The sequence below is a fragment of the Ketobacter sp. genome (assembly GCF_003671495.1).
Lineage (GTDB): Bacteria > Pseudomonadota > Gammaproteobacteria > Pseudomonadales > Ketobacteraceae > Ketobacter.
Genome location: NZ_RCHN01000046.1, coordinates 115,344 through 171,417 on the forward strand (window position 1 = coordinate 115,344; position 56,074 = coordinate 171,417).

Consider the following 56,074-nt stretch of genomic DNA (forward strand, 5'->3'; position numbering starts at 1 on the left):
GACCCCTTGGTGGTGAGCAATGCCAGAATCTCCAGTCTATTGAATCTATTGGAAAATATTCCTTCGGTGCAGCGTCTTCGCATCCACTCCAGGGTGCCGGTGGTGATTCCCCAGCGCATCGATGCCGGGCTGCTGGATGCCCTCGCCCAGACGCGGCTGGATGTGGTGCTGGTGACCCACAGCAATCACCCCCGGGAGCTGGATGCGGTGTTTGATACGGCCATGGGGGCGCTGCGCCAGGCGGGGGTACACCTGTTGAACCAGGCGGTACTGCTGCGGGGGGTGAATGATCAGGCCGATGTGCTGGTGGCATTGAGTGAGCGCCTGTTCCAGGGCGGCATCCTGCCGTATTACCTGCATTTGCTGGACCCGGTGGCCGGCGCCCATCATTTTGATGTGCCGGAAGCGGAAGCCCGCAGCCTGATGGTCCAGCTCCACCGGCGCCTGCCCGGCTTCCTGATACCCCGCTTAGTGAGGGAGATTTCAGGAAAGCCCGGCAAGACCCTGATAGATTTGCATTTATCCTGAAGAGCCCGTCACAATCATTGTTTGCGCATCCTGTGCAAAGTCTGCCTATACTTACTAGTAAGGGATTCTCCCCACAGGTCTGAGGCCACCATTAAACGAAGTTCGTCGCGGACAGAATTGCAGTGCAGAAACGGGAACCATGAATGTCTAATTCAGCTGAGCATTTGAGCTTGAAGCTGCCCCCACACGATCTGGAGGTGCTGTCCTTCAGTGCGCCCCAACCCAAGAAGGTGAAAGCCTGGGTGGACGGGTTGCCGAAGATGAACGTGGGTGAGAGTGCCAAACGGCTCTATTCTGCCATTCAGGAACTGAATCGCCTGAAGACCGATTCCGATACCCGTTTCCAGCTGATGGAGATCATGCGGGGCCCTATTCATTTCATCTGCCAGAGCCTGGAAAAGCATTTTCTGAACAAAGCCGTGGTGTTGCCACCGAAAGAGGCCAAGATCGCGGCCCTGGCGCAGGCCCTGCAGAATCATCTGGCCACCGGGTACAAGGCTGTGACCATGCAGTTGCTGCCCCGGGTCAAGAACATGGATAAGGACGCCAAGAAACTGTGCCAGAAAGCCATTCACCGCGCCATTGCCGAGCAGGGCCAGGTGTTGCTGCGCAGTTTCCAGCTTTACTATCCTGCGCCCGCCAATTACTGGCGTGAGCTGCATTTGCTGTACCTGATTGCCCAGCGTTTCGGCATGCTGGAGCAGGCGGTGGATGACCCGGAGGAGGACAACTGGGAGTCCAGCGTCTACGACCTTTATATGCGGGTATTGCTGTTGTCCACCGCCAAGCCCAATCAGTTGCGCCAGAACCAGATCCAGCAGGTGTATGAGGCGGCGCGCTACTGGGCACGGTTTGCGTCGGTCACCGATGCCAAATCCGCCAGTGGGTTATTTGTAATCGATGTGATGACGGATTTCCCACCGATATACCAGTCGTTAATGCGGCGTACCACCCTGCCGCACAACATTCGTTACTTTGATGCGTCAGTGATATCCGACCACCTGCGGGTACTGCTGCAGTTACCCCAGGGGCAGACCCATCCGGTATCCAGCTTCTACGTTCCGGACAAGTTCCCGGCGGAACTGACCCGGATTCTGATCCAGGCCTGGGGTGTGCTGGCGGAGCGGGCCTTCACCCGGATTGAAGAGCACAGCGATCTGCAGCTTTGCATCGGCCTCAGTGCTACCCATTATTTTGTGTCCGGCAAAGCGGACTTTAACCGCATGGTGAGTGGTGCCAGCAGCGCGCTGGACCCGGAGCTCAACAACCCGTTTCTGCAGCACGGGCCGGGCAAGCGGCGGCGCGATGTGTACGAGACCAACGACGTTTGGGGCCTGAACGTGGATTCTTCCAAGCTCAAGTTGAAGGAAGACGGGCTCGACAGCGAAATTGACGCCTATGCGGAACAACGCCACGCCGCCGAGAAGGACAAGTATCCGCAATACAGTTGCGAAGTAGTCAACACCAGCCCCGGTGGTTTTTGTTTGAGCTGGCATCAGGATGTACCGCCCCAGGTGAAAACCGGTGAAATCATCGGCATTCTGGAAGAGGACAAGAATCACTGGAGCATCGGCGTCATCCGTTGGGTAAAACAGTTCAAAGACGAAGGGGTGCGGATGGGGGTGGAATTGATCGCGCCCAAGGCGGAAGCCTGTGGTACCCAGGTGGTACACAAGAAAGGCGGCACCACCGAGTTTATGCGCACGCTGATGTTGCCGGAGTTGCGCGCCATTGGTCAGCCGGCCACCCTGATCACCCCCAACATTGCTTTCCACGTAGGCTATAAAGTCAACATCAATGAAAATGGCCTGGTATCCAAAGGCCAGTTGATCAAACAGGTAACTTCCACTGCAAGTTTCAGTCAGTTTCAGTTTAAAATGCTGGTGCCTGCAGCCGGTCGCGAGGAGTTGCTTGAAGAGCGCGCCAAGCCGCAGGCGGAAGAAAGCAGTAAAAAAACTCAAGACGACGATTTTGATTCCATCTGGTCAAGCCTCTGACGGGGGCTTGATCACGGGGTGCTCAAACCCACCCTGTTTCGGAGTTTCCAGCAAATCTTTGCCCCTTGGGGCCCATTTGAATTAATGATTGCATGACTAAGAAAGCAGAGACCATAAAATTACTGATCCTGCATGAATCGCCGGATGATGCGGAACAGCTGATGAACCTGATCCGCAATTCCGGTCGTGCCACCCGCGGTCAGATGATCGAGCATGCGGATGGTCTGGTGCAGGCCCTGGGTGCCGGTCAATGGGACCTGATGTTGTTGCGCCCGGAGGCCAACGACATGTTCGCCATGGAATGCCTGAAGGAAGTCAAGAAACAGTCAAAGGACATCCCAGCCATCCTGCTGGTGGATGAATACGATCCCGAGGAAGTGGTGGAAGGCTTGCGGGAAGGCTACGAGGATGTGGTGGTGAAGGACGACCAGGATCGTTTGATTCTGGTGATCCAGCGGGAGCTGCGTAACCTGCTGGAGCGGCGCGCCCGTCGCAGTGCCGAGTTGCATCTGAAAGAAGCGGAAAAACGCTGCGCGGTATTGCTGGACAGTTCCCGCGATGCCATCACCTATGTCACCGACGGCATGCACACCTACGCCAATGACTCCTATCTGGAACTGTTTGGCTACGATGATGCGGAGGATCTGGAGGGCATGCCGATCATGGATATGGTGGCGCCCAAGGATCATGAGGAATTCAAGCAGTTCCTGCGGGCCTACAGTGCCGGGGAAAGCGATTCCAACGAATTTCTGTGTCATGGCCTATGTACCGACGGTACCGAGATCCAGGCACGGATGATTTTCTCCAACGCCACCTACGATGGTGAGCCCTGTACCCAGATTCTGATCCGCACCAACCAGGCCGATGCCGAACTGCAGGAGAAACTGAAGGAAATCAGCAGCCAGGACCTGCTCACCGGTTTGTACAACCGTTCCCACTTTACCCAGGAACTGGACAAGGTCATGCAGTGGGCGGTCACCCAGAGCAAGACCGCCGCCCTGGCTTACATTCAATTGGATAACTTCGCCTCTGTGCAGTCGGACATCGGCATCGCCGGTGCAGATATGGTGCTGGCGGACATTGCCACCCTGATTCGTGAAACGCTGCCGGAAGGCACCATCCTGGCGCGCTTTGGCGATGAAATTTTTACGGCGCTGATCAAGGAAAAATCCCTGGAAGAAGGGCGTGCTATCGGTGAAGCCATTCGCGCTGCGGTTGAGGATCACCTGTCGGAAGTGCAGGAGCGCACGGTGCAGGTGACCGCCAGCATCGGCATCACCCTGATCAGTGAAAACACCGATGATGCCGAGGAGATCATGACCCGGGCCCACCAGGCCAGCGAGCAGGTGCGGGAGGAAAACCCCCTGGGCAACGGTGTGTCGGTATTCGACCCCGCCTCCATCAAGAAAATCGATCCCAGTGACACCGGTGCGGTGGTGCAGGATGCCATCGACAAAGGGCTGTTCAAACTGTTATTCCAGCCAGTCATCGATCTGCGGGGCGGCAGTGGCGAGCTGTACGAAGCCTTCCTGCGCATGGTGGACGAGGACGGCAAGGAAGTGTCCCCCAACGACTTCCTGGGGGCAGCATCCCAGCAGGAGTTGAGTGAAAAGATCGACCGCTGGGTGATTCTGCAGTCCATCAAGCTGCTGTCTGATCACCGTGCAGACGGTCATGACACCAAACTGATCATCAACATCACCGGCGAATCCCTCAAGGACCAGACCCTGTTGCCCTGGTTGAGTGTGGCCTTGAAAGCGGCGCGCATGCCCAGTGATGCCATCGTGTTCCAGTTTTCTGAAAGCGATGCCACCACCTATCTGAAGCAGGCCAAAGAGTTCACCCGCGGGCTGAAAGAGCTGCATTGCAAGATTTCCATTTCCCGCTTCGGTTGTTCGCTTAATCCGTTCAATACCCTCAAGCATCTGGAAGTGGATTATCTGAAGGTGGATGGTTCCTTCATGAAAGACATTGGCAGCGACGAGAGTAAAGAGGCGCTGAAGGAAATGGTGGCGGCGGCTCATGCCCAAGGCAAACTGACCATTGCCCCCTTCGTGGAAAGCGCGGCGATTCTCTCCACCCTGTGGCAGATCGGAGTGAATTATATTCAGGGTTATTACCTGCAGGCACCCACCGAGCAAATGAACTACGACTTCTCCAGCGACGAATAATGGCGCTGCCAGCCCTCTGCCGAGTATTTATTGCCCAAACAGAATCCCCCTAGGTGAATAAATACTCGGCGATTCTGCACTTGTGACAAATTCCCGTATAAAACAAACCGCCTTAGGGGTTTATCAAGGGGGAAGTGTCTATACTGTGACTTGATCCTGGCCGGTTGACCCATTGGCGATCGGATGCAGGAGAGGTATGACCTATCCCAATAGAGGGACAATAAGAGGGAAGTGGCTATGGATGAAGCCCGAACCATCAAGTCGATTTTGTACCCCCTGGCGCGGGATGTGCGCAACCTGCACACCTTTGTCGCCAACATCAACAATATTCTGCAGGCGGAGCCGGATCGCTTTGCCCTGGCAGCACCCAGTGGCCTGGCATCGCTACGCAGTACCCTGCGCAGCCTGGCGAAGTCCACCAAGGCCATGCAGGAAGTGAACGACATAGCCATTCATGAGAGCGCCCTGGCGGAGCAGTTGGCCCAGCGCTCCATGACCCTGGTATTGCGGCCGGCGGCCCATTTGCACGATACCGCCCGCAGCCTGAAGCCCGCCATTGACCGTTGCCACAACCTGATGGCGCGCCTCAACGGCTACCTGAACCCGCTGTTTGTGTTCACCGTGAGCACTTCGCCGGTGGTGGAGGCCATGGCCCGGGATCTGGAGCTTTTGGATCGCCGCCTCACCCAGCTGAAGAAAACCATGGCCCGCCTCTCTGACCATGAACTCACCTCCGGTCTGCCGGGGGCGGTGGAGGAGCAGCTGGCGCTGTACGTGCCCCGCCTCAAGGTGATGGAAAGTGAAACCTCGGATATTGCCAACCAGATGTCCATCCTGATGGGTAAAATGAATCGCCTGATGGAGCTCAGTGCCCGCCTGGAGCCGCTCATGCGCATGGCGGTTGCCCTGAACAGCGCCATAGATGACCTGGTACCCGCCATGGTGGTGCTGAAGAAGCTGGGCTCGGCGCTGGGGCAGGTGGAATCCCGCTATGACCGGGAAAGCTCCCTGACCGAAGCGGTGGACGAGGCGTTGGCGGAGCTGGATCTGCCCATGGATGCGTTAATCCAGCTGGAGTTCCAGTTGCGGCGGGAGGTGGAAAACTACATTGACCCCATTATCACCCCGTTGCAGGAGTTGACCGATCATGTGAAGGGCAGCCTGCCGGTGACCCATGAACTGAATGGCCTGGAGAGCACCTTGCTGGCCCAGAACAACCGCTTCAATATGGTATTGAAACTGTCGACTACCTTGTTTGAAGGCTTTGATCGCCTGGTGGAAGAGTATCGCCTGGTGACCAATGTGGCCTGATGCTTTGTTTGTCGGCCCCTGACGCATACAATAGCGCTTCCGACTTTTGACCAATCGCGCAGGGGCGAGTCCTTCATGGAATTAACGGAAAAACTGATCGGGGACTGTTCCCCCTATATCGGCAACCTGGTGTACGACATCGACGTGCGTCTGCTGTTCATCGAGCTGATGGACGATCCGGAAACACAGAATCTGGCGCAGCGCATCGTGTTCCCGGGCATTGTGTCATTCAATGAGAGCAATCTGCTGAATGAGCCCGAAGACGACTCCATCGATGACGTAGTGAGCATCCAGCGCCTGGACACTCACCGCATCATCATCACCACCTACAAGAAAGAAATTCTCCTCAACCTGACCGAAGAACCTTTTGTGGAGGCGATGGAGTAGGTTCGCCGGCTGTTCAGCGTCTACAACAGGGTTCCCAAAGACTCGCCCATACAGACCCGGCTGCCTGCCTGCAGGTGGTCGTTCCATTGCACCCGGTCGGGGCCAAACAGCACGATGGCGGTGGAGCCGAGCTTGAAGCGGCCCATCTCCGCGCCCCGGGCCAGCTCCATGCGGCCGTCGTGGGGTGCGTAATCAAAATGCTTGAGCCGGCGCAGGGGTGGGGTCACCATGCCTTCCCACACGGTTTCGATGCTGGCCACAATCATGGCCCCCACCAAGACCACCGCCATGGGGCCGATCTCGGTGTCAAAGAAGGCCACCACCCGTTCATTGCGGGCGAACAGGGAGGGCACCTGGCCGGCGGTGACGGTGTTGACGGAAAACAGCTTGCCGGGCACGTAGGTCATGTCGGTGAGTTTGCCACCAAAAGGCATGTGCACCCGGTGATAATCCCGCGGCGACAGATAAATGGTGGCGAACTGGCCGTTGCGGAACGGGGCGGCTTTGGCTTCATCCCCACCCAATAACTGGGTCAGGGTGTAATGGTGGCCCTTGGCCTGGAAGATGCGGTCCTCTTCGATGGGGCCGATCTGGCTGACCGCACCATCCGCCGGGCAGACCACACCGCTGTCGGCGATGGGGCGTACGCCGTCTTTCAGGGCGCGGGTGAAAAAATCATTGAAGGTGGCGTAGGCCTCCGGGTTTTCCTCAGCGGCCAGGCTCATGTCGATGTCGTAGCGTTGTACGAAAAAGTTGATGAACGCGTTTTTGATCAGGGGCCAGCGGGATTCCGCCAGCAGGCCAACGGCCCGGGATAGCAGGTGTTGGGGTACGCAGTACTGGGGCAGCACTTTTAGTCGATCCAGTGCGGAATCAGTCATCTTGGGCTCTCTAATGGGCAGTGGTGCCGAGCGGCAGTAAAAGTTCAGGCGCGATTATGGGCCTTCCGGGGCCCCGGTTTCAACGGGGGTGTCCGGATCATTGCCCCATTCCGACCAGGAGCCGGGATAGGCCTGGATCTGTTCAAAGCCCAGTATTTTGCCCAGCAGATAGGTAAAGCCGGAGCGGTGATGGCTCTGGCAGTGGGTGACGATGTGCTTGTCTGCTGTGATGCCCAGGGCCGCCAGCTCCTGCCGAATGGCGTTGTGGTCGCGGATGCGCAGGCCATTGTGACGATCCATGGCGCGTACCCATTCGTAGTTGACGGCGCCGGGAATGTGGCCATTTTTCGCCGCCCCCTGGCGCAGGCCCAGGTATTCCTCCGGCGAGCGGGCGTCCCACACCACAAAGTTGGGCAGTTCCAGCCGCTGCAGAATCTCGTCCTTGGTGATGCTGGGGCCGTTGTGGAGCTGGACCTGATAGGTACTGGGGATGGGCACATTTACCCCTTCCTCCAGGGGCTTCTGCGCCTGGGCCCAGGCATGCAGGCCGCCGTTCAAATAGGAGTAGTGCGGGTGGCCCAGCATGTCCAGGGTCCAGATCAGGCGACCGGCCCAGCCGCCGCCCTCATCATCGTAGGCCACCACATGGGTGTCCGGCGTCAGCCCCAGGGCGGAAAACAGCTGGGACAGGGCGTTTGTGGACGGCAGTTTGCCCGGTCCGGGCATGTGTCCGCTCATCAGTTGGGTAAAGGGCAGGTAGATCGCCCCGGGAATGTGGGCCGCGGCGTATTGCTCCGGGCGGCACAGGTCCACCAGCAACAGATTGGGGTGGCCCAGGCAGGGTTCCAGGTCGTCCGGTTCGATCAGCAGGGGCAGTGAGATTGGTGACATACAGCCAGGGTCCTTCGCGAATATTCAGTCCATTGTAACACTGTTGTCACGGGGGATTACCGGTTGGCGGGTTTGGCGGCCGCCCGCTTGCCCCGGGCAATGAGGTGTTTGCTGCAGGTGCTGCAGGCCAGGCGGAAAATCTTGTACTCCGCTTCCGACAGGCCTATGCGGTCCCCCGGGCCCCGATCGGCGTAAAACAGGCCGAAGGCGCCCCGATGATTGAACACCGACATCATAAAGAAGTGATCGCTCTGGGCGGCCTGCTTAAAGGTGCCAGGCACCAGGCCCGCCACTTTGCTGGGGCGCTCCGGGCTGATCCAGGTGGCCGCCGGCTGTTTTAACAGCTGGCTGAACAGGTTGTTGTGTTGCAGGCTGATCCGGTATTTCGCCAGGGTTGGGTGCTGGTCACAACCGCGGGCGTAGTAGGCCTGCACCGTGTTTTGAGCCCGCGGGTAAAGCATCACCAGCACCCGCTGCAGGGGAGTACAGTCGGCCAGCACGTCCACCACGCTGTGGATGGATTCAAACTCCGTTGAGAAATACTCCGGTTCTTGGAGCAGGCGGTGCATCAGGGTCTCGAAGGCCTGTTTCTTTTCCAGTGACAGAAACCCGCTGAGGCTGGGGGCGGCACCGGGTTTTGGCGCCGCAGCGGGGGGTGGTGCCCCCAGGATCGCCTGGCGATCCAGATCCTCCGGCAGGTGCTCGCTGCGGATACCGATGGGCTTGGCCTGTGGCTTGGGCTGCGTTTTGTGGGGGGCAGTTTGGCGTTTGTCCTCGGGTTGGTTGTTCTCGGTCTGGCGGTGCCCGTCGTCGTGCCCGGCGGCATACAGACTGGCCACCGCAGCAGGCAATTGCCCTGGCTTCAGGTGGCGGCGGCGGCGCGGCCGCGAGGGCCAGATCAGGTTGGCGGCCGGGGCCAGAGTGCCTGGCAAAACCCAGCGCCGGGAGCTTTCCACCGCGGTATGCTTGACCAGGCTTTCCAGCTCCGGGATGGGCCGTTCCAGATAGGCGGCAATGATATCCAGCAGGCGCCGGGTGTGGGGGGAATACCAGTCCCGGGCCGCTTCCTGTGCCAGCTGGTGGCTAAGAGCCAGGGGCAGGGCGTTACTGTTCACCAACTGCCCGGATTCGGTGCGGTTGGGGATGCGGTAGTGGGGGTCCTGCTGATGTCGACGGGCGCAACGCAGCAAAAAACGGGGGGAGGGCAGGTGCGCGCTGGACAGGGCTTCGCGAATATTCTCCGGAATGTGCCAGCGGCGGGCCAGTTCCAAGGCAATGGCCTCGCGGGTACAACCCAGTACCGCGCGCTCCGCTTCCTGCAGGGGAATCTGTTCACGCCGAAACAGCACTTGGATGATGTTCATCTCGCGATGGGCAAAGCGCCACAGGCACCAGTTGGGTACTCCGTACAGCAGGGCGCCGAGGAACATGCTGTCGGCGCCGGCCTGGTTGCGGAACTGGGCCCAGGCTGCGGCCTGCTCGGCGGCATGCAGGCTGGTGCTGATGGCCTGGAAGTAGTGGTAATCCCGTGGGTCGCGGGCATCCCCCTTGGTGGCCTTGAACTGGCGCATGAGGATGTTGAGTTTGTCCAGGCCCAACATAGAGGCGCAGTGATGGGGGTTGGTGAGTACCCCTGCCGCCCGTTCCCCGAACTGGCGATTGCATTCCCGTACCACATGCACCCGCATCACCGGGTCCCGGGCGATCACGTTGCCCAGCTCATAGAGGGAGGCATCCGGACTCTTCAGCAGGCGGCTGGCCTGGCGGGCGCTGGCGGGCAGCACCGGCAGCAGGTGATCATCCAGTATAGTGACCCAGTTCTCGAGTCCTTTGGGTTGAAAAACACTCGACATAGCCCGTGATGTATCCCGTTGGTTGTGAAATCCGCCAAGCTGTCCTTAACTCATAACTATAGACGCTGAAATGCTTTACAGGTCATATGATTAAGTTTGTCGGATTCGTGATTGTGATCGCCAGTGTGCTGGGGGGCTATGTGCTGTCCCACGGTGAACTGCTGACGCTGTGGCAACCCTTCGAGTTGCTGATCATCGGTGGCTCTGCCCTCGGGGCCTTTATTGTGGCCAACCCGCTGCATGTGGTGAAAGAGGTGTTCAAGGCGGTGTATCACTCCCTGCTGGGGCGCCGCTATGGACAGGCCCTGTATATGGATCTGCTGTCCCTGCTGTATGAGCTGTTCAACAAGGCTCGCCGCAACGGTCTGATGTCCATCGAGGAGGACGTGGAGGACCCGGCCGACAGCGATATCTTTGAGCGTTACCCACGGATCACCCATGAGCCCCTGTTACTGGAATTCATCTGCGATTACCTGCGTATTATCTCCTCGGGCAATCTGTCGGCTTTCGAGCTGGAAACGCTTATGGACCAGGACATCGAAACCAGCTTCCAGGAGGCAGAGCACCCTGCCCACGCTCTGTCCCGGGTGGCGGATGCGTTGCCCGGGTTCGGTATTGTGGCGGCGGTTATGGGCATTGTGATTACCATGAAATCCCTGGGTGGTCCGCCGGGCGAGCTGGGTCTGCATGTGGCCGCGGCGCTGGTGGGTACCTTCCTGGGGATTCTGCTGGCGTACGGTTTTGTGGGCCCCTTGAGCAACGCTCTGGAGCAGGAGGCCAAAGAGCGGATCAAGGCTCTGGAGTGCATCAAGACCGCCATTCTGGCCATGGTGAACGGCATCCCGCCCCAGCTGGCGGTGGAGTTCGGGCGCAAGACCATTTATTCCAGTGAGCGGCCCTCCTTCAATGCTCTTGAGGATCACCTGCGGGGCCGCTGATGGAATTCGAGAGCGGCGACAGGCCGGTCATCGTCCGGCGCATCAAAAAAATCCAGCGCGGTCATCATGGCGGGGCCTGGAAGGTGGCGTTTGCGGATTTTGCCACGGCCATGATGGCGTTCTTCCTGGTGCTGTGGCTGCTGGAGGCCACCACCGAGCAAGAGAAAGCCGCTATTTCCGGCTATTTCTCTGATCCCACGGCGTTCACTGAGGGTGGCTCCCCCTATGTGATCGACCTGGGCGGGGGGCTGAAGGACGACCAGTATTCCGGCGAGTCCAATGTGGAAAACCCCGATACCAGGATTCAGGACAAGGGCATCGTGCTCACCGAAGACACGGTGCAGGATCTGGCGGCGCAAATCGAAAGCCGCAAATTCCAGGAGCTGAAGAGAACCCTGGAAACCCGCATCGAACAGGATCCCAGCCTGCGCAAATATCGTGACCAGATCATCATGGACGTCACCAGGGACGGCTTGCAGATCCAGATCGTGGACGCCAAGTCCCGCCCCATGTTCGACAGTGGCAGCGATGAAATCAAACCCTACATGAATGAAATTCTCAACGCCCTGGCCGGCACCATTTCCAGCGTGCCCAATGGCCTCAGTATCACCGGGCACACTGATGCAGAAGCGTTCACCGAACGCAGTGACTATTCCAACTGGGAACTGTCGGCGGATCGGGCCAATGCCGCCCGCCGGGCGCTGTTGAAGAACGGGGTACGGGAGCAGCAGATGGCGCAGGTGGTGGGCTTGGCGTCGTCCATGCTTTACGATCGGAATGATCCCAAAAATCCCGTCAACCGCCGCATCAGTATCCTGGTGATGAGTGAGCGCTCGGAAGCCAAACTCAAGCAACAGCAGGAGGGCAAGCCGCTGCCGCTGGATGAGGAATTCCCGGCGCCGGCACCCACGCAGGCCGAACCCGCTGAGGAGGATGAATTCAAGGCCTTTGAGCGCTTGCGTAAAACCATGACCCGCAAGCAGCGGGACGAAACCGTGCGCCAACCGGCGAATGCAGCACAGGACGAAGTGTTCTAGGGGCTGCTGGTTCAGGCGTTGCTAGATCAACGCAAAATTGCTGTTTTCCTGCAGCACATCCTGCAACAGGTTAAGACGTTGCCCCAATTCCCCAAAACCCACCGGCCCCCCCAGGCACATGCGAATGGCGTCGGGAGGATTATTGTCGGTGCAAAAGGCGGCACTGGACACGGCGCTGATCCCGTGGTTGCGCAGGAACACCGCCACATCAGAGGGATTCACGCTCAGGTGCCTTGGCAACGGCAGCCACAGATGAAAACCATCCGCATGAGCAATCGGGTGCAGGTGACCCAGCTGCTGCCGGGCCAGCTGTTGGCGGCGGCGGGACAACTGCCGTTGGTGCTGGCGCACTTTGTCCAGGGTGCCGTTCTGAATCCAGCGGGTAGCCAGACTGGTGGTGATGGGGCTGGCCATCACCGAGAGCGCTCGCAAGGCGCCGGCTATCCGTTGCGTCTGCACCGGGCTGGGGGCCACCAGATAAGCGCTGCGGCAGCCGGCGCCAAAACATTTGGAGAGTCCATTGATGTAGTAAGTGAGCTCCGGTGCCAGGTTGGCGATGGCGGGCACTGGCGTGGCGGGTACCAGACCATAGGCATCGTCCTCGATGATGGGCAGATTGTAGCGCAGGGCCAGGTCGGCGATGGCTTCCCGCCGGCGTTGTCCCATGGTGTGGGTGGTGGGGTTTTGCAGCGTGGGGTTAAGGTACAGGGCGGAGATCTGCTCGGCTTTGCACAGGGCTTCAATGGCTTTCACCAGGGGGCCATCCTGATCACAGGGTGTGGCCACCAGCGCCACCCCCAATTGTGCGGCGATGGCCTTCAACCCGGGGTACACCAGATGGCCCACGCAGAGCGTGCCTTTGCGCCCGCACAGCAGCGACAGCAGTGCCACCAGTGTGCTGTGGATGCCGGGGCACACCAGAATACGATCGGTGTGCAGTGGCTGCACCAGTTCCCGCAACAGCCAGACACCGGCTTCCTTGTCCTGATTGGTGCCGCCGAAATCCTGATAGCGCAAAAGATGGTTGAGCTGCGCAGTCTGGGTCACCTGCAGGATATCCTCGCGCACCAGCTGTTGCAGTGCGTGATCCTCCAACTCCGGTGGCATGTTCATGGTCATTTCCACATTGCTGCCATTGCGGGGTGGCAGCGAGGTGGTGCGTCCTTTGACGTAGGAACCGGAGCCGGGATGGGAATCAATCAGGCCGCGATTGGCCGCTTCTTTATAGGCCCGGGTCACCGTGGTGTAGTTCAGTGACAGCAGCGCGGCCAGATCCCGCAGTGGCGGCAACCGATCCCGGGCCTGCAGAAAGCCTTTTTCAATATCCGCTTCGATTAAATCTGCAATCAGGACATAGGCGGGTTTCTTTTCCCCGGCGTGCAGTGCCTGTTGCCAGTGACGATATTTTTCCATGGTTCACGGCCGTCATTTCAATAGCTCGGTAGCCGATTGATTGCAGATATCGTTCCAATCAAATCCGAGGCCAGCGCAACCCTTTGATTGCATGTAAAAGCAATCAATTGTCGTTCGTTTGGTGCAACGTTACGAAGCATGCTGCCTGCAGGTGTGTGCCGCTTTAGTGCGTCAGCACAATCAATTTATTCCATGGTAAACGTGCGGAATAAAATTTTTACTTGCGTGCGGGTTTTGTCATCAGCCGTTGATTGGATCTTGATTGCATGGGTGCCGTACTTGAGTGGCACAGGGGTTGCTCTTATCCGGTGGTACCAACACGCATTTTCAATGGCTACCCACACTGATAACACGTTGATAAGAGGAACTGCACTATGCCAACCGTCGAAACGCCCATGCATAAAGATGGTGATTTCTTTGTTGACTATGAGGAGAAAGTATTTGAAGACGTCCAGGCGGAACCGGGCCAGAAAGCCCTGGTAACTTTCCACACGGTGGCCTTCGAAGGTTCCATCGGGTTCGTCAATATGCTGCAGGCCACCCGGTTGCAGCGCAAGGGATTTGAAACATCCATTCTGCTGTATGGGCCGGGGGTCACCCTGGGGGTGCAGCGGGGTTTTCCCACTCTGGGGGATGAAGCCTTCCCCGGCCATCAGAACTTCAATAACCAGCTGAAAAAATTCATGTCGGAAGGGGGCAAGGTGTATGCCTGCCGTTTCGCCTTACAAGCTTTGTACGGGCACGGAGAACCTTCGCTGATCGAAGGCATTCGTCCGATTAATCCGCTGGATGTACTGGATCTGAAATTACTGCATGTGCGCGACAACGCGGTGATTGTGGATACCTGGACCGTATAGGGGTTGCCCATGACTCAGTCCCGCGTGATACGAGCCGCTGCAGCGCAATTGGCGCCTGATCTGGAGAACGGTGACGGCACCCTGCGCAAGGTGTTGGATTGGATGGATGAGGCTGCCGGGAAAGGGGTGGAACTGTTGGTGTTTCCGGAAACCTTCCTGCCCTATTACCCTTACTTCTCCTTTGTGTATCCGCCGGTGAAATGCGGGGCTGAACATCTGCGTTTGTATGACAACGCAGTCACGGTTCCCGGCCCGGTGTGTGAGGCGTTGGCCGAACGTGCTGCGGCGCTGGGGATGGTGGTGGTGGTGGGCGTCAATGAGCGGGACCATGGCTCACTCTACAACACGCAGCTGGTGTTCGACGGGGATGGAACCCTGTCCCTCAAACGGCGCAAGATCACGCCCACCTACCATGAGCGCATGATCTGGGGCCAGGGCGACGCTTCCGGCTTGAAAGTGGTGCCCACCCGGGTGGGGCGTGTCGGCGCGCTCGCCTGCTGGGAACATTACAATCCGCTGGCCCGCTATGCCCTCATGACCCAGCACGAGGAAATTCACTGCAGCCAGTTTCCGGGGTCGTTGGTGGGGCCCATATTCGGCGATCAGATCGAGGCCACCATTCGCCATCATGCTCTGGAATCCGGGTGTTTTGTGGTGAACGCCACCGGCTGGCTTACGGAGGCCCAGATTGCGTCCATCACCGACGACGAATCCCTGCATAAGGCCCTGCGCCACGGCTGCAACACCGCCATTATTTCGCCGGAAGGGGTGCACCTGGCTGACCCCATTACCGAAGGGGAAGGATTGGTGATCGCGGATCTGGACATGCGCCTGATCACCAAACGCAAGCGCATGATGGATTCCGTGGGCCATTACTCCCGACCGGAACTGTTGTCGCTGTTAATCAATGATGAGCCGGGCCGACACTGCTTGCCGCAGAGCCAATACCAGAGCCATACACAAACTCAGAATCAGACCCAGAATCAGTCTCATAATCAGACCGAGAAACCAGGCCACAGCCCCACAGCGGAGGACGCAGCCTATGACCGCCTCTAAGCAGCAATTGCTTACGGATCTGCAAACCCATGGTGTCCAGGTGCTGGACCCGGCCACGTTGCCGCTCACCCGAAAAGGCGGTGCTGGCCCCAGTGATCATCAGGCGATGGTAGTGGATGGGCAAACCATCATGGTACCGGTGCATACCCACAGTGCGCGTCAGTCGCCGTTCAGTGTGCAGGCGCAGAGCGGTGGGCGATCGCGTCTTTTGAGCAAAGGCATACCGGTTGCGGACATCAGTTTTGCGCAACGCCCGCGTTTTTATGAACACTCCACTGCAGACGGAATTCCCTATTCTCATATCGCGACCCTGCACAGCCGCGATGTGTTGGCCACCACCGTGTTGCAGAATTGCATCCGCTACGATCAGCCGGACAGTGCCTGCCAGTTTTGTTCCATCGGGCAGTCTCTGGCCAGTGGCAAAACCATTGCCCATAAAACGCCGCAACAACTGGCGGAAGTGGCCGCGGCCGCCGTGGCGCTCGACGGTGTCAAACACATGGTGATGACCACCGGCACGCCGGCCACCCATGATCGTGGTGCCCGTGTACTCTGTGACAGTGTGCGGGCCGTTAAAGCTGCAGTGGATTTGCCGATCCAGGTGCAATGTGAACCGCCCAAGGATCTGATCTGGTTGCAGCGGTTGCGTGAAGCCGGCGCCGATGCGCTGGGATTGCATCTGGAAGTGGTGCATCCGGATGTGCGCCGCCGCATCATGCCCAGTAAAGCCAATATCCCGGTGTCTGAGTACATGGCAGCGTTTGCCTATGCCGTACCCCTGTTTGGCCGCGGCCAGGTAAGCACCTACATCCTGGCGGGCTTGGGTGATACGGCCGCGGATATTCTCGCACTGTGTGATGAACTGATCGGCTTGGGCGTGTATCCGTTTGTGGTGCCCTTCGTGCCCATCGCCGGTACGCAACTGGAACATCATCCGGCGCCGGACGCCGACTTTATGCATTCCATTCTGCAACCCTTGGGTGAAAAGCTGCGGCATTCGGATTTGACCTCCGAAAAAGTCAGCGCCGGTTGCGCCCGATGCGGTGCCTGCTCTTCACTGAAAAGTTTTGAACGCGCAGGCCAGGGTGAGCAGCATGACTCTGTTTGAAGCCCGCTATTCCGATTTCACCATTAAATGGGCCACTCTTGAGTGGGAAAAAAACCAGGCCCTGGCGTTGCGGCGGCAGGTGTTCTGCACCGAGCAGGGTTTGTTTGAACAACACGACCTGGACGCGTTGGATGCCGATCCGCATACCCGTTGTCTGGTGGCCATTGCCAATCATGGTGGTTGGCCCGACAAAGTGGTGGGCACCGTGCGCATTCACCCTGCCGAGCCCACGGTCTGGTGGGGTTCGCGCCTGGCGGTGGACACGGGCACGCGGGGTCGCTCCGGCATCGGCGCAGCCCTGATCCGGCTGGCGGTGGGCAGTGCCCGCGGTCTGGGTTGCCAACGGTTTCTGGCCCAGGTGCAAAAGCAGAATGAAGTACTCTTTCAACGGTTGAACTGGAACAGTCAATATGAATTGCCGGTGCGCAATCGTCCCCATGTGATGATGGAGGCAGAGCTGTCCCGGTATCCCATTGTGCATCAGCCGGAGAGTGGCTTCGTGGTGAAGGGCAGCGTGGCCACCGTGCCCCAGGACATGGCGCCCTGCCTGCTGCACACCCTGGCCGCCACGGATTCCCAACGGCAAGCCCATGTCTGATCTGAACCTGGAAAGTCTGTTGCGGACGGTTCGTGACGGCAGCGGCCTGTTGCACAAACGGGATATCCAGCGGGTGCAGCGGCAGTTGCTGGAATCTCCCGCGCTGGATTATCCCAACGGGGACGATGCGGCGGTGATTCCCAATGGTGAACACTTCGATCTGTTGGCCGGTGAAGGTTTCATGGATCAGTTCGTGGCGGCGGACCCGTGGTTTGCCGGTTGGTGCGGCGTGCTGGTGAACGTCAGTGATATTGCCGCCATGGGCGGGCGTCCGGTGGCGGTGGTCAATGCCCTCTGGGGGGGCGCCGATCCGCAAACCGAGCGCTTGTTGCAGGGGATGTGTGCGGCCTCGCGCGCCTATGGTGTGCCCATCGTGGGCGGCCATACCAACCTGCAGTGTGCGGAGTTGCGGCTGTCCGTATCCATTCTGGGGCGGGCGCAACGGGTGCTCAGCAGTTTCAGCGCCCGCCCCGGCCAGCATCTGGTGATGGCGGTGGACTTGCGCGGGCAATACCAGCCCCCCTTCAACAATTGGAATGCCTCTACCCGGGCGCCGGCTGAACGCCTGCGCCAGGACATCGAGCTGTTACCGCAGATTGCCGAATCGCAACTGGCCACGGCCGCCAAAGACATCAGCCAGGCCGGCCTGCTGGGCACCTGCGTCATGTTGCTGGAAAGTTCCAACGTGGGCGCGCACATTCAGTTGGAGCAGGTGCCGAAACCCGAGGCGGTCAGTTGGCCGCAATGGCTGCAGACCTTCCCTAGTTTTGGTTTTCTGCTGACTTGTGATGACGCGCACCTGGGCACGCTGCTGTCGCTGTTCACGCAACGTTCCATTCACGCTGCGGCCATTGGCCGTATCAATGATTCCGGTCTGTGCACGGTTTCCTGGCATCAGCAGAGCGACCTGTTCTGGGATCTGCGTGCAACGCCGCTGACCGGTATGCGAGGCAATGACATGAGAAGCCCCGATGTAACCAGAGGTGATTAAAGAGGACAACATCATGCCTGAAACCTATTTTCGCGTGCGCTGGCCCGACGGCAAAGAGCAAAGCTGCTATTCGCCGTCCAGTATTGTGGCGGACTACTTCCGGCCGGAGACGGACTATTCACTCACCGACTTTATTCGCATCAGTGAGTCCGCCCTGGGCGAAGCCAGTGAACGGGTCAAACAGAAGTTTGGCTACTACTGTTCCAGTGCGGCCGACCAACTGCAACAGATCCGTCAGACCGCGGCGCGCTTCGAGGCGTCGGATCGCGTCACCGTTTTGCACATCCATCAGTAAACTGGAGCGAACATGCAACATTATTCCGTGATCATTGTTGGCGGCGGTCAGGCTGGGCTTGCCATCAGTCACTATTGTCAGAAATACGGGCTTTCCCATTTGGTGTTGGAAAAAGGGCGGATCATGAACGCCTGGAAAGACAAGCGCTGGGACAGCTTCACCCTGGTTACGCCGAACTGGCAGTGTCTGCTGCCGGAGCATCCCTATGACGGTGATGATCCCCACGGTTTTATGAACCGGGAACAGATCATCGCCTATCTGGATCGTTTTGCAGAAAAAGTGGCGGCGCCGGTGCTGGAGCATACCGAGGTGCTCAAGGTCAGCCACGATGGCAGCCGCTACCAGGTGCATACCTCCAACGGGGATTTTGTGGCGGATCAGGTGGTGGTGGCCGCCGGCAGCTATCAGCAGCCCATCATCCCGCGTCTGGCGGAGCGCCTGCCAGCGGACATCCAGCAAATGCATTCCGAGCAGTACAAGAATCCCGGCCAGCTGCAGTCGGGCGCGGTGCTGGTGGTGGGCTCCGGTCAATCCGGGGCACAGATTGCGGAAGACCTGCACCTGGCCGGCAAACAGGTTCACCTGGCCGTGGGCGAGGCACCCCGTTGTGCCCGCTTTTATCGGGGTCGGGATGTGGTGGATTGGCTTACGGACATGAAGTATTACGAGATGCCGGTGCATGAACATCCCTTAAAAGAAGGGGTGCGGGACAACACCAATCACTATGTCACCGGGCGCGACGGCGGGCGTGATATTGATTTGCGGCGGTTCGCCCTGGAGGGCATGGAGCTGTACGGCAAGCTGCGGGATGGGGATGCCCGGCAATTGCAGTTTACGCCGACTCTCAAAGCCGCGCTCGACAGTGCCGATGCCACCTACAACAGCATCAATGAACGCATTGACCAGTACATCGAAAAACACCGGATCGAGGCGCCGCCGGGGCAACGTTACCAGCCGCTGTGGCAGCCGCCGACCGAGCGTGAATCCCTGGATTTAGCGACGGCGGGCATTACCGATGTGATCTGGTGTATCGGTTTCCGGCCGGATTATCACTGGCTGGAGGTGCCGGTCTTCGACGGCAAAGGTTATCCCACCCATGTCCGCGGTGTGACGGCGTTTCCCGGTCTCTATTTTATCGGCTTGCCCTGGCTTTATACCTGGGGGTCGGGGCGCTTTTCCGGCGTGGATCAGGATGCCTGCCATGTGGTGGAGCACATCTGTGCCCGGGCCCGCAGCAGTCATTGGAAGCAAGCCAGTGGTCTCTATCAACTGGGTTGAAGCGGAACCCCGAGTCGAACTGAAACGAACGCCGTCAGGCTTCCAGTAACGCCTGGCGAATGGCGAAGTAGTTGTCGAAGCGTTGGGGGTGGACGTCGCCCCGCGCCACGGCAGCCTGCAGGGCACAGCCGGGTTCCTGCTGGTGTTTGCAGTCGCGGAACTTGCACTCAAAACGCCAGGGCGCAAAATCGTGGAAGCCGTCGATCACACTGTCCGGTTCCAGGTGCCACAGACCGAATTCCCGAATCCCCGGCGAATCGATCAGATCCCCCCCGCTGGGAAAATGAAACAGCCGCGCATTGGTGGTGGTGTGGCGGCCCAGTTTGGAATTTTCCGACAACTCCCCCACCTTGGCGTTCACCCCCGGTAGCAAGCCGTTCACCAGGGAGGATTTACCCACTCCGGACTGGCCCACAAACACCGAAGTGTGCTGATCCAGTTGCTGTTTCAGTTCCTCCAGTCCATGCAGGGTTTTGGCCGAACACTCCCACACTTCATAACCGATGTCCCGATAGATGGTCAGCAGTTGGTCCAGCATCACCTCGTTCATGTCGGTGATCAGATCGGTTTTGTTGAGCAGGATCTTGATGTTGAGTTGCTGCAGTTCCGCCGCCACCAGATAGCGGTCGATCAGGACGCTGGAAGGCGCCGGTTCCGGAGTAATCACCAGCACCATAAAGTCGATGTTGGCGGCCACCGGTTTCAGGTTACCGCGGGGGTCCGGGCGCGACAGCAGAGAGCTGCGGGGCAGCACGGTTTCAATCACCCCATAACCGGACTTACCCTGGCGCATCACCACCCGGTCCCCGGCCACAATGGCGCCGACGTTGGCGCGAAAGTGGCACTGTGTCGTGTGCTCCGGGTTCGACCCCGGTTCCACTTCCACCAAGGTGCCGAAGTGGCTGACCACCAGACCTTCCTCTTCGTCCCCCAACTCGTCGGAGTCGCCCACCGTGCCGGCTTTTTTGGCCATGCGGGCGGCTTTTTCGTCCTGAATTTTCTGGATGCGCCAGGACTGGCGGCGGGTGAGTTTGCGTTTGCTCATGAAGGCCTTTACGGTCAAAATCCGGTTCTTGCGCTATTCTACGTTATTAACCCGTGTGCCAGAAGGCAGAATCGACCCAAGGACTTTGCATGACTACCGACCGAAAGAACAATCTGATCTGGCTGGATCTGGAGATGACCGGGCTGGATCCGGACGCCGATGTGATTATTGAGATCGCCACCATCGTCACCGATGCGGAACTCAATATTCTGGCGGAAGGCCCGGTGTTCGCGGTGCATCAAACGGATGCCACTCTGGCGCGTATGGATGAGTGGTGTACCAATCAGCACGGCAAATCCGGACTGACCGACCGGGTGCGACAGAGCACGGTGAATGAGGCTGCAGCGGAGCAGGCCACCATGGATTTCCTGAGTCAGTGGGTGGATGCGGGCGCGTCCCCCATGTGCGGCAACAGCATCTGCCAGGACCGCCGCTTTCTGTATCGTTACATGCCCAAACTGGAAGCCTTCTTCCACTATCGAAACCTGGATGTAAGCACCCTCAAGGAACTGGCCCGACGTTGGAATCCCGATGCCATGCAGGGTTTCAAAAAATCCGCCACCCACCTGGCCTTGGACGACATACGCGAATCCATCGCGGAGTTGAAACATTACCGGCAGACTTTTATTCGCACTTGATGAATGCGCGTCTGAACCTTCATCCCTGATCATTCGGGTCTGGCGCTGCACTTTCGGGCACCTGCCCATGGCGGGCCAGCGCCCAGTGCACATGCTCCCGCACCAATTCCGAGGGGTGTTGGGCCCGGCTCCACAGCGCCTTGATCACCGCCTCTGAGCTGGGGGCATTGCCCAACCCCACCGCCAGATTGCGCAACCAGCGTGGGTAGCCGATCCGGCGAATGGCGGAGCCTTCGGTTTTTTGCAGATAGGTGGCCTCATCCCACAGAAACAACTCCACCAGGGAGCGATCCTGCAGCTGATGCCGGGGCAGGAAATCCGCTTCCTGGGTGTAGCGGGCAAACCGGTTCCAGGGGCACACCAGCTGGCAGTCGTCGCAACCGAACACCCGGTTGCCCATGGGTGCCCGCAACGGTTCCGGAATGGGGCCGTGCAGCTCGATGGTGAGATAGGAGATGCATTTGCGGGCATCCAGCTGATAGGGTGCCACAATGGCCTGGGTGGGGCACACCTCCATACAGGCGTTGCAGGTGCCGCAGTGACCCCGCACCGGCGGGTCCACCGGCAGCGGAATGTCCACGAAAATCTCCCCCAGAAAGAACCAGGACCCGGCGCTACGGTCCAGTAACAGGGTGTGCTTGCCAATCCAGCCCAGGCCGGACTTTTCCGCCAGGGCTTTCTCCAGCACCGGAGCACTGTCCACAAAGGCCCGGTAGCCGAATGGGCCGATCTGTTCTTCGATCTGCCTCCCCAGTTGGGTCAGGCGCTTGCGGATCAGTTTGTGATAGTCGCGGCCCAGGGTGTAGCGGGAGATAAACGCCTTGGAGGCGTCCTGCAGCACGTCCACAATGGCGGTGTCCGGCGGCAGGTAATCCATGCGCGCGGTGATCACCCGCACCGTGCCCGGTTGCAGTTCTGCCGGGCGGCTGCGCTTGTGACCGTGGCGGGCCATGTAGTCCATTTCACCCTGAAAGCCGGCCGCCAGCCAGCGTTGCAGGTGGGCTTCATGTTCCCCCAGGTGCACGTCGGCGATGGCAATCTGTTGGAAGCCCAACGCCTGCCCCCAGTCTTTAATCTGCTGTGCTAGAGCCTGCAAGTCCAATGGTGAAATCCGCGTCATAAGCAATCCGGGTCGCATATGGTATAAGAGAGCTCGATAAAGACAAGGAGCGCCCCCATGACCAGCGACAGCAGCAAGCAGTATACCAGCGAATTACCCTCGGCCCTGTACCGTGCGGCTCAGGTGCGCGAGCTGGACCGGATCGCCATTGAGGAGCACGGCATACCCGGGTTCGACCTGATGAGCCGGGCCGGGCAGGCAGCCTTTGACCTGTTGCGGGATCGCTGGCCCCAGGCCCGGCGCCTGTGTGTCTTCTGCGGCGTGGGCAACAACGGTGGCGACGGTTACGTGATTGCCGCCCTGGCGGAGCAGGCTGGCTTCGAGGCCCATGTGGTGCAGGTGGGCGCCAGCGACCGGATTCAGGGCGATGCCCTTACCGCCTGGCAACGGGCGGAAGCGGAGGGGGCCTCCTTCGAAACCTTTAACCCGCAAGGGGGTGATGATGCCGGCACTGCAGGGGGTTATCACGCCGATGTGATGGTGGACGCCCTGCTGGGCACCGGTCTGAACGGGGACGTGAGGGGGGACTATCAGGCCGCCATCGACGCCATCAACCGCAGTGGCTGCCCGGTACTGGCGGTGGACATTCCATCCGGCCTCTGTGCCGATACCGGCCGGGTGTTGGGGTGCGCGGTCGTGGCCGATTGCAGCATCAGCTTTATCGGCCTCAAGCAGGGTCTGCTTAGCGGGCAGGCGCCGGATTTTGTGGGGGAATTGTATTTTGCCTCGCTGGACGTGCCGGCCCAGGTGCAGAGTGCGTTGTCGCCCTCGTCGGCCCTGATCGGTGCCGCGCAAATTCGCCGTTGGCTGCCGCCCCGTTCCCGCCTTTCCCACAAAGGTAACCATGGCCATGTGCTGGTGATCGGCGGGGACCTGGGTATGGGTGGCGCGGCTGTCATGGCCGCCGAGGCCGCCGCGCGGGCCGGTGCCGGTCTGATTTCGGTCGTGACCCGCCCGGAACACATCAGCGCGATACTGGGGCGGCGCCCGGAGTGCATGGTGCTGGGGGCGGGAGCGGATAGCCCGGATATCCGGTCGTCACTGGAAAAGGCGGACGTGTTGGTGGTGGGGCCGGGCATCGGCCAGCACGCCTGGGGGCAGTCGTTGCTGAAGCAGGCCCTGGCCACCGACCTGCCCATGGTGCTGGATGCGGACGGGCTCAACCTGTTGGCAGGCTGGCAGCAGGATTCGCAGCTGGCCCGGCGTGGCAATTGGGTGCTGACCCCACACCCCGGTGAAGCCGCCCGACTGTTGGGCATCAGTACAGAAGAGGTGGCCCGGGACCGTTTTGCCACGGTACAGCGCCTGCAGCAGCAATTCGGCGGGGCGGTGGTACTGAAAGGCGCCGGCAGTCTGGTGGCGGCCGCACCGGGGGCAGAATCGGGCGAAGAGAACACCGCGCTCTGGGTGTGCCGCTCCGGCAATCCCGGTATGGCCACCGGCGGCATGGGGGATGTGTTGAGCGGCGTCATCGGCGGACTGCTGGCGCAGGGGCTGAGCCTGGAGCAGGCTGCCGCTGCCGGTGTCCAGATCCACGCCGCCGCTGGGGACCGGGCGGTGGAGCAGGCCGGTCAGCGGGGCTTGCTGGCCACAGACCTTATGCCCTATATTCGCCGCCTGGTAAATCCTCGATAGCGAACAGGTGGTCCATGCAATCACGTTTTCCCCTCCCGGATGAATCCCACACCCTGCAACTGGGACAGCAACTGGCGGCTGCGCTGGCCGGCGGCGGTGTGCTCTATTTACAGGGGGATCTGGGGGCCGGCAAAACCACCCTCAGTCGCGGCATCATCCAGGCCCTGGGGCATTCAGGCGCGGTTAAGAGTCCTACCTATACCCTGGTTGAACCCTATGAGTTGGGCGACCTGCGCCTGTTCCACTTCGACCTGTATCGGCTTGCCGACCCCGAGGAGCTGGAGTTTATCGGTATCCGGGATTACTTCGATCCGGGCACGGTGTGTCTGATCGAGTGGCCGGATCGCGGTGCTGACCGGATACCCCCGCCGGACCTGATTCTGACCCTGGAGAAGGTGGGGCGAGGGCGCTCGGCGACTCTGTCGGCCTGCTCTGAGAGTGGCCAAACAATGTTAGGGGCATTAACGAATATTTGACCAAACGGCAAAAAAAGCCTAAAAAGTCAGATGGGGAAAGTGGTTTGTGTTCATGAGGTTAGGAAAGGCTTTGAAAAAGTCAGTGAAGATGCAGTTACAAACAAGCTGGATTGGGGCCACTCTGGCCCGCCTGAGCCTGTTGCTGGCGGCCCTCATTGTTGCGCCGTTGCTGCCGGCGGCGGAACAAATCAGCAGTGTCCGGGTGTGGAATGCCCCCGATAACACCCGGGTGGTGTTCGATCTCACCGGCCCGGTCACCCACCAATTGTTCACCCTGAATGCACCGGATCGGGTGGTGATCGATATTCCCAACGCAGAAAAAACACGGGCCCTGGATCTGGTGGATTTCAAAGGCGGTCCGCTGGTGAATGTGCGCAGTGCGGCCCAGGCCAACGGTGATTTGCGGGTGGTGCTGGATCTGGATCGTCGTCTCAACCCCAAAAGTTTTTTGTTGAAACCCAGCGACCAGTACGGTCACCGCCTGGTGATTGACCTGGAACAGGTGGGCGCCAAAGCGGGCACCGCGGCCAGGCCCCAGGCGCCGGCGGCCGCGCCGGTCAGCCAGCCGAAATCCTACAGCACTGCAAAATCCTACAGTACCATGGGCAGTGGCCGCGATATTGTGGTGGCCATTGATGCCGGCCACGGCGGAGAAGACCCAGGCGCCATCGGCCCCAGCGGCACCCGGGAGAAAGACATCGTGCTGCAGATTTCCCGCCGTATCTACAATGTGTTGAAGGTGGAGCAAGGTATCAAGCCGGTGCTCATCCGCACCGGCGATTACTTCGTGCCCCTGGCCACCCGGCGCGAGATGGCCCGCCGCAAGTACAACGCCGACCTCTTCGTGTCCGTCCATGCAGACGCCTTTGACAATCATCGTGCCCGGGGGGCCTCTGTGTTTGCGCTCTCCCGACGGGGCGCCACCAGTACCCTGGCACGGGTGCTGGCGGAAAAAGAGAACCAGTCCGATGCCATTGGCGGCGTGCAGATCAATAACGCCGATGAAATGGTGACCTCAGTGATTTACGACCTGGCTATGGAAGGCAGCATGGAACACAGCATTAAAGTGGGGTCCATGGTGTTGCGGGAAATGGGCGGCGTCACCCACCTGCACAAGAAGCAGCTGGAACAGGCGGGTTTTGCCGTGCTGAAATCCCCGGACATTCCCTCCATCCTGGTGGAAACCGGATTCATCTCCAATCCCACAGAAGAGCGTAACCTCAAATCCCAGGATCACCAGGTGAAGCTGTCCCGGGCGATTGGCCGCGGCATCATTGCCTACTTTGACCAGCATCCTCCGCCGGGCACCTACTTTGCCGCCCGCAAACAACAGCGGGATGCTCAGCAGCATCGCATCGCCCGGGGTGAAACCCTGTCGGAGATAGCCCAGCGCTACCGGGTGGATCTGGCGGCGCTGATGCAGTACAACCAGCTCACCACCACCGACCTGATCCGCGAAGGCCAGGTGCTGCGCATTCCCCACTCCTGAGCCGATATGCCACCTGTCCGCCCTGGCCGAATCCGCTCCCGGCCTCGGCGGGTCCTGCAAAGTACGTTATCATAGTGCCCCATTCGTGACAGGATCAGAGGTAAGGTTTTCCGTTGGCTAAAATCAATCGTCTCTCAACCCGGCTCTCCAACCAGATCGCCGCCGGCGAAGTGGTGGAACGCCCCGCCTCGGTGGTGAAGGAACTGCTGGAAAACAGCCTGGATGCCGGCTCCCGGCGCCTGGACGTGGAGGTGGAGCAAGGCGGTGTCAAGCTGATCCGGGTGCGGGATAACGGCAGCGGCGTGGAGAAAGAGGACCTGCCGCTCACCATCGCCCGCCATGCCACCAGCAAAATCCACGACCTGGATGACCTGGAAGGGGTGGCCACCCTGGGGTTTCGGGGAGAGGCTCTGGCCAGTATCAGTTCCGTCTCCCGCTTGAGTCTGACTTCCAGCCCCGATGACAGTGGGGCCGGCTGGTCGGTGCAGGCGGAAGGCCGCGATATGGAGGCGGTGATTCTGCCGGCGGCCCATCCACAGGGCACCACGGTGGAAGTGCGGGACCTGTTTTTCAACACGCCGGCCCGCCGTAAGTTTCTGCGTACCGAAAAAACCGAATTCAGTCATCTGGAAGAAGTTCTCAAGCGACTCGCCCTCAGTCACTTTGAGGTGGGTTTCAGTTTGCGGCACAACCAGCGTTCTGTGCATGCCCTCAAGCCGGCCACCACCGAAGCGGAGCAGGATCGCCGGGTGGCCAGTCTGTGCGGCCCCAGTTTTATCGAGAATGCGGTGCGGGTGGACACGGAGCTGGGCGCCATGCGCTTGTGGGGATGGCTGGGCCTGCCCACGTTTTCCCGCAGCCAGGCCGACCTGCAGTATTTCTTCGTCAATGGCCGCAGCGTGCGGGACAAAGTGGTCAATCACGCGGTGCGTCAGGCCTACCAGGATGTGATGTACCACGGTCGCCATGCCGCGTTTGTGCTGTATCTGGAGCTGGACCCCAAAGGGGTGGACGTGAACGTACACCCCACCAAGCACGAAGTCCGCTTTCGCGAGAGTCGCCAGGTGCATGACTTCTTATTCCGTACCCTGCACCGGGCCATCGCAGAGCTGACTCCGGGGGACCGGCCGCAGCCAACAGACGCCAGTGGTTACCATTCCATTACCCGGCCGGGTTTGGCAGCGGCGCCGTCGGCACCACTGACCGGAGTTCAGGCAGGGGAATTCCGCGAACAGGGCCGCCTGCATCTGCACAACGCCGACCTCCGTGGCTCCGGGGTGTCGCCGCGCCCGTCCATGGTGGCGGAAACCATGCAGGCGTATGCCGGTTTCCACCCATCTGCAAGCCCACCAGCGAATCCAGCGACGCTGCCGGAGGAGAATCCGGAGCAGGCGCCACCCTTGGGGTATGCCGTGGCCCAACTGCACGGGATCTACATTCTGGCGCAGAATCAGCAAGGGCTGGTGGTGGTGGACATGCATGCGGCCCACGAACGCATCACCTACGAACGCTTGAAGACCAGCTGGCAGGAGGAGAAAGTCCGTTCCCAACCCTTGCTGGTGCCGCTCAGTATGGCGGTCAGCAGCCGGGAGGCGGATTTCGCCGAGGAACACAAAACCGCCCTGGAAAAACTGGGCTTTGTGATTCAGCGCATGGGGCCGGAGACGCTGTTGGTGCGGGAAATTCCGATTCTGCTGCGGCATGCTGATGTGGAAACCCTGGTGCGTGACCTGCTCTCCGATATCATCACCCATGGCAGCTCCGACCGGATTGAGCACTCCATCAACGAGTTGCTGGCCACCATGGCCTGTCATGGCTCGGTCCGCGCCAACCGCAAACTGACCCTGCCTGAAATGAACGCCCTGTTGCGGGATATGGAGATCACTGAACGCAGCGGGCAGTGCAATCACGGTCGCCCCACCTGGACCCAGATGTCCCTGGCGGATCTGGACAAACTGTTCCTGCGGGGGCGTTGACCGTGTCCGCGCAACAGCCAGAGGAAAAACCCTGGTGCATCTTCCTGATGGGGCCAACTGCATCCGGCAAAACTGCCTTGGCGGTGGAGCTGGTGCAGCGTTACCCCATGGACATCATCAGTGTCGACTCCGCGTTGATCTACAAGGGCATGGACATCGGCTCCGCCAAGCCAGACCCTGAAACGTTGCGGCGGGCACCCCATCGCCTGATCGACTTTCTGGACCCGGCAGAGAGCTACTCCGCGGCAGACTTTCGTACCGATGCCCTGCGGGAGATGGCAGAGATCAGTGCCCGGGGTCGAATCCCGCTGCTGGTGGGCGGCACCATGCTGTATTTCAAGGTGTTGCTGGAAGGCATCGCGGAATTGCCCCCGGCGGATACGGCCGTGCGGCAACAGCTGCTGGCACAAGCGGCGCAACAGGGCTGGCCCGCCCTGCATGCTGAGTTGGCCCGGGTGGACCCGGCGGCGGCAGCGCGTCTGAATCCCAATGACGCCCAGCGCCTGCAGCGCGCCCTGGAAGTGTTTCGCAGCACCGGGGTTCCCCTCAGCGAGTGGCACCGACGGCAACAAGCCGGGGGGGGTGGCGGTTGGGGTGGCATGGCGGCGGCGTTTCCTTACAGGCCGATTAATCTGGCGGTGTGTCCGGCGGACAGGAAAGTGCTGCACCAGCGCATTGCTGAACGCTTTCATCAGATGTTAAACGAAGGCTTCTATGATGAGGTGAAGTCGCTCTATGAACGGGGCGACCTGAGCCCCGATATGCCGTCCATGCGGGCGGTAGGGTATCGTCAGGCCTGGGATTGTCTGGACGGCAAATTGAGCTACGCTGAAATGGTGGAGCGCGGGATCATCGCCACCCGGCAGCTCGCAAAGCGCCAGATAACATGGCTGCGCAGCTGGAAGGATCTGCATTGGTTGGATAGTCTTGATCCAAATTTATTGGAAAAGGTCTTGAAAATTTTGCCTGCGGACGACATGCTATCTTAGCCGACGATCTCTCGTTAAGACGAAATCGTGTTTTATTTTTGATCTTTTAGCCCGAGTTTGGGCCCATACAAGGAGACATTTATGTCTAAAGGGCACTCTTTACAAGACCCTTTTCTGAACGCACTGCGCAAGGAACGAATCCCAGTATCTATCTTTTTGGTCAACGGCATTAAGCTGCAGGGCCAGATTGAATCTTTCGACCAATACGTGGTTTTGTTGCGAAATACCGTCAACCAGATGGTATACAAGCATGCCATTTCCACAGTTGTTCCTGCCCGTAACCCACGCGCCCATGGCGGTGGAGAGCGAGCTGGCAATGAGAACGCCGGAAACGCAGATCACTGACATTAGACCGTCAGCCTGTACATCCAGTGGCCCGGTGGTGGCACCGTGGACAGGGGTGATTGTGCCTGCTGAAAGCGATAAAGTTCATCATTGATGGAATCACTCTTTGACCGTCCCCAAAGTGGTGAACGGGCGATACTTGTGCACATTGAATTTCCCCAGGAAGTCGATTGTGAGGACCTGCAGGAATTCGAAATGTTGGTGGATTCCGCCGGCGCCCGGCGTTTGGGGGTGCTGCGCGGTTCCCGCCCGGCCCCCAATTCCCGTTTGTTCATCGGCAAAGGCAAGGTAGAAGAGCTGGCAGGACTGGTCTCGGAGTTCGAGGCGGACCTGGTCATTTTCAATCACAGCCTGAGCCCCTCCCAGGAGCGCAACCTGGAACGGGAACTGAAATGCCGTGTTCTGGATCGCACCGGACTGATTCTGGATATTTTCGCCCAACGGGCCCGCACCCACGAAGGTAAACTGCAGGTGGAGCTGGCCCAGCTGGAGCATCTTTCAACCCGCCTGATCCGTGGCTGGACCCACCTTGAACGCCAGAAGGGCGGGATTGGTTTGCGGGGCCCCGGCGAAACCCAGCTGGAAACCGACCGCCGACTATTGCGGGCGCGGGTCAAGTACATTCAACAACGCCTGCAGAAGGTCCGCCGCCAGCGGGACCAGGGGCGGCGCGCCCGTAAGCGGGCTGAAGTGCCCACCGTGTCCCTGGTGGGCTATACCAACGCGGGTAAATCCACTCTGTTCAATCATCTGACGGCCTCTGAGGTGTACGCAGCCGACCAGCTGTTTGCCACCCTGGACCCCACTCTGCGTCGTATCGAGGTGCCGGACCTGGGGCCGGTGATTCTGGCGGATACGGTCGGCTTTATCCGACACCTGCCCCATAAGCTGGTGGAGGCGTTCCGTGCCACCCTGGAGGAGAGCCGGGAATCGGATTTCCTGCTGCATGTGGTGGACGCCTGTTCCCCCGAGCGGGAAGACAATATCTTCCAGGTGAATGAAGTGCTGCATGAGATCGGCGCGGATCAAGTTCCGTTTCTCATGGTCTATAACAAAATCGACCTGATGGGGGAGGTGGCCCCGCGGGTGGATCGAAATGACGAGGGCGTACCGGTAGCGGTGTGGTTGTCCGCCCGGACCGGCGCCGGTCTGGAGTTGTTGCAGCAGGTATTGAATGAGCGCCTGGGCAGGCGCATGGTGGCTGGTGTGCTGCGGTTGGCGCCGCGGCTGTCCGCGGTGCGAGCCCACTGCTACGGTTTGAAGGCCGTGCAGGGTGAAAGCGCCGATGAGCAGGGCAATATCCTGCTGGAAATCCGGATGCCGGAGAAGGCCTGGGAGCAAATGATCAAGCGCTTTGACTTGGATCGTGGCACCCTGGCTGAAAACGGGACAGGGTTGCTAAATTGAGACCATTCGGAATAATAAGCCTGTTATAACGTTTTGAGATGCAATAACATTTCCCGAGCACTGAATAAGGCGGAGCAATATATGGCTTGGAACGAGCCCGGCGGCGGGCGAAATCAGGATCCATGGCGGGGCCGAGACGGTCGCGGCCAGCAGGATCTGGACGATGTGATCAAAAAGCTGCAGGACCGGTTTGGCGGTATGCTGGGCGGTGGCAAGGGCAATGACGGAGGCGGTTTCGGGCTGCTGTCGTTGATCCTTGGCGTGATTCTCGTGGTGTGGTTCGTAGCCGGACTGTATCGGGTGGAGCAGGCGGAAGAGGCACTGGTATTGCGCTTCGGCAAGTATCACGAAACTGTAAACGCCGGTTTGCACTGGAACCCCTGGGGCATCGACACCATCATGAAAGTGGACGTCAACCAGCGTGAAACCATGCCGGTGCGGGCCACCATGCTCACCGAAGACCAGAACATTGTCGACATCGACCTGCAGGTTCAGTACGTGGTCACCGATTCCCGGCACTATTTCCTGGAATCCAGCGCTCCCATCGACACCCTGCGCAACTCAGTGGAATCCGCCCTGCGTCATGTGGTGGGTGGCAGTGAGATGGACCGGGTGCTCACCGACGGCCGTGAAGCCATCGCCGTGGAGGTGCATCAGCGCCTGCAGGAATACCTGGATGCCTATAAAACCGGACTCACGGTGGACAAGCTCAACATTGAGGATGCCCATCCTCCGAAAGACGTAAAGGCAGCCTTCGATGACGTTATCAAGGCCCGGGAAGACGAAGAGCGGGTCAAGAACGAGGCGGAAGCCTACGCCAACCAGATCGTGCCGGAAGCCCGCGGTGAAGCCCAGCGTATGATTGAAGAGGCCAACGCCTACAAGGCTGAGGTGGTGGAGCGGGCCAAAGGTCAAGCCAACCGCTTTGATCGCCTGTACGCGGAGTATCGCCTGGCGCCGGAAGTTACCCGTCGCCGTATGTACATCGAAACCATGGAGAGCGTGTTGGGCAGAACCTCCAAGGTGATGGTGGACGTGGAAGGCGGAAACAATCTGATGTATCTGCCTTTGGATAAACTGATGCAACAGCGCAAGGTGATGGACCCGGTTGTGGTGGAGGCGAACACTTCCCAGCAAAGCAAAACCACCACCCAGAAAACCTCGGATGCTGTACGGGGGCTGGAACGCATTCGCCAGGCCCGTGAAAGCCGATGGGAGAGCCGCTGATGAATAACAAGAGTATGTCGGTTTTATTGTTGCTGGCGGTGCTGGCCCTGGCGGTGAGCAGTGCCATGTTCACCGTCAAGGAAAGCGAGCGCGGTGTGCTGCTGAAATTCGGTGAGGTGGTGAAGGAAGACCTGCAGCCGGGTCTGCAGTTCAAGATCCCCCTGGTACACGAACCGCGCCTGTTTGATGGTCGGGTACGGGTGCTGGAAATGCGCCAGGAAGAGTACCTGACCCAGGAGAAAAAGCGCCTGATCGTGGATTCGTTCGTGATGTGGCGTATCCAGAACGTCAAGCAGTTTTATATCGCCACCGGTGGCGGTCAGGAATCACGGGTGCGGCTGTTGCTGGGCCCCCGGGTGAACGAAGGTCTGCGTAACCAGTTTGGTGAGCGTACGGTCTATGAAGTGGTGGCCGGTGAACGGGAAGAGCTGGTGGTGGACCTGACGGACGCCATCGACAGCAAAGCCCAGGAGGCCCTCGGTATCGACGTGGTGGAAATCCGCGTCAAGCGCATCGAACTGCCTTCCAGTGCCAGCGCCTCGGTCTATGACCGGATGCGGGCCGAACGGGAGCGGGAAGCCCGCAGCCACCGGGCCCGTGGTAACGAGCTGGCAGAAGGTATTCGGGCCGCGGCCGACCGTGAGCGCACCGAGATTCTGGCCAGCGCTTATCGTCAGGCAGAAGAGCTGCGCGGTGAGGGGGATGCCCTGGCGGCTTCCATCTACGCCACGGCCTACAAGAAAGATCCTGATTTCTTTGCCTTTTACCGCAGTATGGATGCCTATCGGGACGTCTTCAGCAGCAAAGACGATCTGATTCTGGTGAAGCCGGACAGCGAGTTCTTCCAGTATCTGAAACAGCAATAGGCAAAAAGGGGCCGAAAGGTTTAACTCGGCCCTCCTATGCGTGTTATCATAAGGAAACCGGGGCCAACCCCCGGTTTTTTTGTGGGCTAAATCCGGCAGACGGATACAGTAGCCCGCCCGATACATCCGCGCCGTAAGATTTCCGCGCTATCACTATCCAGAGGAATACGACGAACCCACTATGGCCACAGCAGATCGATGGTTGCTCCCGGACGGGATTGATGAAATCCTGCCTCCTCAGGCGGCGAAACTGGAACAGTTGCGTCGGGATCTGTTGGATCTGTATAAAAGTTGGGGCTATGAGCAGGTGTTCCCGCCTCTGGTGGAATACATCGAATCCCTGTTGACCGGGGCCGGCAATGATCTGGCCCTGCAGACTTTCAAACTGACCGATCAGCTCACCGGCCGCCTGATGGGTGTGCGGGCCGATATGACCACACAGGTGGCCCGCATCGATGCCCATACCCTGCAACGGGAAGGGGTGACCCGCCTGTGTTACGCTGGTCATGTGCTCCATGCCAAACCGGAAAGCCTCACTGCCAGCCGTAGCCTGATCCAGATCGGGGCCGAGATATACGGCCATGGCGGGATCGCCAGTGATATTGAAGTGATCGGCCTCATGTTGGAGACCCTGCGTCGGGGTGGCTGCACCGAGGTGCACCTGGATCTGGGGCACGTGGCCATCTATCGCGCCCTGGCGGCGGAAGCCGGTCTCAGTGGTGACGCTGAGTGGCAATTGTTCGAAATTTACCAGCGTAAGGCGGTTCCCGAGCTGGAAGCCTTCCTGCAGCAGCGGGTGGCGGATGCCGATCTGCGCAGCATGTTGCGCGCCCTGGCCTCTCTGGCGGGGGATCGTGCTACCCTGGCTGCCGCCAAAACCAGCTTGGCCAAGGGGCCAGCTGCAGTACAGGCCGCCCTGGAGGATCTGGAGCAGATTGCCGATCAACTGGAAGCCAGCCATCCCCATGTCACCCTCTATTTCGACCTGGGGGAGTTGCGGGGGTATCATTATCATACTGGACCCGTCTTCAGCGCCTATGTGCCCGGACTGGGTCAGGCCATTGCCAATGGGGGGCGTTACGATCACATTGGTGAGGTGTTCGGCCGGGCTCGTGCGGCCACGGGTTTCAGTACGGACCTGGCGGCGTTGGTGCGGCGGGTGGCACCGGTGGCAGCCGCGTCCCGTATTTTTGCGCCTTATCCCCCGACAGCGGACCTGCTGGATGCCATCCAGCAACGGCGGGCGGCGGGTGAAATTGTGATTCAGGCGCTGGATGCAGCGCAAACACCGCAGTCCCTGGGGTGTCATCAGCAACTGACCCGTGGGCAATCCGGCTGGGTCACAGAAGTCGTTTCCGATTCTTAATCTGTTCGTGTAGAGACAATAGCAATGGGCAAAAGTGTCGTTATTCTGGGCACCCAGTGGGGTGACGAAGGCAAAGGTAAAATCGTTGATCTGTTAACGGACCGCGTGGCCTGTGTGGTGCGTTTTCAGGGCGGTCACAATGCCGGTCATACGCTGGTGATTGACGGCGTGAAAACGGCGTTGCACCTGATTCCCTCGGGCATTCTGCGGGACAATGTGAAATGCCTGATTGGTAATGGCGTGGTGTTGGCACCGGACGCCTTGCTGAAAGAGATGAGCATGCTGGAAGAACGCGGTGTGCCGGTGCGTGACCGGCTGCGGCTGAGCCCAGCCTGCCCGCTGATCCTGCCGTATCACGTGGCTCTGGACAAGGCCCGGGAAGTGGCCCGTGGCAAAGCCGCCATCGGTACCACTGGCCGTGGTATCGGCCCGGCCTACGAAGACAAGGTGGCCCGACGGGGCCTGCGTCTCGGGGATGTGTTCCATCGGGAGCGTTTTGCCTCCAAGCTGGGTGAAGTGCTGGATTACCATAACTTCACCCTGAAGCACTATTACAAGTCCGAAACACTGGACTTCCAGAAACTGCTGGATGAAACCCTGGAGATGGGTGAGCAGTTGAAGCCCATGGTGGCGGACGTCACCGAGATTCTGCACCAGCACCGGTTGGCCGGGGACAACATTCTGTTCGAAGGCGCCCAGGGCACGCTGCTGGACATCGACCACGGCACCTATCCGTTCGTGACCTCCTCCAATACCAGCGCCGGCGGCACCGCCACCGGTTCCGGGTTTGGCCCCCTGTACCTGGATTACGTGATGGGGATCACCAAGGCCTACACTACCCGCGTGGGTTCCGGCCCGTTCCCCACGGAATTGTTTGACGAGGTGGGTGACCACCTGCGTGAAAAGGGGCATGAATTTGGCACTACTACCGGCCGTACCCGCCGCTGTGGCTGGTTCGATGCGGTGGCCCTGCGCCGAGCCATGCAGATCAACTCGGTCACCGGTTTGTGCCTGACAAAGCTCGATGTGCTGGATGGCCTGGACACCATTCGCATTTGTGTGGGCTACCAGGATGCTGCTGGCAACAAGATTGACGCCTTCCCGGTGGATGCTGCGGATTACGATGGTATTCAGCCCATCTATGAGGAAATGCCCGGTTGGAAGGAATCCACATTCGGCGCCAAGAGTGTGGAAGAATTGCCGGCGGCGGCAGTGGCTTATGTGAAAAAACTCGAAGAAGCGGTGGGCGCTCCCATTGACATCATTTCCACCGGCCCGGATCGTAATGAAACCATGATTCTGCGGAATCCCTTCAACGGCCAGTAAGCATAAAGCCCCGCACCGCGGGGCTTTTTTTTGACGTAACAGGGCTCTATGGGTGAAAACCGCTGTACCAGGCGGGGGATCGTACCCCGCTGCGTTGGGACAATAATCATGATATGTATCAATGTGCCGGGGGCGCGGCAGGCATAGTATGGCTCTTGTATTTGCAGTAGGAGAGCATTCATGACCGCACAAAAACCCACAGAAATCCAAGAAAAACAGGAAGATAAGAAAGCGTCGCTGAAGCGTAAGGCGATTACCAAGGCGGATCTGCAGGCCCGCCTGGAAGAAATGAGTGAGAAAGTGCTGGACCCCACGGTGGGCCTGTATGGGCCGGGTTCCATGTCCTGGCGGGTGAATCGTCACACCTCCATCATGATGGGGGCAGGTTGCGCCAACCTGCTGCAACTGGCGCATCCCTGGGTGGCGCAGGCCATCGACCAGCATTCCCAAACCCAGACCGACCCCCTGGGACGTCTGCGACGCACGTTCCTGAACGTGCATACCATGGTGTTCGGCAGTCTGGATCAGGTGTTGGATTCCGCGATCAAGGTCCACAACATCCACGCCAAGATCACCGGCCAGGTGAGCGAGAGCGCCGGTCAGAGCAAGAAAGGCAGCGCCTATTTTGCCAACCAGATTGGTGCCATGTTGTGGGTTCATGCCACACTCTGGATCACCGGTCTGCGGGTGTATGAATTGTTTCATCAACCGTTCACAGCGGCGGAAAAAGAACAGTACTACCGTGAATCCAAGCTGTTCGCGTTTCTGTTCGGCATTCCGGAGTCCGCGATGCCGGAAACCTGGGTGGATTTCCTGCAGTATTATGAAGACGTGGTGAATTCCGATGAGCTGGCAGTGGGTGAAGTGGGACAACAGCTGGTGGAATATATCTTCTCAATGAAAGCCTATTTGAAGCCGTTCCTGGATCGCCACAAGGTACACACCGCGGTGCTGTTGCCGGAGCGCCTGCGACGGGATTTTGGCTTTCCCACCGTTACCCCTGCGTTGCAAAAACAATTCGATTTTGATGTGAAGCTGGCGCGCACGCTGTTCAATGTGGCGCCCGGTTCAGTGAAATATATGCCGCCGTATCTGGAAGCCTGTCGGCGCCTGGAAGGGGAGAAGGCCGGCCTGGTGACCCAGTTCACCAACCGCCTGCTCTACGGGCAACCGTTGCTGGTGTCCTGATTCCGTATTGAAGACTCTTGTGTTGTTGATACCAGGCGCGCTTGCGCCTGGTTTTTTTATGTCGCCCTGATTCCGGGGGAAGGTCCGGGTGGGGCGAAATGCGTTGCTCAGGCCAGGATGCCCCAGAACATGCCGCCGGCAATCAACAGCATCACACTGGCAAACCCCATCTGTAATTTTGGTCCGGCCAGGCGAGCGGCGGTTTGCCGTCCCAGCAGCATCCCGGCCAGTGCGCCGCCGACAAACGGGGTTGCGATCATCAGGTCCAGGGTCTGACCCTGGGCAATGGAAATCACCACGGTGCCGGCACTGGTGAGCGCAATGGCCATGAGTGAGGTGGCGACCGCTGAATGGAAACTGAGGTCGGTGACGGCCCGCAAAATGGGCACGATCACGAATCCGCCGCCGACCCCCAGCAGCCCGGACAGGAATCCGGTGACCAGACCTCCACTGGAGATGGCCAGGGCGCAGGGGCGGGTCCAGCTCAGGCGTCCGGTGTTGGGGTTCATCCGGCACACCGGTTCCGAGGGGTTTTCCGGCTCGGCTTTGAGGCCGGCCCTTACAATGCGGGATTCCTCCGGAGCGGACCGGGCCTGCCGGAGCATACGCAGGCTGACGTACACCAGCACCAGGGCAAAGGCTGCGCTGAGCCAGGGTAAGGGCAGGCTCTGGCCGGCCAGCAGACCCAGTGGAGCCGTCAGCAGTCCGGCGCAGGCCATAACCATGGCGGCACGGTAGCGCACGATGCCCTGAGGCCAGGCACTCAGGGTGCCGAGGATGGCTGCTGCACTCACGGCCAGCAGCGCAGTGGGAGCCGCCTGCGGCAGCGTCCAACCCAACCCCCAGATCAACAGCGGTACCGCGATCACCGAGCCTCCGGCGCCGGTCAGCCCCAGGATGAGGCCTACCAGCAATCCCAGAACGGCCGCCAGCATGGGTCAGGCGGGGTCGCGGCGCATCAGCTCCACGACACCGGGCTCCAGCTTGGTGAGTCCGGCTTTGCGGCCCATGGCCAACGCTTCGTCGGCACTTTTTCCGGAATACCAGTACTCTTTCAAGGCCACCAGTGCGCCTACCCGGTTGGCGCTACGGCAGTGCACCAGCAAGGGGTGGTTGTTGCAGTCTTCCATCAGTGCGGCCAATTGGCGGGCGGCGTCCCGGGTGAGATCCTGGGCACCCCGAATGGGAATGTTCACATAGTGCATGCCCAGGGCGGCCACCTGATCCGACTCGCTGGCCGGGGTTTCTTCCTGCGGGCACAGGTTGATTACGGTTTTGATCCCTTTCTTGGCAGCATCCTGCAGATCCTGTTCGCTGGGCATGCCACAGGCCAGCAGGTCCGGTTGTGGGGTGCAGAGATTGGGAACATTAAGAGGGTGGTCGTTCAGCATGTGGACTCCTTAGGCATTTCCGCAAAAGTGTTGATGCAGCAGGGCGACAATGTCCATGGCGGGGCCCTCTGCGACGGAATAGAAAATGGTCTGGGCCTGGCGGCGGGTTTGCACCAGTCCCTGATTGCGCAGTACCGCCAGATGCTGCGACAGTGCCGACTGGGAGAGGTCCAGTTGCTCATTGAGCTCCCGCACGCAGCACTCACCCTGGGACAGGGTGCACATGATCATCAGCCGGTTCGGGTTGGACAGGGCCTGCATCAGGTCGGCCGCCGCCTGGGCGTGCGTCCTGAGTTCTTCTAAATTGCTGATTTGCATATCGGTCAGTTCTAATTTAGATTATTCTAATATATATGGATTCTTCAAACATTTCAATTTTGGCAGTTAATAGGGCAGGTGACACCATGGCGAACGCAGAAATCAACGCTTTTTTTGACCCCACCACCTCCACCATCAGCTATGTGGTGCATGGGGGCGCAGGCAGCCCTTGTGCCATCATTGATCCGGTGCTGGATTTTGATGCCAAAGCCGCCCGTATCGCCACCCACTCGGCCCAGGCCATCATTGATTACGTACGCACACAGCACCTCAGAGTGGAGTGGATTCTGGAAACCCACGCCCATGCCGATCATTTGTCGGCTGCCCATTGGATTAAACAGCAACTGGGGGAAGGGCGGATTGCCATCGGTGAGGGGATCACCGGGGTCCAGTCCCATTTCGCCAAATTGTTTAATCTGGGTCCGGATTTCGTGCCCGATGGTTCGCAGTTTGATTACCTGTTCCGGGCCGGTGAGACCTTCCGTATCGGTGCGCTGTCGGTGGAAGTGCTGTGCACCCCCGGGCATACCCCGGCCTGTGTCAGCTACCGGATTGGGGATGCGGTGTTTGTGGGGGACACCTTGTTCATGCCGGACTATGGTACGGCGCGTACGGATTTCCCGGGTGGCGATGCCCGGGCATTGTATCAGTCCATTCAGCGCATTCTGGCCCTGCCGGACGCTACCCGGTTGTTCATGTGCCACGATTATCAGCCTGGCGGTCGGGAACCTCGATGGCAAACCACGGTGGCAGAACAGCGACAGCAGAACCTGATGATCCGGGATGGGATAACAGAAGAACAGTTCGTGGCTGCCCGCGAGCAGAAAGATGCGACGCTGGCCGCGCCGATGCTGATCCTGCCGTCGTTGCAGGTGAATATCCGGGCCGGGCAACTGCCGCCAGCGGAAGACAATGGTGTCCGTTATCTGAAACTGCCACTGAATCAATTGGGCGGTGGGCGCTGATTCATCGCGACGGAACCGGCGTGACTGATCGGAGAACAGGCCTGCTGAATGAAAAAAGGAGCAAACGGCCATGGGGTCCGCTTGCTCCTCTGATGTTGCAATCAGGATAGAAGTGAATCGGCTTACGAACCGATGATGCCACCGTCTTTCTTGGTGATGACGATGGTGCAGTCGCGAGGAATGGTGACACCGTCAAAGGGCGCCGGGAAGTTGGAGAGGGCTGGGTCGCCGTCCCCCGGGTGCTGGGTGTTCACAAACATGGTGCGACGATCCGGTGTTACGGTGATGCCGGTGATCTCGTCGCCGCTGACGCCAGTGAACAGGCGGCTCAGTTTGCCGGTGGTGGTGTCGGCTACGAGCATTTGGTTGTTCAGGCCGTCTTTCTGTCCGCCATCGGTCTGGATGAACAGGCGACCGTCGGGGTCGGCCCACAGACCATCGGGCGAGGCAAAGGATTCATCTGTGCCATGAGTGGTTTCCGCGATCAGGAAGATATCCCAGCTGAAGGTGGTGCCGGTGTGCTCATCGGCGTCGTGCCAGCGAATGATGTGGCCGTCGGGGTTGGGCGCCAGGGGGTTGGCTGCGTCGGCGGTAGTGCGGCGGCTGTTGTTGGTGAGGGTGCAGTAGACGTCGCCGTTGGGGGCGACGGTGGTCCATTCCGGACGGTCCATGGGGGTCGCGCCCACGATGTCAGCCGCGATGCGGGTATTCACCAGCAACTCACCCATGTCGGCAAAACGGGCGGCCAGATCGGCGTTGTCCAGGGTCAACGGCAACCAGACGCCGGAACCGTCTTCATCGAAGCGGGCCACGTACAGGGTGCCTTCGTCCAGTGGGCTGATGCCCGCGGCCAGCATTTCCTCGTAGTGTCCGGCAGAGACAAACTTGTAGATGTAATCAAAGCGCTCATCGTCGCCCATGTACACGACCGCCCGGCCGTCCTGACCGATGACGGTGGTGGCGCCTTCGTGTTTGACGCGGCCCAGCGCGGTGCGCTTCACCGGCATCTGGGTGGCGTCGAACGGATCGATTTCCACCACCCAGCCGAAGCGGTTTTCTTCATTTTTGTAGTCCGGGTTGGACAGGTCGAAGCGGGCGTCGAACTGCTCCCAGCCGTAACCGAAACCACCGGCGCTGAAACCGTAACGGCTGTGGGATTCTGTGGGAGACCAGGTTTGCTCGCGGTTGGTGGCACCAAAATAGCCGTTGAAGTTTTCTTCGCAGGTCAGGTACGTGCCCCAGGGTGTCGGGCCGGCTGAGCAGTTGTTGACGGTGCCCAGGGGAATATTGCCAGCAGGGGTTTGCAGCAGGGCATGGCCTGCCACCGGGCCACTGAACGTGACCGGGGTGTTGACGTGAATGCGACGGGCATTCTTACTTTCCACCGGGCGCCAGGTGCGGCCGCGTTTTTTAATCTCAACCACGGATACGCCGTGGGCATGTTGCGAGGTTCGAACGTCGTCCAGGCTTTCCGGTGCTGCTTTACCCAGCACGTGGTGATTGCCGCCGAACTCGTGGTTGATGGCCAGCATGCCGTGCTCGTTGCCGCGACGGCCGCGGTTGCCGCGCTTGAACTTGTCCGAGAATTTCTCACATTCTTTCTGATCGATAGGGAAGAACGCCATGCCATCGTGGCCAATACCGATCTGCTTGGCCTGGTCTGCCGGCTTGGGCGGCCAGCTGAACGCAGGGCCGCTGGGCTCCAGGGGTTCTCCCCAGGGAATCAGGACTTCGTATTCGTAATCCGGCGAGATGGCGGGCATGGGTCCATTGCCGTCCGCCACGGCCACTGGGGTGAAATCGATCAGGGGTTTGCGACCGGGCCAGTGTTTGTGGCCTGCGCTGGCCAGGCTTGGTGCGGCGACAAACGAAGCCGCCGCCAGGCCCATGCCACCTTTCAACACCTGGCGACGGTCCAGGCTGGATTGCAGCACGTCTTCAAACGGGCGGTTGCCGCTGGTGTTACTGATACCATTATCATTGTCGTATTGCAGGTCGTTACGCATGTTCTCTCTCCTACTTGGTTGGATGCTGACCAATGGAGCAGAACGCTATCAGGTAATTACTTCAGATTTGTGACCCAGCGGGCAATCCCCCAAAGGACGACCCGCAGGGTAGCGGTGGCAACCGTTACTCTTCCACTTTCAAACGCTCCTGCCGGCAGCCGTCTGCCAACTGGATGGTGAAGCTCCAGTCATCCAGCCAGAATTGTGGGGCGGGTCCGCCATCGAAGTTGGTGACTTTCCACTGCACTTCCACCGGCACGGCTTTGCTGGTTTTGCTGTCGCTGTTGAAGACACAGTGGTGGCGATCCATGGCATGGGATTCCCAGGAGGCATCCGACTCTGTGCCGCCGTCCGTGCTGTCGAAGGCGTAGGTGTCCGGGGCGAAGCTGGAGGCCTGAGGGGAAGCTTCCACGCCGTCCACCAGAATGCGTACTTCACACCAGTCCGGTGCCGCGCTACCCGGTTCGTTGCAACGGGACTCGGCACTGAACGACAGGTTCACCAGGGCATCTTTGCCCGCAGGAATCACCACCCGGCTTTTGCTGCCGGGCAGGGTGACAAATTTTTCCGAACTGATCACCCTTGGCTTGGTGCTGGTAAGCGCCTGTTTGTAGTAGTGGCCGCGGGACGTGAAACGGATTACATCCGGCTCCTCCAGTGTCGGGTTAGCCACCAGATCATTCAGAGTGGCTTTGTATTCCAGGCCGGGTTGCGGACTGAATTCCCGGATCTCCTCGACGCTGGCGGCTTGGCTGATTGAGGTGGCCAGCGCGGTGGCGATGACCAGGGTGGCGGTTGCGTATTTCATGATGTTGGCTCCTGAGTGGTATTGGGTTCTGCATCCGACTTCCTGCCGGATTCGTTGCCTACCCTAGCCAAGCGCCACCGCCTGCACCTGAAGAAAAGTTGAAGTTTGCCTGATGATTGTTTGAGGTTTGTTTGAATTCCGTGGAATTACGCAGACGTAATGTCAATTTTTAACAGCGCCAACGTTGATCCTTAACTTCAGCCATAAGCAGCCTGAGGCATACTGGCGGTTACCGGACAGGGTGTTCGCCGAGGATTACAACAAGGATGCATCTAGCTAAAGGTAAGGAATACCACTTTTTGAATTTTCAGCTGGTGCCGGATCAGGCCCGTCTGCTGCGGCAAGGGGTGGATGTGCCGCTGGCGCCAAAAACGCTGCACTTTTTGTGTCTGCTGATCCATGCGGGTAACGCCGTGGTGAGTCGGGACAGGCTGTTCGATGTGTTGTGGGAAGGGCGCGCCGTATCCGATGAATCACTGGCCCAAGTGGTCGCGCAATGCCGGCGCGCGTTGGGGGACAGCGCCGCGCAACAAAAGGTGATCAAGACGGTGCCCAAGCTGGGGTTTCGCTTTGTGCCGGAACTGCGGGTGGTGAGCGCAGAGGAGCCCACTCAGCTTTGAGAATGTCCCCGCGCCGGATAGCGCAGCTCTCCTTTCAGACTTTCCTTTTCGGCTTCGGTCAAATCCGGGAATGCCAGCCGGTTTTGCTGTTCCAGTTCACTGATCCGCGCCGCAGCGTCCGCTTCTGCAGTCGCGTCGGTGTCGGCTTCCTGCCGGATCAGCAGTCGCTGTTGGGGTACCGCCAGTTGCACCGCGCAGTCCCGTAGCATCTCCAGAATGCGCAGGTTCAGATCCTCCGCCACCGCCAGGTACACTTCGTAGTCGGCACTGTCAACGTATCCGTTAATGCTAATGATATACGCATCCCGTTCGATAGTTTCAAAGCGGGCCCGTGCTGCGATGTCCAGCAGGCGCGGGTGACTGGCCAGCAGTTCCCTGAGTTTTTGCAGCACCAGGCGCAATTGGTCCGGTGTGGAATCCAGTGCCAGAAATAATGTGCGGGAATAGCGGCGGCGATCGTTCTCACTGATATTTTCCAGACTGATGGACACCAGGCTGGAGTTGGGCACATGGGCCACGGAACGGTCCAGGCGACGAATGCGGGTTGAGCGCAGGCCGATTTCCTCGATGATGCCGGTGATGTCACCCACCTTGCAGAAATCACCGGGCTTGATGGGTTGGGCAATGTAAAGGGTGATGGCGCCGATCATGTTTTCCAGGGTTTTTTGCGCCGCCAGGGCCAACGCCAGGGAGCCGATGCCCAGGCCTGCCAGTATCGTATTGATGTCGTATCCGCTTTCTGTAAGCCAGAGCACCAGCACCACAATGATGGCGATGATTTTCAGAATGGTGCGGATGGGGCGGATGATGCCGGACCAGTAACGCTGGTGGGCAGTGCGACTCAGAAACAGGGCGGTGAAAAATTCGATGGCGGCCAGCAACAGGAAAACGGTGGCAATGTAGCCCAGGGCTGCTTCGTTCAGGTAAATGCGTGCTTTGACCGACAGCCCCAGCTCGCCTACGCCCAGTTGGGTCAGTTTGAAGAACACGAACCAGGGCATGGGTACCGCCACCAGGCGATGCATGGTGTCGCGATAGCGGTCGGAGAATTGAATGGCCCACAGCAACAGCCAGCGTAACCCGAACGCCAGCGCTGCAGCGCCGGCCATGATCACCAGTAACCCGATCACCTGCCAGTTTTGCAGATACAGGAAGTTGAAGTCCGGCAGGTGCTCTTCCAGTTTGATCAGCAGCGGGTTGTAGCCGTAGACCGCCCACAGGTCGGGAATATAACGGGTAGTGGCGTTGGAAATTTTCCAGATGCGGCCGCCCTGGCTGTCCGGCACCCGCTGCAGATAAATCGGGATGGATTCGTTGTTGTTGAGGGGAATGGTGCCCAGCAGATCCCGGTAACTGGGCAGGCCATCATCCTGATGTCCTTCCCGGGTATTGCTGACGGCGGAGAAATCGATGATCCGGTTCTGGCTCCAGATGATGTTGAGTTTGCGGATCAATTCCCCGGGGTCCTGAGCGGCCATTTCCTCTGGCAGGAAGCGGGTATCCAGAAACTGTGCGGCCTTTTCCCAGTCGCGGTTTTGGCTGGCTTCATGCAGGGCCAGCACCGTGGAGAGGGGTGTTTCCCCCTCCCGGATGCTGTTGCCTTCATCCTTGAACTGCTCCATCACCTCTTCCGAGCGGGAGCCGGCTTCCAACACATCGCGGATGGTGGGCGCTGCTTCCTGGGCACTGAGCCCGGCCAGGGGGCTCAGCAACAACCCCAGCAGGATCACCAGGCGCAGGGGCGTCATCATGCCTGCTCTGGCCACCAGGTCAGCCCGGGAATTCCGCGTTGTGATAGATTTCCTGCACGTCTTCCAGGTCGTTCAGCAAGCTGGCGAAGCGCTCAAACTGCTCCACGTCCTCAGCCGCCATGGGGTGTGCGGTCTGAGGCAGATAGGTGATTTCCTCCATCTCAAATTCCGTTTCCGGCGCCCATTCGAGGATGGCGGTCTTGGTCTTGAAAAACTCGGTGGGCGGCACCAGCACGGTAATCATATTGTCATCCTGCTCAATGTCGCTCACGTCCACATCGGCGTTGAGCAGGGCTTCCAGCACCGGCTCTTCGTCTTCACCGGGGAACACGAACATGGCCCGGTGATCGAACATGTGGGACACCGAGCCCTGGCTGCCCAGCTTGGCCTTGCACTTGGAAAACACACCGCGAATTTCGCCGAAGGTGCGGTTACCGTTGTCGGTGAGTGCGCTGATCAGCACCATGCATCCGCCGGGGCCGATGCCTTCGTACAGGGCCGCCTGAAAATCCTCGCCGGTACCACCGGTGGCTTTTTCGATGGCTTTTTCGATCACGTGGCTGGGCACCTGATCCTTTTTGGCGCGGTCGATCAGGCTGCGCAGGGCCAGATTGGCGCTGGGGTCCGGGCCACCGCTTTTGGCAGCCACATAAATTTCGCGGCCGTATTTGGAATAGACTTTGGTTTTGACGGCGGCCGTCTTGGCCATTGATACTTTGCGGTTCTGGTATGCTCGACCCATGGGAATTCTTCTTTGTCGTGTTGGAATGACCGGCAATTTTAGCGGGATACCGGGCTGAAGGCGAATGCTAAGCGCGCGTCAGTCCGGCAACGGCAGCGGGGTTTGCTATTGCTCGCCCAGATAACCGTTTTGCTGCAGGTAGCCGATGACGGTCTCCACTTCCTCTTCCAGCGTCATATCAGCGGTTTGCAGATGAATTTCCGGGTTCAGCGGTGCCTCGTAGGGGTCGTCAATCCCGGTAAAGTTTTTGATTTCCCCGGCGCGGGCTTTTTTGTACAGCCCTTTTGGATCGCGCTTTTCCGCTTCTGCCAGTGGGCAGTCCACGAACACCTCGATAAAGGTCAGCTCGGCGGCCCCGTGAATTTCCCGTACCCGGTCACGATCCTCCCGGTAGGGGCTGATGAAGCTGGACAGGGTGATGACTCCGGTGTCGGCGAACAGTTTGGCGATCTCGCCGATTCGGCGGATGTTCTCGGCCCGGTCCTCGGCGCTGAAGCCCAGGTTCTTGTTGATGCCCAAGCGGATGTTGTCACCGTCCAGGCGGTAACTGAGGTGCCCCATCTCATACAGTCGCTGCTCCAGTGCAACGGCCACTGTACTCTTGCCGCTGCCGGACAGGCCAGTGAACCAGAGGGTAGCGCCCCGCTGTTTGATCAGGCGGGCGCGGTCGGCCCGGGAAATTTCACCGTGGTGCCAATGGACGTTGGTCGCTTTCTGTTTGGTCATGCAAGTTTACCTTTCTCCGTGGTGCGTTCTGTGCGGCGTGTGATGCTGCTGCGGATGTTCCCTAGAATAGGAAACACCCATTGCAATTACAATACGTTACGATACTTACGCTTTTTTAAGATTTGCAACCCATCTCCCGGTGAAGGGAGCCTGTCAGCGATGGACGATAGTGCTACCATCAGGGGCACAAAAATGCCAAGAATGCATGCACGCCAGGGGGGTGGCATGAATAAGTTGAAGCGGATGACGATGACTATTCCAGTTAGCGGGTCATTCCACATTGCTTGCCTGACGCAGGGATTCAAGCATATGCCTGTTGCAATTTGCCGTGATCGGCTCAGGTAAGGACTGTTTATATCATGTTGTATTTGCACAAACTGGGTCAGAGCCCGGGCCGGGTATTCCTGATTACGCTGGTGCTGACGTTGCCTGCGTTGGGGTCAGGCTGGCTGGGGGATGATTACATTCATTATGCGTTATTGCACCCGGATATCCAGATTCCCCGTGCCAACGACTGGTCACTGTTCGGACTGTTTTCCTGGGTGGATGCCACGCCGGAGCGGACCCGTGTGCTCATCGATCAGGGGGTGATTCCCTGGTGGACATACGAAGGTTTCCGCTATCAGTTCTGGCGGCCGCTGGCGGAGCTGAGTCACTGGCTTGATCATCGTTTATGGCGGGATTCAGCGCGGTTGATGCACGTGCACAGTCTGCTCTGGTATCTGGGCCTGGGGTGGGCGCTGTATCATCTGTTGCGACGCAGCGGCATGTCGCTGACGGCCTGCGTGGCGGCACTGGCGGTGTACCTGTGGGACAGCACCCACGGCCTGACCCTGAGCTGGATCGCCAATCGCAATGCGCTGATGGCGGCGTTATTCGGAGTGTTGTGTGTGCTGGAATATATCCGTTGGCGCGAAAGCGGTGTTGTATACGCGCTGGCGCTCAGTCTGTTGTGGCTGTTGTGCAGCCTGTTCAGTGGCGAGATCGGCATTTCCACCTGTGCCTATCTGGGTGCATATGCACTGATGGTGGACCGGAGCGGGCCGCGGCGGGCGTTACTGGCACTGTGGCCTTATGTTGTTATCAGTGTGGCCTGGTGGGTGACCTATAAGCTGGGAAATTTTGGCGCGAACAACTCCGATGCCAATTACATTGATCCGGTGGAGTCTCCCCTCAGTTTTCTCAGTAACCTGGGGGAGCGTATACCCGTGCTGCTGTTTGCCCAGTTTGGTCTGGTACCGGCGGACGTGTTTGGCTTCAACCCTGAATCCATGACTCTGTTCGCCCTGGTGGGTATGATTTTTCTGGCGTTGGTGGCGCTGGTTCTGTGGCCGTTGTTGCGGAATTCGGCGCAGGCCAGGTTCTGGGCGTTGGGCTGTGTCTTTGCCGCCGTGCCCATCAGCGCCACGGTGCCGGCGGATCGCAACCTGCTGATGGTGGGCATCGGCGCGTCGGCCCTGTCGGGGATGTTGTTTAATGCGTTGGCCCAAGGTGAGCTCGGTTCCCGTTTGCAACGGACAGGGGCCTATGTGCTGTTCGTACTGCATTTAATGTTGGCACCCTTGTTGATGCCGCTGCTGAGTTACAGCCCGGTGATCTGGAACCAATTGATGTCCCTGCCCATGACCAAGCGTATGCCGGTGCAGTCCGAGCAGGAACAAGTCCTGTTATTCGGGATGAGCATGCCCATTGCTCTGGCCACGACGCCCATGCGCTTTGCCCACCGCTTGACGGTGCCAGCGAACGCCTGGTTCATTTCATCCCGTCACGCTGAGTTCACCATTACGCGGGTGGCGGAGGACAGCATCCGTATAGAATCCAGCCTGGGTATGATCGATGAATTTGAGCAAACTGTGCGGGATCTGCAGCGGGAGCCTCTGCAGTTGGGCCAGGAGGTGAACACCCGTGCCATGACCATGACCGTGGTGGCCCTGGATGAGGCCGGATCACCTGCCGCGCTGGACATGCGGTTTCACTCCCGGGGTGCACGGGGTGCACAGGATGTGGTGATCCTTTACTGGGACGGGGAGGCTTTCCGCCGGTCGCCGCTGCCCCCGCTGGGGGAGCGGCTGCGGCTGGACCTGACTCGGGCGGAATCGGCGGTGCGGTGACCGCCTTGCCCAGGACAGCAGCGGGATCAGAAGGTGTAGGACGCCCCTACGGAGAAGTAGTCGATGTCCACTTCGTCCAGATCAAACATTTCATATTCGGCCCGCAGCGCGATGGAGCCCAGCTGGAACTTGGCGCCCAAGCCGAACGCGGGGTCGGTGCCGGACTCGGAATCGTCGCCAAAGGCGGTGTCGATATCGGAATCCCAGGCGAAATACCCCACCTTGGCAAACAAACCTACCGGGCCCAGGTTAAAGCCGCCCAGACCGTAGGCGGTCCAGCCATAGGCTTCCAGCTCATTGCCGGTGAAGCTGCCGATGTCTCCCTTGACGGAGCCCAGGCCCATATAGCCTGCTTCCAACGCCAGGTCCAGGAATGGCAACAGACCCAGGTTGTAGCCACCGAAGACCTTGTAGCCGGTGTCTGAGTCATCGAATTCGATTTTGTCGTCCCCTTCGCCGTCGGAGAAATCCACCTCGGCTGTGCCCAGGGCGGCACCCAGGTAAAAGCCGCTGTCAGAGCCGGCAACGGCAATGTTCGCGAAGGAAAAGGTGGCGGCAAGGGCGAGCAGGGCAGGTAATTTGGTTGTATTCATGGTGATGGCTCCGGTTCCGTGTGAGTGGCATGACAATAGCGCCGAAGCACAGCGTTGTCTACCAGCGCAGTGGCCACCGGTTGCACGGTTTGGGTCAGGTTTGTGCTATTTTTGAACAGGGGCCGAACAGGCCACGCTGTAGCCGTCGCAGGATGCCGTAGCAGTGATGTATTTGATCTATAGTTAAGCGGGCAGGATACGGTGTTGGTTGCCCTGTTTGATTGCCTTTGGGGCCTTGTCATGAATTGGAAATTGTTGCTGGTCGTGCTGTGGGCGGTACCCCAGTTTGCGTTTGCGCTTAACGTCATCAAGGTGGATGGCGGGGAGGACGGTCGGCAGACCACCGGGCAAGCCGAAATCTGGCACGATGTGGAGAACAATCATAACGTGGCAGAGGTGGAGCGCCGTTATCAGCAGGGCGCGTTTGCGCCGTTGCAGACGGCCGGTTCCACCGGCCTGAAACCCGGTGCATTCTGGAGTCATTTCCTGTTGCACAACGTGACGGAGCAGCCGCTGACTCTGGAACTGGAGTATGTGGATCATCAGTTGGTTGCCCTCGAGACGTTCGTCCGGCCGGGTGCTGGCGGGGAGCAATACCAGGCCATCGCCAACCTGTCGCTGTCCGACCCGTTTGATCTGCGCCCGGTGCCTCACAATCGTTTTGTGGTGCCGGTTGTTATCCCGGCGGGGCAGAGCGTTGAGTTCATGGTGAAGTTCAGTTCCCATCAGGCGGGATTTGTTTTTCCCAGTCTGCGTATCTGGACCCCTGAACGCCTGCGTGAGAACTACACCCGCGAAACCAGCGTGATCATGTTTCTGTTCGGCGGGATTTTCATCATGTCGATCATGTCACTGGTGGAGGCCGTCGCCACCCGGGACAAGACCTTTCTGCTCTATTCCGTTTATGCGCTGTCGAAGATCGTCAGTTGGTGCACGATTCTGGGCTACACCCACCAGTTCCTTCTGAAGGATCATTTTCATTGGAACTACCTGTCCATCAGTGGTGCGCTGGGGGTGTTCTTTGGCATCGTCTTTGCCCGTGAGTTTCTGCAGACCCGGAGATACGCACCGCTGGTGGATTACGTTCTGCTGTTCATGCTGGGCAATGCAGTGTTTCTGCTGGTGTGCGCCATCTTCAATTTCAACAAGCTGGCGGTGTTGTCCATTACAGTTGCCTTGCTGCTGTATCCCATGATGTCGGTGGCGGGAGTGGTGCGTTGGCGGCAAGGGTCGGCGGATGCGGGTGTGTTTGCCCTGGCCTGGAGTCTGCTGGTGTTCGGTTTGGTGGTGCAGGCGTTGCGTGATCTGGGCGTCGTGCCCCACAGCACCTTGAATTATTACTGGCCGGCGTTTGCCTCCTTTGTTGAAATGCTGGGTATCATGGCGGCCATGGGGATCAGGGTGCGCCGCTTACGCCTGCAGAAAAACGCAGTGAAGAAGCGCTATCGCAACCATCTTGAGGAATCCAGAAAGGCACTGGAGGAACAGGTGCGGTTACGAACCCGGGAACTGGAAATGGCCAAGCTGGAAGCAGAGCACGAAGCCCGCACCGATCCGCTGACCGGCGTTTACAACCGTCGCAGTTTTTTTATCGAGGCCGGTAAGCGGTTACATCTGGCGTTGCGCAAGCAGCAACCCATGAGTCTGTTGATGTTCGATATCGATTTTTTCAAATCCATCAACGACACCTTTGGCCACCGACTGGGGGACGAAGCCCTGCGCCTGTTCAGCGATACGGTGGTGGCGAATCTTCGGGACAGCGATGTCTGGGGGCGACTGGGGGGTGAGGAGTTTGCGCTGGTCCTGAATGAAGACCGGGACGGTACCCGTAGAACGGCACAGCGCCTGCGCGAGGCGATTGGCAACATTGGCATCAACACCAGCGCCGGTGAATTGCGTATGACCGCCAGCATTGGTGTGGCTTATCTGGGGCAGGAAGAAGACATAGACATGTTACTTAATAAAGCCGACGATGCCCTTTACCGGGCCAAACATCAGGGGCGGGATCAGATCATCGAATACGAGGCAGGAATTTAGCGTGTCGTTGTGAGGCGCAAAGATCCGGCGCCATCCAGTGGGCGGCGCCGGTTTGGTTTGGATGATTAGTGTCTATCGGATATCAAAGCGATCTGCCTGCATGACTTTGGCCCACGCCAGTACGAAGTCATCCACAAACTTTTGTCTGGAATCGGCCGAGGCATAAAATTCCGCAATGGCTCGCAGCTCGGAGTTGGAACCGAAAATCAGGTCCACCGGGGTAGCGGTCCACTTCACCTTGCCGGTTTTGCGGTCGCTGCCTTCATAGAGCCCTTCCTGCTTCGACTTTTTCCACACCGTGGACATATCCACCAGGTTCACAAAGAAATCGTTGCTCAATTGACCGGGCTTGCTGGTGAACACGCCGTGCTTGCTGCCATCGGCATTGGCACCCAGTACCCGCATGCCGCCGACCAACGCCGTCATTTCCGGTACACTCAGGTCCAGCAGGGCGGCTTTCTCCACCAACGCTTCTGCCGGTGGGCGCGGATAGCCCGGCTGCAGGTAGTTGCGGAAACCGTCGGCTTTGGGCTCCAGATAGGCAAAGGATTCCACGTCGGTCATGGCCTGCGTAGCATCGGTGCGGCCGGGAACGAACGGCACCGACACGGTGTAGCCGGCATCCGCCGCGGCTTTCTCGATGGCGGCGGCGCCACCCAGCACGATCAGGTCTGCCAGGGACACCGGCGTCTTGGCGTTTTTCTTATTGAAATCCTTTTGGATCTTCTCCAGCTTGCCCAACACTTTCTTCAGTTCCTTGGGCTGGTTTACCGCCCAGTCCTTTTGTGGTGCCAGGCGGATGCGTGCACCGTTGGCGCCACCGCGCATGTCGGTTTCGCGGAAGGTGGAGGCCGATGCCCAGGCTGTGCGCACCAGTTGCGATACGCTCAAACCGGAATCCAGGATCGCGGCTTTCAGTTTGGCAATGTCGGCAGCGCTGACGGTTTGGGCTGTGGCTTTTGGTACCGGGTCCTGCCAAATGTATTCGTCTTTCGGCAGCCAGTTACCCAGGTAACGTGACGTTGGGCCCATATCCCGGTGCGTCAGTTTGAACCAGGCGCGGGCATAGGTGTCTTCGAATTCCGCCGGGTTTTTCAACCATCGCTCCGTGATTTTTCGATAGCTGGGGTCTTCCTTCAGGGCCAGGTCAGTGGTCAGCATGATGGGGGCATGTCGCAGCTTGGGATCGTGGGCGTCCGGCACCATGCCTTTGCCTTTCCCATCTTTGGGAGTCCACTGTTTGGCGCCGGCAGGGCTGGTGGTCAGTTCCCACTCGAAGCCGTACAGGTTTTGCAGAAAGTTATGGGTCCACTCGGCGGGGCTGATGGTCCAGGCGCCTTCCAGGCCGCTGGTCACGGTGTCCACGCCATGGCCTTTGCCGCACTTGTTGCTCCATCCCAGGCCTTGTTCCTTGAGGGTGGCGGCTTCAGGATCGGCACCGACACAGTCAGCGGGTTTGTGTGCACCGTGGGCTTTACCGAAGGTGTGACCACCGGCGATCAAGGCGGCCGTTTCTTCGTCGTTCATACCCATGCGGCCGAAAGCCTGGCGGATGTCTTTGGCGGCGGCCAGCGGATCCGGGTTGCCGTGGGGGCCTTCCGGATTGACGTAGATCAGGCCCATTTCGGTAGCGCCAAACGGGCCTTTCAGCATGCCATCTTTATCGCGCCGCTGATCGGTCAGCCACTGTCCTTCCGGGCCCCAGTTCACTTCTTCCGGTTCCCATTCGTCGGCCCGCCCGAACGCGAAGCCCGCAATTTTGAAGCCCATGTCTTCCATTGCCACCGTGCCGGCCAGTACCAGCAGGTCCGCCCAGGAGAGTGCATTACCGTACTTCAGTTTAATGGGTTGTAACAGGCGGCGGGCTTTATCGAGGTTGGCGTTATCGGGCCAGGCATTGAGTGGCGCAAAGCGCTGCATGCCGCCGTCGGCGCCACCGCGACCGTCAATGGAACGATAGGTGCCGGCTGCGTGCCAGGACATCCGGATGAAAAAGGGTCCGTAATGGCCGTAGTCGGCCGGCCACCAGGGCTGGGAGGTTTTCATCAAGGCGGAAAGATCTTTCTTCAGCGCTTCCAGGTCCAGATCTTTAAACGCATCGGCGTAGTTGAAATCGGCGCCCATGGGGTCGGCGGAGGCGCTGGAATCCCGCAACGGTTCCAGGCTCAGACGGTTGGGCCACCAGTAGCTGTTGTCCGGCTGTTCTGCAGTAGCGGCGAACGCGGAAGTGGAACTGAAGGTGCAAAGGGCAGCGAACGTAAGAGCTTTGCTCACGGTGGGTAGCTGTCTCATGTGGTTATATCCTCGGAGATTTTTAGTATTGATTCAGTACTCTCAGGAAGCAACGAGCGGCTACTGCAGTAGTTGTGCTTAATATTGCAACTACGTAAGGAATACTTCCCGAGCCCATCTTAGGAGGGATGCATCGAGCGCGTACAATTTATAATTTTAAAACTGGTGATTGGATTTTTTAATGGAGTGTTTTTAACGCAGTCAGGTGATTGAAATACACATGATCAAAGATTATCTCGATCAGTCCAGAAACGTTCTCCAGTCGCTGCATAAGGTAACCATGGGCGCCAACTCAAGCGCCGGATCTTGCCGCTGTTGCGTTGTTCAGTATTTTGAAGGATGCCGCTGTTTTCTCGGAGTTTTCCTTTCTTTTCGACGATTTTATTTACTGCATTTCCAATCTTATTTACATTGTCCGAACGCCGGTTCGCGGTATTCGGATTGATAAGGTTAGAAAGATGAAAGAGATGGTGAAGCCAGGGGAAGAGAAATGCCCGTTCGAGTTTAATTTTGATGCCAGCACGTTCAAGCCCGGCGATATGATCAGCTATCGCGTGACCGGGAGTCTGTCGGAAATGCCCTTTGTGGGGATTTTGCTGGAAGTGCACGCGGATCACGTCATTCTGGCCCATGACGATGGCCGTCGCCCGCCCCAGGGGAACCCCATGCGTGGAACCCGTGAAGATCGACCTGTGGTGGAAGAGGCGGAGGCGCTTCGCTGAAGGTTCGGTTCCCGGTCCGGGTTGTCTGGGGACTCGGGCCGGGAGTTGACCGGTCGTCCGGTGAGCGTGGCCTTCTCCGGCTACAGTTCATAGAATGGATGGGGCGTAGCATTTCATTGATGCATTGATCGATGTATTGATTGAGGCATCGCGAGTGCGTTGATCTTAAAAATCCGCAATACGATTCAAGGAGTGAATATGTACCCATCTTCAAGCTATTCCACATTTCAGGTGAACCCTCTACAGGCGAACCCTCTGCAAGTAAATTCGGTCATCGGGGATTACAGTGTTGAGTGCAGCGGTCGGTCGCTGCAGGACCTGGATGAGCAGCAACACATCCAGACTCATCTGCTGTTTGTGTGTGACTACCTTGCTGCGGTAGCCACCGGGCACCTCAGCACCCGCCAGCGACTGAACCGCCAGCACCTGATCCGGGTTTTGCGGGAGTACGCTCTGGCCGGGGAGTTCCCACAGCACGACAGCCCGGTGGGCGCCTTGCGGCAACCGCGGTTTATCGATCATCGGGGTGTGCATTGCGCAGTGGGTGAGTTGATCCGGCACACGGAGGGTCCGGCGCTGCCGGAGCAGATCAACGCGCTGCACCAATACGATTACCTGCCGGATATAGCTGTGCCTGATGTGGCGCTGTGGGCTCAAGACCATGGTCTGAGCCTGGAAGAATGCGCCATGATTCAGCCTTCCTATATCGACTACGACCAGATCCTGAAAGAGTTGTGCCCTTGGGTGGCTTTATCCAAGGGCACCGATCTGGAGCAGCGGACAGACGCTCTGCGCCGGTTTCGGGATCAACGGCTGAAACAGTCCGCCTCTGGTCGGTTGTTGGTGAAAACCTATTACAAAGCCGGCCCCGGAATGATCCGTTTTTTTGCCAACCATCCCTGGAGTCAGGCACCGGCCCGGAAAACCCTGGATCTGCTGACCCGAAATCTGCAATAAGTCCGGGGATGGAATCGGTGCAGCGTTAACTGCACTGTCAGCGACGCACCCGCATCAAGCCTTCCTGCGCGGTGCTCGCCACCAGCTTGCCGGATTCGGTGTAGAAATACCCATGGTTCAAACCACGCCCGCCGCCACTGAGGGGGCTGCGCATGTGGTAGTAGAGCCAGTCGGTGGCGTCGATATGATCGTAGAACCACAGGCAGTGGTCCAAGCTGGCGGCCTGCACCTCGGGGTCAATCAGGGTGTAGGGGTGAGCGTGCAATGCGGTGTTTAAAAACAACAGATCCGATTGGAAGGCCACCACCAGCAAGTGGTCGGCCTGGGTTTGCAGTTGGCCGTTGGCTTTGAACCAGAAACTCTGTTGCGGATCTTGCTGCGGGGCCGGGGCGTCCACCCCAGGTCGAAAGTGGCTGAGGATGTCCAGAGCGGTGAAATTGTCCGGTCGCAGGTAGGTCAGCTCCGGCCGCTCCTGCTGGACCTGTTGCCAAAACTCCCATTCGCTGATCATGGTTTCCCGCGGTTCCATCTCGGGTGCCGGCAGCTGATGCTGAAGGCCGTGCTCTGGAACCTGGAACGATACAGTGGCCAGAAAAATGGTTTTGCCATCCTGCAATGCGCTCACCTGACGCAGTGAAAAACTGCCACCATCGCGAATCACTGTTACGTCAAACTCAATGGGCAGCGCAATGTTGCCCGGGCGCAAAAAGTGGCAGTGCAGGGAGTGGGGTAGACGATCTGCGGGGGCGGTCTGGATGGCGGCACTCAGGGCCTGGGCCACCACCTGGCCGCCGAACACGGCCCGGCGTTTGCCAGGCAGATTACGGCCGCGGAAGTGTAATTCACCGATCTTTTCCACTTTCAGATGGGTGATCAATTGATTCAGGTCGAAGTTCATGGCGGTTACTGCTATTTTCTACAATGAGCTCCCTGTAATAAGAGCTTTCCGTTACTCTGTCAAGCCAGCACTCTGATCCAGAGAACCAAGCCTGTATGTCCGCCAATACCATTGCACTGAACCAGACCATGAATCACTTTGATGACCACACGTCGCTGTGGTTGTTCGGTTACGGGTCGTTGATCTACAAAGCGGATTTTCCTTATCTGGAACGGAAGCCTGCCCGCATCCATCATTGGGCGCGACGCTTCTGGCAGGGTTCCCACGATCACCGTGGCACGCCGCAGCAGCCGGGGCGGGTGGTGACCCTGGTGGAAGCCCCGGGGGCGGTGTGCGAAGGCATGGCCTATCAGATTACGCCGGAGGAATTCGCCCACCTGGATTTTCGGGAGAAGAACGGTTACTTGCGCACGCTCACCGAGATCGAGTTTCGGGACGGTAGCCAGGCTCAGGG

The 56,074-nt window shown here is 59.2% G+C and carries 51 protein-coding genes (2 of these 51 only partly in view); 34 read left to right on the plus strand and 17 right to left on the minus strand.

The features are described from left to right. The 5 genes from epmB to D9N14_RS21895 all read left to right on the plus strand — a co-directional run. On the plus strand, positions 1 to 528 hold the 3' portion of the coding sequence (gene epmB, locus D9N14_RS21875; RefSeq protein WP_290583852.1) for an EF-P beta-lysylation protein EpmB. Its footprint begins 492 nt before the window's first position; the window shows 528 of its 1,020 coding nt (coding positions 493-1,020); its start codon lies off the left edge, out of view; it ends in the stop codon at positions 526 to 528. Between the two features lie 143 nt (positions 529 to 671). Next, positions 672 to 2,525 carry a hypothetical protein gene (locus D9N14_RS21880; RefSeq protein ID WP_290583854.1) on the plus strand — a complete coding sequence of 618 codons (1,854 nt, stop codon included), beginning with the start codon at positions 672 to 674 and terminating at the stop codon, positions 2,523 to 2,525. Between the two features lie 92 nt (positions 2,526 to 2,617). Beyond that, the gene (locus D9N14_RS21885; RefSeq protein WP_290583856.1) at positions 2,618 to 4,696 is read left to right on the plus strand and encodes an EAL domain-containing protein; all 2,079 of its coding nucleotides are present in this window, start codon (positions 2,618 to 2,620) and stop codon (positions 4,694 to 4,696) included. Positions 4,697 to 4,933: 237 nt separating this feature from the next. Continuing rightward, the gene (locus D9N14_RS21890) at positions 4,934 to 6,007 is read left to right on the plus strand and encodes a hypothetical protein (protein ID WP_290583858.1); all 1,074 of its coding nucleotides are present in this window, start codon (positions 4,934 to 4,936) and stop codon (positions 6,005 to 6,007) included. A 75-nt stretch (positions 6,008 to 6,082) separates the two neighbouring features. Then, a complete protein-coding gene (locus tag D9N14_RS21895) occupies positions 6,083 to 6,394 on the plus strand; it encodes a hypothetical protein (RefSeq protein ID WP_290583860.1) in 312 nt (103 codons plus the stop codon). Between the two features lie 20 nt (positions 6,395 to 6,414). Here the strand turns inward: D9N14_RS21895 and asd are convergent, their stop codons facing one another. Genes asd through D9N14_RS21910 form a run of 3 tightly spaced genes read right to left on the minus strand, consistent with a single transcriptional unit; the run spans position 6,415 to position 10,019 of the window. Then, positions 6,415 to 7,275, minus strand: coding sequence for an archaetidylserine decarboxylase (asd, locus tag D9N14_RS21900; RefSeq protein WP_290583862.1), 861 nt, complete (start codon positions 7,273 to 7,275; stop codon positions 6,415 to 6,417). Positions 7,276 to 7,329: 54 nt separating this feature from the next. Continuing rightward, entirely contained in the window at positions 7,330 to 8,166 is an 837-nt protein-coding gene (locus tag D9N14_RS21905) for a sulfurtransferase (protein WP_290583864.1), read from the minus strand. Positions 8,167 to 8,222: 56 nt separating this feature from the next. Further along, entirely contained in the window at positions 8,223 to 10,019 is a 1,797-nt protein-coding gene (locus D9N14_RS21910) for an HDOD domain-containing protein (protein WP_290583866.1), read from the minus strand. 86 nt (positions 10,020 to 10,105) lie between these two features. Between D9N14_RS21910 and motA the strand changes: the two genes are divergently transcribed. Further along, positions 10,106 to 10,957 (plus strand): flagellar motor stator protein MotA, encoded by an 852-nt coding sequence (gene motA, locus D9N14_RS21915; RefSeq protein ID WP_290583868.1) that lies wholly within the window; start codon positions 10,106 to 10,108, stop codon positions 10,955 to 10,957. Further along, positions 10,957 to 11,994 (plus strand): flagellar motor protein MotB, encoded by a 1,038-nt coding sequence (gene motB / locus D9N14_RS21920; protein ID WP_290583870.1) that lies wholly within the window; start codon positions 10,957 to 10,959, stop codon positions 11,992 to 11,994. Before motA ends, motB begins: the two co-directional genes overlap by 1 nt. 21 nt (positions 11,995 to 12,015) lie before the next feature. Here the strand turns inward: motB and D9N14_RS21925 are convergent, their stop codons facing one another. Beyond that, the gene (locus D9N14_RS21925) at positions 12,016 to 13,407 is read right to left on the minus strand and encodes a PLP-dependent aminotransferase family protein (protein ID WP_290583872.1); all 1,392 of its coding nucleotides are present in this window, start codon (positions 13,405 to 13,407) and stop codon (positions 12,016 to 12,018) included. A gap of 374 nt (positions 13,408 to 13,781) precedes the next feature. Here D9N14_RS21925 and D9N14_RS21930 point away from each other — a divergent pair, with 374 nt between their 5' ends. From D9N14_RS21930 to D9N14_RS21960, 7 genes are read left to right on the plus strand one after another with little or no spacing between them, the layout of a single operon-like run. Continuing rightward, a complete protein-coding gene (locus tag D9N14_RS21930; RefSeq protein WP_290583874.1) occupies positions 13,782 to 14,264 on the plus strand; it encodes an MSMEG_0572/Sll0783 family nitrogen starvation response protein in 483 nt (160 codons plus the stop codon). A 9-nt stretch (positions 14,265 to 14,273) separates the two neighbouring features. After that, positions 14,274 to 15,320, plus strand: a complete 1,047-nt coding sequence (locus tag D9N14_RS21935) for a Nit6803 family nitrilase (protein WP_290583876.1) — start codon at positions 14,274 to 14,276, stop codon at positions 15,318 to 15,320. After that, on the plus strand, positions 15,307 to 16,428 hold the full coding sequence (locus D9N14_RS21940) for an MSMEG_0568 family radical SAM protein (RefSeq protein WP_290583878.1): 1,122 nt from the start codon (positions 15,307 to 15,309) through the stop codon (positions 16,426 to 16,428). The genes D9N14_RS21935 and D9N14_RS21940 overlap by 14 nt, the downstream gene beginning before the upstream one ends. Then, positions 16,415 to 17,026, plus strand: coding sequence for an MSMEG_0567/Sll0786 family nitrogen starvation N-acetyltransferase (locus D9N14_RS21945; protein WP_290583880.1), 612 nt, complete (start codon positions 16,415 to 16,417; stop codon positions 17,024 to 17,026). The genes D9N14_RS21940 and D9N14_RS21945 overlap by 14 nt, the downstream gene beginning before the upstream one ends. Then, positions 17,019 to 18,017, plus strand: coding sequence for a sll0787 family AIR synthase-like protein (locus D9N14_RS21950; protein ID WP_290583882.1), 999 nt, complete (start codon positions 17,019 to 17,021; stop codon positions 18,015 to 18,017). The genes D9N14_RS21945 and D9N14_RS21950 overlap by 8 nt, the downstream gene beginning before the upstream one ends. A 13-nt stretch (positions 18,018 to 18,030) precedes the next feature. Next, positions 18,031 to 18,312, plus strand: coding sequence for an MSMEG_0570 family nitrogen starvation response protein (locus tag D9N14_RS21955; protein WP_290583884.1), 282 nt, complete (start codon positions 18,031 to 18,033; stop codon positions 18,310 to 18,312). Positions 18,313 to 18,324: 12 nt separating this feature from the next. Then, the gene (locus D9N14_RS21960) at positions 18,325 to 19,590 is read left to right on the plus strand and encodes an MSMEG_0569 family flavin-dependent oxidoreductase (RefSeq protein ID WP_290583886.1); all 1,266 of its coding nucleotides are present in this window, start codon (positions 18,325 to 18,327) and stop codon (positions 19,588 to 19,590) included. Between the two features lie 34 nt (positions 19,591 to 19,624). On the opposite strand, the gene rsgA is transcribed toward D9N14_RS21960, so the two are convergent. Further along, on the minus strand, positions 19,625 to 20,635 hold the full coding sequence (gene rsgA, locus D9N14_RS21965; protein ID WP_290583888.1) for a small ribosomal subunit biogenesis GTPase RsgA: 1,011 nt from the start codon (positions 20,633 to 20,635) through the stop codon (positions 19,625 to 19,627). Between the two features lie 89 nt (positions 20,636 to 20,724). On the opposite strand from rsgA, the gene orn reads away from it, so the two are divergent. Then, complete coding sequence (orn, locus tag D9N14_RS21970) at positions 20,725 to 21,273, plus strand: oligoribonuclease (RefSeq protein ID WP_290583890.1); 549 nt, start codon at positions 20,725 to 20,727, stop codon at positions 21,271 to 21,273. 19 nt (positions 21,274 to 21,292) lie between these two features. On the opposite strand, the gene queG is transcribed toward orn, so the two are convergent. After that, positions 21,293 to 22,411: a tRNA epoxyqueuosine(34) reductase QueG gene (queG, locus tag D9N14_RS21975; protein ID WP_411267969.1), complete on the minus strand. Its 1,119-nt coding sequence runs from the start codon at positions 22,409 to 22,411 to the stop codon at positions 21,293 to 21,295. 39 nt (positions 22,412 to 22,450) lie between these two features. Here queG and D9N14_RS21980 point away from each other — a divergent pair, with 39 nt between their 5' ends. From D9N14_RS21980 to D9N14_RS22035, 12 genes are all read left to right on the plus strand, one after another. Next, on the plus strand, positions 22,451 to 24,028 hold the full coding sequence (locus D9N14_RS21980) for an NAD(P)H-hydrate dehydratase (protein WP_290583894.1): 1,578 nt from the start codon (positions 22,451 to 22,453) through the stop codon (positions 24,026 to 24,028). Positions 24,029 to 24,042: 14 nt separating this feature from the next. Further along, complete coding sequence (gene tsaE, locus D9N14_RS21985; RefSeq protein ID WP_290583896.1) at positions 24,043 to 24,504, plus strand: tRNA (adenosine(37)-N6)-threonylcarbamoyltransferase complex ATPase subunit type 1 TsaE; 462 nt, start codon at positions 24,043 to 24,045, stop codon at positions 24,502 to 24,504. Positions 24,505 to 24,592: 88 nt separating this feature from the next. After that, the gene (locus D9N14_RS21990) at positions 24,593 to 25,993 is read left to right on the plus strand and encodes an N-acetylmuramoyl-L-alanine amidase (RefSeq protein WP_290583898.1); all 1,401 of its coding nucleotides are present in this window, start codon (positions 24,593 to 24,595) and stop codon (positions 25,991 to 25,993) included. A 113-nt stretch (positions 25,994 to 26,106) separates the two neighbouring features. Then, positions 26,107 to 27,969, plus strand: a complete 1,863-nt coding sequence (gene mutL / locus D9N14_RS21995) for a DNA mismatch repair endonuclease MutL (RefSeq protein WP_290583900.1) — start codon at positions 26,107 to 26,109, stop codon at positions 27,967 to 27,969. A gap of 47 nt (positions 27,970 to 28,016) precedes the next feature. Next, a complete protein-coding gene (gene miaA / locus D9N14_RS22000) occupies positions 28,017 to 28,958 on the plus strand; it encodes a tRNA (adenosine(37)-N6)-dimethylallyltransferase MiaA (RefSeq protein WP_317622662.1) in 942 nt (313 codons plus the stop codon). Between the two features lie 81 nt (positions 28,959 to 29,039). Beyond that, the gene (gene hfq, locus D9N14_RS22005) at positions 29,040 to 29,303 is read left to right on the plus strand and encodes an RNA chaperone Hfq (protein WP_290583904.1); all 264 of its coding nucleotides are present in this window, start codon (positions 29,040 to 29,042) and stop codon (positions 29,301 to 29,303) included. A gap of 93 nt (positions 29,304 to 29,396) precedes the next feature. Continuing rightward, positions 29,397 to 30,710, plus strand: coding sequence for a ribosome rescue GTPase HflX (gene hflX / locus D9N14_RS22010; RefSeq protein ID WP_290583906.1), 1,314 nt, complete (start codon positions 29,397 to 29,399; stop codon positions 30,708 to 30,710). An 81-nt stretch (positions 30,711 to 30,791) separates the two neighbouring features. Beyond that, positions 30,792 to 31,937, plus strand: coding sequence for an FtsH protease activity modulator HflK (gene hflK / locus D9N14_RS22015; protein WP_290583908.1), 1,146 nt, complete (start codon positions 30,792 to 30,794; stop codon positions 31,935 to 31,937). Then, positions 31,937 to 32,803: a protease modulator HflC gene (gene hflC, locus D9N14_RS22020; protein WP_290583910.1), complete on the plus strand. Its 867-nt coding sequence runs from the start codon at positions 31,937 to 31,939 to the stop codon at positions 32,801 to 32,803. Before hflK ends, hflC begins: the two co-directional genes overlap by 1 nt. Positions 32,804 to 32,984: 181 nt before the next feature. Continuing rightward, positions 32,985 to 34,169, plus strand: a complete 1,185-nt coding sequence (locus D9N14_RS22025) for an ATP phosphoribosyltransferase regulatory subunit (RefSeq protein ID WP_290583912.1) — start codon at positions 32,985 to 32,987, stop codon at positions 34,167 to 34,169. A gap of 24 nt (positions 34,170 to 34,193) precedes the next feature. Beyond that, positions 34,194 to 35,495: an adenylosuccinate synthase gene (locus D9N14_RS22030; RefSeq protein ID WP_290583914.1), complete on the plus strand. Its 1,302-nt coding sequence runs from the start codon at positions 34,194 to 34,196 to the stop codon at positions 35,493 to 35,495. Between the two features lie 180 nt (positions 35,496 to 35,675). Continuing rightward, positions 35,676 to 36,683 carry an oxygenase MpaB family protein gene (locus D9N14_RS22035; RefSeq protein ID WP_290583916.1) on the plus strand — a complete coding sequence of 336 codons (1,008 nt, stop codon included), beginning with the start codon at positions 35,676 to 35,678 and terminating at the stop codon, positions 36,681 to 36,683. A 107-nt stretch (positions 36,684 to 36,790) separates the two neighbouring features. On the opposite strand, the gene D9N14_RS22040 is transcribed toward D9N14_RS22035, so the two are convergent. Genes D9N14_RS22040 through D9N14_RS22050 form a run of 3 tightly spaced genes read right to left on the minus strand, consistent with a single transcriptional unit; the run spans position 36,791 to position 38,392 of the window. Beyond that, positions 36,791 to 37,618, minus strand: coding sequence for a sulfite exporter TauE/SafE family protein (locus D9N14_RS22040; protein ID WP_290583918.1), 828 nt, complete (start codon positions 37,616 to 37,618; stop codon positions 36,791 to 36,793). Between the two features lie 3 nt (positions 37,619 to 37,621). Then, positions 37,622 to 38,074, minus strand: a complete 453-nt coding sequence (locus tag D9N14_RS22045) for a beta-lactamase hydrolase domain-containing protein (RefSeq protein ID WP_290583920.1) — start codon at positions 38,072 to 38,074, stop codon at positions 37,622 to 37,624. Between the two features lie 9 nt (positions 38,075 to 38,083). Then, positions 38,084 to 38,392, minus strand: a complete 309-nt coding sequence (locus D9N14_RS22050) for an ArsR/SmtB family transcription factor (protein WP_290583922.1) — start codon at positions 38,390 to 38,392, stop codon at positions 38,084 to 38,086. Between the two features lie 86 nt (positions 38,393 to 38,478). On the opposite strand from D9N14_RS22050, the gene D9N14_RS22055 reads away from it, so the two are divergent. Next, positions 38,479 to 39,357 (plus strand): MBL fold metallo-hydrolase, encoded by an 879-nt coding sequence (locus tag D9N14_RS22055; RefSeq protein ID WP_290583924.1) that lies wholly within the window; start codon positions 38,479 to 38,481, stop codon positions 39,355 to 39,357. A gap of 122 nt (positions 39,358 to 39,479) precedes the next feature. Here D9N14_RS22055 and D9N14_RS22060 read toward each other — a convergent pair whose 3' ends face one another. Together D9N14_RS22060 and D9N14_RS22065 are read right to left on the minus strand one after the other, a co-directional pair. After that, positions 39,480 to 41,363: a PhoX family protein gene (locus D9N14_RS22060; RefSeq protein WP_290583926.1), complete on the minus strand. Its 1,884-nt coding sequence runs from the start codon at positions 41,361 to 41,363 to the stop codon at positions 39,480 to 39,482. A gap of 124 nt (positions 41,364 to 41,487) precedes the next feature. Beyond that, positions 41,488 to 42,171 carry a hypothetical protein gene (locus D9N14_RS22065; protein WP_290583928.1) on the minus strand — a complete coding sequence of 228 codons (684 nt, stop codon included), beginning with the start codon at positions 42,169 to 42,171 and terminating at the stop codon, positions 41,488 to 41,490. Between the two features lie 266 nt (positions 42,172 to 42,437). Between D9N14_RS22065 and D9N14_RS22070 the strand changes: the two genes are divergently transcribed. Then, a complete protein-coding gene (locus D9N14_RS22070) occupies positions 42,438 to 42,791 on the plus strand; it encodes a transcriptional regulator (RefSeq protein WP_290583930.1) in 354 nt (117 codons plus the stop codon). On the opposite strand, the gene D9N14_RS22075 is transcribed toward D9N14_RS22070, so the two are convergent. The 3 genes from D9N14_RS22075 to cysC all read right to left on the minus strand — a co-directional run bounded on the left by D9N14_RS22075 (position 42,782) and on the right by cysC (position 46,010). Then, a complete protein-coding gene (locus tag D9N14_RS22075) occupies positions 42,782 to 44,542 on the minus strand; it encodes a mechanosensitive ion channel family protein (protein ID WP_290583932.1) in 1,761 nt (586 codons plus the stop codon). The genes D9N14_RS22070 and D9N14_RS22075 overlap by 10 nt on opposite strands. A gap of 19 nt (positions 44,543 to 44,561) precedes the next feature. Beyond that, entirely contained in the window at positions 44,562 to 45,284 is a 723-nt protein-coding gene (locus tag D9N14_RS22080) for a YebC/PmpR family DNA-binding transcriptional regulator (protein WP_290583934.1), read from the minus strand. 105 nt (positions 45,285 to 45,389) lie between these two features. After that, positions 45,390 to 46,010 carry an adenylyl-sulfate kinase gene (cysC, locus tag D9N14_RS22085; RefSeq protein ID WP_290583936.1) on the minus strand — a complete coding sequence of 207 codons (621 nt, stop codon included), beginning with the start codon at positions 46,008 to 46,010 and terminating at the stop codon, positions 45,390 to 45,392. A gap of 359 nt (positions 46,011 to 46,369) precedes the next feature. Between cysC and D9N14_RS22090 the strand changes: the two genes are divergently transcribed. Then, positions 46,370 to 48,121: a hypothetical protein gene (locus D9N14_RS22090; RefSeq protein ID WP_290583938.1), complete on the plus strand. Its 1,752-nt coding sequence runs from the start codon at positions 46,370 to 46,372 to the stop codon at positions 48,119 to 48,121. Between the two features lie 26 nt (positions 48,122 to 48,147). On the opposite strand, the gene D9N14_RS22095 is transcribed toward D9N14_RS22090, so the two are convergent. Beyond that, positions 48,148 to 48,714: an outer membrane beta-barrel protein gene (locus D9N14_RS22095; RefSeq protein WP_290583939.1), complete on the minus strand. Its 567-nt coding sequence runs from the start codon at positions 48,712 to 48,714 to the stop codon at positions 48,148 to 48,150. A 240-nt stretch (positions 48,715 to 48,954) separates the two neighbouring features. Between D9N14_RS22095 and D9N14_RS22100 the strand changes: the two genes are divergently transcribed. Further along, positions 48,955 to 50,751, plus strand: coding sequence for a diguanylate cyclase (locus tag D9N14_RS22100; RefSeq protein ID WP_290583941.1), 1,797 nt, complete (start codon positions 48,955 to 48,957; stop codon positions 50,749 to 50,751). Between the two features lie 72 nt (positions 50,752 to 50,823). Here the strand turns inward: D9N14_RS22100 and katG are convergent, their stop codons facing one another. Further along, positions 50,824 to 53,043, minus strand: coding sequence for a catalase/peroxidase HPI (gene katG / locus D9N14_RS22105; RefSeq protein WP_290583943.1), 2,220 nt, complete (start codon positions 53,041 to 53,043; stop codon positions 50,824 to 50,826). 458 nt (positions 53,044 to 53,501) lie between these two features. Between katG and D9N14_RS22110 the strand changes: the two genes are divergently transcribed. Both D9N14_RS22110 and D9N14_RS22115 read left to right on the plus strand, forming a co-directional pair. Continuing rightward, positions 53,502 to 53,765 carry a hypothetical protein gene (locus D9N14_RS22110; protein WP_290583945.1) on the plus strand — a complete coding sequence of 88 codons (264 nt, stop codon included), beginning with the start codon at positions 53,502 to 53,504 and terminating at the stop codon, positions 53,763 to 53,765. 198 nt (positions 53,766 to 53,963) lie between these two features. Then, entirely contained in the window at positions 53,964 to 54,722 is a 759-nt protein-coding gene (locus D9N14_RS22115) for a CFI-box-CTERM domain-containing protein (RefSeq protein WP_290583947.1), read from the plus strand. A 37-nt stretch (positions 54,723 to 54,759) separates the two neighbouring features. Here D9N14_RS22115 and D9N14_RS22120 read toward each other — a convergent pair whose 3' ends face one another. Next, positions 54,760 to 55,620 carry an acyl-CoA thioesterase gene (locus D9N14_RS22120; RefSeq protein ID WP_290583949.1) on the minus strand — a complete coding sequence of 287 codons (861 nt, stop codon included), beginning with the start codon at positions 55,618 to 55,620 and terminating at the stop codon, positions 54,760 to 54,762. A 95-nt stretch (positions 55,621 to 55,715) separates the two neighbouring features. Here D9N14_RS22120 and D9N14_RS22125 point away from each other — a divergent pair, with 95 nt between their 5' ends. Further along, positions 55,716 to 56,074, plus strand: partial view of a gamma-glutamylcyclotransferase gene (locus D9N14_RS22125; protein WP_290583951.1) — the 5' portion only. 229 nt of this gene lie beyond the right edge of the window; only the first 359 of its 588 coding nucleotides appear in the window; it begins with the start codon at positions 55,716 to 55,718; its stop codon lies off the right edge, out of view.

What these genes read in the sequence shown, in the direction of transcription:
- D9N14_RS22080 (WP_290583934.1), bottom strand. Translation starts at nt 45,284, where the DNA reads ATGGGTCGAGCATACCAGAACCGCAAAGTATCAATGGCCAAGACGGCC.
- D9N14_RS21885 (WP_290583856.1), top strand. Translation starts at nt 2,618, where the DNA reads ATGACTAAGAAAGCAGAGACCATAAAATTACTGATCCTGCATGAATCG.
- asd (WP_290583862.1), bottom strand. Translation starts at nt 7,275, where the DNA reads ATGACTGATTCCGCACTGGATCGACTAAAAGTGCTGCCCCAGTACTGC.
- hfq (WP_290583904.1), top strand. Translation starts at nt 29,040, where the DNA reads ATGTCTAAAGGGCACTCTTTACAAGACCCTTTTCTGAACGCACTGCGC.
- D9N14_RS21880 (WP_290583854.1), top strand. Translation starts at nt 672, where the DNA reads ATGTCTAATTCAGCTGAGCATTTGAGCTTGAAGCTGCCCCCACACGAT.
- D9N14_RS22100 (WP_290583941.1), top strand. Translation starts at nt 48,955, where the DNA reads ATGAATTGGAAATTGTTGCTGGTCGTGCTGTGGGCGGTACCCCAGTTT.
- D9N14_RS22025 (WP_290583912.1), top strand. Translation starts at nt 32,985, where the DNA reads ATGGCCACAGCAGATCGATGGTTGCTCCCGGACGGGATTGATGAAATC.
- D9N14_RS21905 (WP_290583864.1), bottom strand. Translation starts at nt 8,166, where the DNA reads ATGTCACCAATCTCACTGCCCCTGCTGATCGAACCGGACGACCTGGAA.
- D9N14_RS22045 (WP_290583920.1), bottom strand. Translation starts at nt 38,074, where the DNA reads ATGCTGAACGACCACCCTCTTAATGTTCCCAATCTCTGCACCCCACAA.
- D9N14_RS21960 (WP_290583886.1), top strand. Translation starts at nt 18,325, where the DNA reads ATGCAACATTATTCCGTGATCATTGTTGGCGGCGGTCAGGCTGGGCTT.
- D9N14_RS21930 (WP_290583874.1), top strand. Translation starts at nt 13,782, where the DNA reads ATGCCAACCGTCGAAACGCCCATGCATAAAGATGGTGATTTCTTTGTT.
- miaA (WP_317622662.1), top strand. Translation starts at nt 28,017, where the DNA reads ATGGGGCCAACTGCATCCGGCAAAACTGCCTTGGCGGTGGAGCTGGTG.
- D9N14_RS21890 (WP_290583858.1), top strand. Translation starts at nt 4,934, where the DNA reads ATGGATGAAGCCCGAACCATCAAGTCGATTTTGTACCCCCTGGCGCGG.
- D9N14_RS22055 (WP_290583924.1), top strand. Translation starts at nt 38,479, where the DNA reads ATGGCGAACGCAGAAATCAACGCTTTTTTTGACCCCACCACCTCCACC.
- D9N14_RS21955 (WP_290583884.1), top strand. Translation starts at nt 18,031, where the DNA reads ATGCCTGAAACCTATTTTCGCGTGCGCTGGCCCGACGGCAAAGAGCAA.
- hflK (WP_290583908.1), top strand. Translation starts at nt 30,792, where the DNA reads ATGGCTTGGAACGAGCCCGGCGGCGGGCGAAATCAGGATCCATGGCGG.
- D9N14_RS22110 (WP_290583945.1), top strand. Translation starts at nt 53,502, where the DNA reads ATGAAAGAGATGGTGAAGCCAGGGGAAGAGAAATGCCCGTTCGAGTTT.
- D9N14_RS21980 (WP_290583894.1), top strand. Translation starts at nt 22,451, where the DNA reads ATGACCAGCGACAGCAGCAAGCAGTATACCAGCGAATTACCCTCGGCC.
- D9N14_RS21895 (WP_290583860.1), top strand. Translation starts at nt 6,083, where the DNA reads ATGGAATTAACGGAAAAACTGATCGGGGACTGTTCCCCCTATATCGGC.
- D9N14_RS22120 (WP_290583949.1), bottom strand. Translation starts at nt 55,620, where the DNA reads ATGAACTTCGACCTGAATCAATTGATCACCCATCTGAAAGTGGAAAAG.
- D9N14_RS22075 (WP_290583932.1), bottom strand. Translation starts at nt 44,542, where the DNA reads ATGATGACGCCCCTGCGCCTGGTGATCCTGCTGGGGTTGTTGCTGAGC.
- cysC (WP_290583936.1), bottom strand. Translation starts at nt 46,010, where the DNA reads ATGACCAAACAGAAAGCGACCAACGTCCATTGGCACCACGGTGAAATT.
- motA (WP_290583868.1), top strand. Translation starts at nt 10,106, where the DNA reads ATGATTAAGTTTGTCGGATTCGTGATTGTGATCGCCAGTGTGCTGGGG.
- D9N14_RS22035 (WP_290583916.1), top strand. Translation starts at nt 35,676, where the DNA reads ATGACCGCACAAAAACCCACAGAAATCCAAGAAAAACAGGAAGATAAG.
- orn (WP_290583890.1), top strand. Translation starts at nt 20,725, where the DNA reads ATGACTACCGACCGAAAGAACAATCTGATCTGGCTGGATCTGGAGATG.
- tsaE (WP_290583896.1), top strand. Translation starts at nt 24,043, where the DNA reads ATGCAATCACGTTTTCCCCTCCCGGATGAATCCCACACCCTGCAACTG.
- motB (WP_290583870.1), top strand. Translation starts at nt 10,957, where the DNA reads ATGGAATTCGAGAGCGGCGACAGGCCGGTCATCGTCCGGCGCATCAAA.
- D9N14_RS21990 (WP_290583898.1), top strand. Translation starts at nt 24,593, where the DNA reads ATGCAGTTACAAACAAGCTGGATTGGGGCCACTCTGGCCCGCCTGAGC.
- D9N14_RS22095 (WP_290583939.1), bottom strand. Translation starts at nt 48,714, where the DNA reads ATGAATACAACCAAATTACCTGCCCTGCTCGCCCTTGCCGCCACCTTT.
- D9N14_RS21940 (WP_290583878.1), top strand. Translation starts at nt 15,307, where the DNA reads ATGACCGCCTCTAAGCAGCAATTGCTTACGGATCTGCAAACCCATGGT.
- hflX (WP_290583906.1), top strand. Translation starts at nt 29,397, where the DNA reads ATGGAATCACTCTTTGACCGTCCCCAAAGTGGTGAACGGGCGATACTT.
- D9N14_RS22070 (WP_290583930.1), top strand. Translation starts at nt 42,438, where the DNA reads ATGCATCTAGCTAAAGGTAAGGAATACCACTTTTTGAATTTTCAGCTG.
- D9N14_RS22030 (WP_290583914.1), top strand. Translation starts at nt 34,194, where the DNA reads ATGGGCAAAAGTGTCGTTATTCTGGGCACCCAGTGGGGTGACGAAGGC.
- D9N14_RS21950 (WP_290583882.1), top strand. Translation starts at nt 17,019, where the DNA reads ATGTCTGATCTGAACCTGGAAAGTCTGTTGCGGACGGTTCGTGACGGC.
- katG (WP_290583943.1), bottom strand. Translation starts at nt 53,043, where the DNA reads ATGAGACAGCTACCCACCGTGAGCAAAGCTCTTACGTTCGCTGCCCTT.
- D9N14_RS22090 (WP_290583938.1), top strand. Translation starts at nt 46,370, where the DNA reads ATGTTGTATTTGCACAAACTGGGTCAGAGCCCGGGCCGGGTATTCCTG.
- D9N14_RS21945 (WP_290583880.1), top strand. Translation starts at nt 16,415, where the DNA reads ATGACTCTGTTTGAAGCCCGCTATTCCGATTTCACCATTAAATGGGCC.
- D9N14_RS22115 (WP_290583947.1), top strand. Translation starts at nt 53,964, where the DNA reads ATGTACCCATCTTCAAGCTATTCCACATTTCAGGTGAACCCTCTACAG.
- D9N14_RS22040 (WP_290583918.1), bottom strand. Translation starts at nt 37,618, where the DNA reads ATGCTGGCGGCCGTTCTGGGATTGCTGGTAGGCCTCATCCTGGGGCTG.
- D9N14_RS21925 (WP_290583872.1), bottom strand. Translation starts at nt 13,407, where the DNA reads ATGGAAAAATATCGTCACTGGCAACAGGCACTGCACGCCGGGGAAAAG.
- hflC (WP_290583910.1), top strand. Translation starts at nt 31,937, where the DNA reads ATGAATAACAAGAGTATGTCGGTTTTATTGTTGCTGGCGGTGCTGGCC.
- D9N14_RS22060 (WP_290583926.1), bottom strand. Translation starts at nt 41,363, where the DNA reads ATGCGTAACGACCTGCAATACGACAATGATAATGGTATCAGTAACACC.
- D9N14_RS21935 (WP_290583876.1), top strand. Translation starts at nt 14,274, where the DNA reads ATGACTCAGTCCCGCGTGATACGAGCCGCTGCAGCGCAATTGGCGCCT.
- D9N14_RS21910 (WP_290583866.1), bottom strand. Translation starts at nt 10,019, where the DNA reads ATGTCGAGTGTTTTTCAACCCAAAGGACTCGAGAACTGGGTCACTATA.
- D9N14_RS22065 (WP_290583928.1), bottom strand. Translation starts at nt 42,171, where the DNA reads ATGAAATACGCAACCGCCACCCTGGTCATCGCCACCGCGCTGGCCACC.
- queG (WP_411267969.1), bottom strand. Translation starts at nt 22,411, where the DNA reads ATGCGACCCGGATTGCTTATGACGCGGATTTCACCATTGGACTTGCAG.
- rsgA (WP_290583888.1), bottom strand. Translation starts at nt 20,635, where the DNA reads ATGAGCAAACGCAAACTCACCCGCCGCCAGTCCTGGCGCATCCAGAAA.
- D9N14_RS22050 (WP_290583922.1), bottom strand. Translation starts at nt 38,392, where the DNA reads ATGCAAATCAGCAATTTAGAAGAACTCAGGACGCACGCCCAGGCGGCG.